This is a genomic window from Pseudomonas sp. GQ91 (assembly GCF_059758795.1).
This window is the reverse complement of the sequence record NZ_JCAXED010000010.1, coordinates 56,477-112,526: the sequence shown is the minus strand read 5'-3', so window position 1 is coordinate 112,526 and position 56,050 is coordinate 56,477. Positions and strand designations below refer to the sequence as shown.

The following is a 56,050-nucleotide window of genomic DNA, read 5'->3' as shown; positions in this document are numbered from 1 at the left end:
CGTGGTGGTGTTCCTGTTTTTGGGGGCGCTAAGGTCGGTAGTGATCCCGGTGGTCACCATTCCGCTGTCGATGATTGGCGTAATGTTCTTCATGCAGATGATGGGGTACTCGATCAACCTGCTGACTCTATTGGCGATGGTCCTGGCGATCGGTCTGGTGGTAGACGATGCGATCGTCGTGGTCGAAAATATTCACCGACATATCGAGGACGGCAAGGGACCGATGGACGCGGCGCTTGAGGGCGCGCGGGAAATTGCCCTGCCGGTGATTTCCATGACCGTCACTTTGGCGGCGGTCTATGCGCCAATTGGGTTCCTGGATGGTTTGACCGGTGCACTGTTCAAGGAATTCGCCTTGACTCTGGCCGGTGCGGTGGTGATTTCCGGCATTGTCGCGTTGACACTTTCGCCGATGATGTGCGCTCTGTTGCTTCGTCCCGAGGCCAGCAGTTCGGGGCTCGCCCACCGACTGGACCGTATTTTCGAAAGCCTCAAACGGCGTTATCAACTGCTGCTGCATGGCACTCTGAATACACGGCCAGTGGTACTGGTGTTTGCCGTGATTGTGTTGTGCCTGATTCCAGTGTTCCTCAAATTCACCAAGTCGGAGCTGGCGCCGGCTGAAGACCAAGGCATCATTTTCATGATGTCCAGTGCGCCTCAACCGACCAACCTGAATTACTTGAATACTTACACCGACGAATTCATCGATATCTTCAAAGCCTTCCCGGAGTACTACTCGTCTTTCCAGATCAACGGCTATAACGGCGTGCAGTCCGGGATTGGCGGCTTCCTGCTCAAACCATGGAATGAGCGCAACCGCACCCAAATGCAGATCCTGCCCGAGCTGCAAGGTCGACTGGCGCAGATCCCCGGTCTACAAATTTTTGGCTTTAACCTGCCTTCGCTTCCAGGTACTGGCGAAGGCTTGCCGTTTGGTTTCGTCATCAACACCGCCAGCGATTATGAATCGTTGCTGAAAGTGGCCGATCGGGTGAAGACGCGCGCCATGGAGACGGGCAAGTTCGCCTTTGTCGATATCGACCTGGCGTTCGATAAACCGGAAGTAGTGATAGACATCGATCGCGCCAAGGCGGCGCAGATGGGCGTGTCGATGCAGGATCTTGGCAGTACGCTGGCGACATTGCTGGGCGAGGCGGAAATCAACCGGTTCACCCTTGAAGGGCGTAGCTACAAAGTGATAGCCCAGGTCGAGAGGGCCTACCGCGACAACCCCGAGTGGCTGAACAGTTACTACGTCAGAAACACCAATGGCGAATTGTTGCCGCTTTCGACGTTGATCCGCATCACCGACCGGGCGCGACCACGGCAGTTGAACCAGTTCCAGCAGCTCAACTCGGCATTGATCTCGGGCTTTCCATTGGTAGGAATGGCAGAAGCCATCGAGACGGTGAAGCAGATTGCCGTCGAAGAAGCGCCGCCAGGATATGCATTTGACTACAGCGCCGAATCACGGCAGTTCGTCCAAGAAGGTAGCGCACTTTGGATGACCTTTGGTTTGGCGTTGGCCATTATTTTCCTAGTGTTGGCGGCGCAGTTCGAGAGCTTCCGTGATCCGTTGGTGATACTGGTGACGGTGCCGATGTCGATTTGCGGAGCGCTGATTCCCTTGTTCCTTGGCTGGTCGAGCCTGAACATCTACACCCAAGTGGGGCTGGTGACGTTGATCGGTTTGATCAGCAAACACGGGATTCTGATCGTCGAATTCGCCAACCAGTTGCGTAAAGACAAAGGCTTGTCGGCCCGTGAAGCGGTAGAAGAGGCGGCTTCCATTCGCTTGCGGCCAGTATTGATGACCACGGCGGCGATGGTGTTTGGCATGGTGCCGTTGATTCTTGCGACCGGTGCGGGAGCGGTAAGTCGGTATGATATCGGTATGGTGATTGCCACCGGGATGTCGATTGGCACGCTATTCACGTTATTTGTCCTGCCGTGCGTCTATACGTTATTGGCCAAGAGCGAGGTACAAAAGGTCGAGGTGGATGGGATCCCTGTAATGAATCGGTAATAAAACACACTGATCCCAACTTGTTAGAAGAAGATAATTTTAAGTAAGCCGTAGATTTCGCATTACTCAGCCCTATTCAAGTGCTGCGTATTTTATCGTCGTTTAATTAGTGGCTGCCGTTCGTCGGGCTGTAAAAAATCTTTGTAAAAAATTTTGACAGAGTTATATCTATTTGATTAGTCTTTATTGAATCCAATCATAAAAACAACAAAGTCGACTGTCTTTTCTGCCGCTCAAGTTTTAGACAAACATGGATGAAGGGGTGTGATTGATATGTACTTGGTCAAAATAAAAGAAATCGCAGCAGACATTCTTTTTCTGGATGGTCCAGAGTCAATTCCCAGTGACCAGTCATTTGATCAAATCGGATTTACGTCGATTGATTTCATCGACTTTTGCTTTGAAGTCAAGTCGCAGATCAACGCCGATGTGGAGCCAGAGTACTTGTGGCCGTTCCATAAAATGATGGCGGATCCAGCATTGTGCGTGGACAGCCAGTGGACAGTCCGCGGGCGGGAGATGGCTCGCGACATCCTGCAAGTTGCGGATAGCGATGTGGTTGAGCCGAATAAGATTGGTCGTTTCTGGACACCGGAGTTCTGTTCCCGGCGTCTAGAGGCACTCGCTCATGGCTAGTGTTTACTTGACTGGAGTCGCCGTACGTCAGGCCGGGCTAGACCTGGCCGATATCGCTCGGCAAAAGGCCGCTTTTGTAACCGCTGAAGCAGCGTCCAAAGGGGCTGCGGTTTTGTCTGCGCAGATGGCAAAAGGTATTGCCCGTGAAGACAGGGCAATATTATCCGACGCAGCAATATACAGCCTTACAGTCGCGGATGCCGCATGTGCAATGGCGCAACAACAGCTTGCCTTTAGCGAAGAGGCGCGTGCGCTTATTAATGTCTATACCACCGCTGAAACCGTCCGGGACTTTTACGAAATTCTTTACGAATACCGTATCAAGCGCCCGGAACTGACGGCAGTTGATGTACACGCGGTGTTAGGGCGTGTTGCCGGCAGCGTTCATCCACTTCGGTTATTTCGAAAGTTGCCGACTAATAACCTGTACCACATTGCCAAGTTCTTCGGATTTATCGGAGGGGGTTATCCCTTGCGCAGTATGTCACTGGGCGGGCTCTCCTTATTGGAACATGCGCTATTCAAACTTGAGGACGAGGCGCAGGGAGGCGCTTTGTTGTGTGGAGTCGGGGATATGATCAAAGTTGATAACTTTGAAGCGTTCCGCAAGATGGGTCTGATTGAGTCGGACCCGCACCGGTCGCAAACCGATAAAGTCAACGTTACCCATGGCGCGGTTGCATTGATGCTGGAAAATGCCGCCCTGTTGCAACGCTCCGGTCATGTCGCGCTTGCGCAGATTGTCTCTGTCCATAGTCGTTTCGACGGGAAAATCCATTCACAGCAGGCGGATTGGGAGGCCTTGCTCAGCGGCTTGCCTGCTGCAGTGATCGGCGAAAAACCAGTGGTTGTGATGTATGACAACGGCGCGCCTAACCTGCGTCAGGTCGAGAATGCGGCAGTGTTCAAGGCCCTCCCGAACGTCGATATTCGTCGTTACAAACCCTATACAGGTTATGCGGGAAGTACCAGTGGCCTTGTGGACCTTGCCTGTGCGTTGGCCGACAAGAGCGTTGAAGTTGGCCGCACACTACTGGTCAATGGCATGGGGATCGGCATCGGCTGTGCGTGCGCCGTAATCAAAAAGTTGCAACATCTGCCTATCGACCGGCCCGTATCGGGAGACGCGTCATGAGAGAACGCGTGGTCATCACCGCCTTGGGCTGTTGTACGCCTCTGGGCAATACGTATGATTCGGTCACTGCGGCATTGCGTGACGGGACAACCGGCATTCGTGAAATACAGAAGTTCGATACGGCTTCGTTCAAAAGCCATTTCGCGGGCGTGCCAGAGGTTGGCAACATGCGCACGTCCCCATTGAAACGCAGTCGCTCCTGGGACGAGCTGTATATCAATAATGCGGTTAAGGGATTAATGGCATGGCCCGGTGTGGACCTGAGTCATTTCTCGCCGCAGCGTATTGGATGTTTCCTGGGCGTTGATGAACCTGTTCCGGATATCCACCAAACCGTTGATTTTGTTTATGACTTGCAGCGTGACGCTGGCAAGGTATTCACCAATATGGCCGAGGTGATGGAAAAGCACTATCGCATCAGTGATTTTGCCCGCCTGGATTCAACTCAGGTATTACGCCAGGTCCATGCGCAGATTCCATTCCATGGCCCGAGCATGGTGCACCTGGGGCTGTGTGCGGCCTCACTGCAGGCAATTGGTACGGGATTTGAACAGGTCGCTCGCGGGCGAGTGGATGCCGCTATAGTCGGCGGTGCCAGCGCCAAAGTAACGCCCGAGCACTATATCGGCCTCGAATCGGTAGATGTGATTTGCACCGACGCTTCATTACCGTTTGATGGTTTGTCGCGCCCCTTTGATACGCGCCGTTCAGGTTATGTGCCGGCTGAGGGCGCGGTGCTGTTCTTGTTGGAGAGTTACACCCATGCGCTCAGGAGAGGCGCGGTGCCTTTGATGGAAATCGTCGGGTATGGGGCGAGCATGAATGCCAGCCATATTGTGAAGCCCGATCCTGAATCCCGGGAGATGAAACTTTCAATGACTCGGGCACTGGCCAGTGCCGGGCTCAACCCCAGTCAAATAGGGTTGGTCAATGCCCATGGCACCTCAACCGTGTTGAATGATCTGCACGAGTCAGCTGCTATTTGCTCAGTGTTATCGGAGCGAGTGCCGGTCACCGCCAATAAATCACTGCACGGGCATATGATCGCCGCGGCGGGGGCCATGGAAACACTCAATACCCTGATTGGTTTGAGAGAAGGATTCATTCCTGGGACGCGCAACCTTGAGACCCCGGACCCGCAGTGCAAGGCCAACATAATAGGTCAGACGCAGAGCGCCGACATCGAATACTGTCTCAAGAACTCGTTTGGGATGGGTGGACTGGCAGCCTCAATGATCTTTCGCCGAATTGACGCCTAATAAGGGATTGCAGGATGCAAACAATCCAACGTCGGACAGATTTTCCAGTCGATAAGTTTAATCAAATGATCATGGGTTACCTGCGTGATGGTTACCCTGGCGCGCTTGAGCCAGTCGAGAATTACCAGAGGTTTGTCGACGCCTATCCTGTCATGGATAAAAATGCACTGTCAGCCTCGGGACGGCAGTTGCTTGGTGCGGGAAAAATGCAGGGTTGTTATGTAGTGTCGACCTCCGGTACGACCAGCGGCCCTGTCATTCTTGCGAATAAATTTCTGCAGGGCGTCACAGAACACAGCTATCCCTATCAAGTGCGTGTCGCGATGGCCAAGCATGTATTCAGTGCTGATGACATTGTTGCCAATCTGCTGACAGCAGGTGGTCTGGGAAACAGTTATGAGGGCATGTGCCGTTTGCTCGAAAGCATCGGGGTGACCATTCTCCCCGTGGGCCGCCCGGATACCTTGGCCAACGACGCGCTCTTGCTCGATCTGCTGGAACGCTTTCACGTCGATGTGCTGGTGGGGTCTCCCAGTGGCATTGTGCAGGTTGCGCAAGCGGCATTGCGGGCGGGCGTGTCGCTGCCGGTTTGCAAAGTGGTGTTCGTCGGCGAAGCCTTTCACGCCTCCAAGCGCATATTTGTCCGTGAGCAATGGCCCGACGCGCATTTTTACAGCATTTATGGCGCCACGGAGTTGGGGTTCGCCGCGATCAACACGCCACAGATGAGCCCCGGCCAGCATCTGCTGCTCTCCGATTGGTTTTTCGTCGAAGTCAGCGATCAAGGGGAGTTATTGGTGACCGATCTGAGGGCGCCGGTCGTGCCGCTTATTCGTTACAGAATAGGCGACTATGGCGCGCTTTTTTCTGAACCCGCCAGCCCTGAGTTCTACTTGACCATTGGCGACAGGGTGGGCGAGGAGTTCAGTCTGGGAGGACATAAAATCCGCTTGGACCAGGTCCGTCAACAGCTTGCGGTTGCAGGCGTGGATGCAACGTGGTGCCAGGTCACGCTCAAACCGGCCGAACAGGGTCGTGACCGCGTGGAAGTGGCGCTGGACCTGCCGGACATTGAAGTGGATGAAGGCTTACGGGCGCGAGTGGAGTCGGCGCTGAGTCAGATTCCCAAATTGGGCGAAGCACTGCGGCGTGGCGTCGCCGAGGTATCCATCATGGGACGCGAACGGTTTAAGTTCAACGCTCGACAAAAACTGCCAGCACTGCGTGATGAGCGCCCGCGCGTTGGAGTTGCCTGAATGGATGCTGAGCCAGGACGGAGTATCGAAAGGTTGCTGGCCATCCCAACAGAAGCGGGGCGGCTGGATGAGCTTTTTCATGCGTATTCGGCTTTGTTGATCTTGCTGAACAGCTGTCAACGTGGCGCTCCTTACGAACACTCAGAGCGTGCTGAACGATACCGCATGGAAGACTGCCAGCGCAAAGTGCTGGAAATAGAGCAACTGTTTGAGTCGGCGCTGAGTCATCAATGGAACACGTTATTGACTGAGGGCAGTCCACTCAGCCGGTTTTTCTATCGCATTTATCAACGCATGGTCAGCAGCGAACTCACTGGCCTCGACTCCCACCATGGAAAACTGTGCCAAGTGGGTGTGGGCGCCATGCCGCTGAGTATTTTGCTGTATGTGCAGAAAACCGAGTTTGTCGTCACGGGAATTGACATTGACCCCACGGCGATTGTGCGAGCGCGGCAAGGGCTGGACGCAGTATTCAGCGCACTGGATATACCCCGTGAGCGCTTGAGTCTGGTCGAGGCTGACGGCGCGGATTTTGATTACGGTGACTACGATGTCGTTGTGCTGTCCATGACGGTTTCCGGACGATCCAACGTCCTGCAGCGCATTCTTGATACCTGCCGCAAGCCGCAACTTCGAATTGTGTTGCGTGATACCGAGGGTTGGAAACAGTTTATTTATCGCCCGATGGGTTTACCCAGCCAACAACAGTTGGAGTTGCTCACTCACTCTTCAGGCTGCCCGATCAGCAGTGCCATCTACGGCGTTCGATCCAACGATTGAGGGATACCATGTTAGTCATATTGCGCGAAACACCGCTGTGGGTTTATGCCGTTTTTTTTCTGCTGCTTTATTACGGTGTAATGGCGTGCTTCAGAAGTAATGAAACCCGTCGCTCACTGTTGCTCAGCCCGGCGATATTCGTAGCTTGGTCCTTGATGGCCATGGACTATGCCGCTCAACCCTGGGTGTCGATGGGCAGTTGGATAGCAGGCGTGTTCGTGGGGGTGATGATCGCTATGCGGTGGTTTGACTATCACGGTATTACCGAGGGTGAGGCTCGTCATTCTATTTCGGTACCGGGGTCATTCAAGTTACTGGTGCTATCGATGTTTTTTTTCGCGATTAAATACTTTATCGGCTATCAACAGGCGACAGACCCACTATTTGCCGGCTCCTTGCCAATGCGACTGCTGATAGGCGCCGCCTCGGGTTTAACCATTGGATTATTGTGCGGCCGGGCGTGGAAAATGTTGTCGATCCTGAATGCATTTTCCCGTCACAGCGAAGTTGAGGTTGCCTGTGCAAACAAGAAATGAACGAGTCCATGAGTTTTAAATAATAAAGAGCCTGATGAGGCGATGAGGGTACTTGGCATGAATTACCTTGATCTGTGTCCAGAGTTGAAAAGGCACGGACCGCTTTTTCGCGTTCGGCTTGATCCGGATTTGCTGGCGACGTTTCTGTCACGCTTTGACGCCACCCTTGTCACTGTAGAACTTTGTCATCAATTCGCGGTGCGGTGCGTGCGTGCGACGGTGGATGCAGGCGCCGCAAGTGAGCGCTTTCTGCCGGTATCCCTGCGTCAACTGAGTACGGCCGACATTCGGCAAATCGGTTATTTGTTCGGACAGGTTTCCAGGGAGCAGCAGGGCGGAACTGTGCAGATTTATTCATCGGCCGTCTCAGCGGCTCATAATGATCTGTTGTGCTCAGTTACGGTCATGGCCCTGCGGCCCATGAATGAGCAGCGTGCCGACACTTAATGCGTTCTACTGTTGTGGGATGACTTCGTGATGATTAATCTTCTTGTTCCACCCTTGCTGTTTCCGTACTTTCTCGAGTGGCGCACCGGGAATTATGTTGAAGCTGCTTTATTGTCATTGTTGGTGCTGGTGGCGCTTTGTTATAAAAGCTTGAAAAATAAGTTCGTCATTGACTGGAGTGTCGCGTGTGGTTTTGTTTTGATCGCCGGCGTCTCTTATGTTCAACCCAGTTTTTTCAGTCTATCATTTACCAAGCCTTTGATTTATGGCTTGTTGGCTATTACAGGGTGGGTGTCCTACTGCGTCGGTAAACCCTTTACGTTGCAGTATGCGAGGTTGGAAACACCCCGGGAATTCTGGAATACGCCGCCGTTCATTCATATCAATAAAAAAATTACGTTGGTGTGGAACGCGGTATTCACGCTTAACTTTGGGTTTGGCTTGGCAAGTTTGATTGATTTGGACGACTGGCCGATTTATCTGCTGATGTCTTACTTCACCATTCTGTGTGCAGTTGTTTTTACCCAGAAGTACCCGGAAGTTTACTTGGCTCAAGGAGAGCGAAACCGTGCGCTATGAGGTTTTCAATACTGCCCTCGAATTGATCAACTCAAACACTACGGTGCATGTTGAAGTGGATGCCGTTGCGCCGATTTTTGATGAGCATTTTCCGGGCTATCCGATTGTTCCAGGGGCGTTCACGGTCGGCTTCGTGCTGGCATGCTGTAGACAGTTACTGTCGCAGAGTGCGGTACGGGTCAAGCGTGTGGTTTTCATCAAGCCGATAATGCCGGGCGCCTGTTTGCAGTTGCAGTTTTCAGGGCTTGATCTTCCAGAGGCTAAAGAGATCGGTTTTATCCTGAAAACCTCACATTCTATACATTGCCGAGGGAGCGTCATGTATGACTGATATGGCTATCGTTACCGGGGGAACGCGTGGAATAGGCCGTGCGATCGTCGCCAAGTTGGTCGCGCAGGACTTCACCGTTTTCGCCACATATCACAACGATGAGGCCGCCGCTGACCGACTGTCCGGCGAGTTCGGCGCACGCGTCATTACCGCACGTGTTGATGGTAGCGATCGGGGTCAGGTCGAGCGCTTCCAGGCGCAACTCATCGACTATCCTCTGCCCTCGGTATTGGTCAATAACGCAGGCATCGCACGTGACGGGCTGTTTCTGAGTCAGGAGCCGTCCTCGTTCGCACAGGTGATGGCCAACAACTTTGGCGGCACCCTGAATTTTTGTGAAGTGTTCGCGCCGCTCATGGCGAAGGCGCGCCACGGCAATATCATTAATATCGGCTCGGTGGCCGCGCAAAAGATCAAGTTGGGCAACACGGCCTATGGCTGCGCTAAAGCGGCGATAGAGCGCTTGAGCCTGGGCCTGTCAGTTGAACTTGCGCGCTTCGATGTCCGCGTCAACTGTGTATCGCCGGGCTTCGTGGACACGGACATGTTTCAGACGTTCGCCGGTGAGCAGGCCAGAGAGATCCTGAAGTCGATACCTGCAAGGCGCGTCATGACAGCGGATGAAGTTGCACAAATCGTGTGTTTGCTGGCCACTCGACAACTGTCCACTCTGGGCACTGTATTGCGTGTAGGGAATGGCGAAAATGTGGGGTGAGACCTTCAAAGTCAGCCCCGCTGTGCAGTCGGTAAGCCCGCCATGGTTGGCCGGATACTTTCAGCGATTGGGCGGGCCGAATGCCGTCGGGGCGAATTTTGCCTGCCTAGCCCGGTTGCATGAGGCGCACATCGCCCATATTCCCTTCGATATGGCGGATGGCTTCCTGGATGCTCAGGTGCCTTTCTTGCTGGACGATGTAGCTCAGAAAATCGTCCACGAACAGCGGGGCGGCGGCTGCACACAGATGAATGGCATTTTTGCTCAAGCACTGCTCAGCCTTGGGTTCCAGGTCCGACGCACGTTGGCCAAGACCTTTCAGAATGGCGTATGCCGGGAGCTGTCCACCCATATGGCGCTGTTGGTCGATGTGGAGGGACGGCGCTGGCTGTGTGATGTCGGGTTTGGCCTGCGTGGTCCGATAAGGCCGCTTTCACTGGATGAACGTGACGATCAGGTGACGCAAGTGCAGGGCTGTCATCGTTACCGTGTCAAACGGCTGGTCACACGGGAGTGGTTGGTGGAGTACCTGCGCGGTGAGTCCTGGCAAGGTTTGTTGGTGGTTCGGGATGCTGACTATCCCTATGAAGAGTTTCGTGTCACGCACTTCTATAACACCCATTCACCCACTTCACTGTTTGCCGGCAATTTCATTTGTGCCCGGCCTCATTGGGAAGGCGGCGATCTTCTGCAGAACGGGACGTTGGTGTGTGTTCACGCAAAGCGTCGCACGAGCTATACCGCGCGCACGCTTGACGAATTGATCGGCCTGCTCAAATCACACTTCAATATCACGCTTTCTCCGGAAAGATTTCACCACCTACCGCCCGGGATCGACAGGGGTTAACACCAATGACCAAGCGCTGTCTGATAACTAACCCCGTCTCCAATGCGAACCTGTTGGTCGGGTATTTGAAGGCACAAGGTGTCGACTGTTATGCCGTCATTGAGATGGATAAAGTCAGCCGGATGCCATCATTGAGCGAGAAAAAGAAAGGTGAATTCAACGCCGAGCTTTATCACGGCATCTTCATCTCGGCCGAGCAAGTGCCGGGGCCGCAGGAACTGCCGTTCGATATTATCCTGGCTGGCAGTGAAAACGGCGTTGCGCTTGCCGAGCGCCTGAGCCAGCGACACGGGCTGGCGGGCAATGACCCGGCGCATACCGGACTCCGTCGTCATAAAGATGCCATGCACCGGGCGCTCGCACAGGCCGGTTTGGCCGCAATACCGACCTGCGTGCTGGACGGACTCTCGGCGGCCCTTTCGCTGCTCCCGTGTTGGGAGGCTTATCCCTGTGTATTCAAACCGCAATCTTCAGCAGGAGGGGAAGGGGTCGTTTTTTGCCGCAACCGTATTGAACTGGAGCGGGCGTTTCTGGGCGCGGATTGGGGCGGTTTTTCATCGACATGGTCCAACAATGACTGCTTTGTGTTGCAGCCATTCATTACCGGCAAAGAGTACGTTGTCGACATGGTGGCGCAGGCAGGCAAGTACGTTGTTTCATCGGTCTGTCGTTATATTCGGTGTGATGAGCTGGGAATTGATAGCTGCCCCTTCGTGAAGAAATTTACCTTTTTACTGGACCCGGACTGCGAACGTCTTCGTGCGCTGGTCGCCTATGCGCAACAGGCCGCTTGCGCGTTGGGTATTCGTACGGGCGCGATCCATATGGAGTTGCTCGATAGTCCGGCTGGGCCGGTCATGATCGAAGTCGGCGCGCGGTTACACGGGACCATTACGCCGGCGCTGTTCGAAAATTGTTATGAGCCGCATTTATTGGGCCAACTATACGCCACCAGTTTTGCAGGGGGCGAGGTCGGTTCAGCCAGGCTGATCAGACGCGGCATTATCAGTGACGTCATCAGTATGGCGCCGGGTGTATTCAACGGGGCAAACGAAGCGCTCGCACCACTCGAAAGTTTCATCGCGCTTCAAGCTTCAGTCGAAGTGGGCGAGCGCTTCAAGACCACCAGCGATTTGTTTTCGTCATCAATGAATGCGGCGTTTTCCCATCAGGACGAAACGGTTCTTTGGGATGACCTGGCGGTATTTGAACGATGGACCGAGACCGTCTTGAACGGTGCGACATTAACGCCGGCCGCGTGGCAGTTTCTCAGGAATGAGTACCGCGCCTACTTCTAGCAAGGCACTGCAGGGAAGGCAGCTTGCATGATCAATCACTCTTTTTTTGATACGCAGTCGTTCGACCGAATGGTTCAGCACTATCACGATGCCGGTTACACGGGCTATCCGCGAGTGCTGGACTATGAGCAGTTCGACCGGCTTTATCCTCAGGCTTCAAAAGCCGATCTGCATGAGCGATCGGAGAAACTTCGACGGGCAGGTGGTTTGCGTCAGTGCTATCTGATCAGTTCATCAGGTACCACGGCGTCTTCTTTAGTGGTTGCCAGTGATTATGCCGCCGGCGAATTACGTGATGCTTATTCTCTGGAGATCCGCCGCTTTCTAGGGCAGCGGGTATTTTCCAGTCGCGATGTGGTGGCCAACTTATTGGTGCCTGGCGGGTTTGGTTGTTTATATGAAGGGCTTTCGCGTTTATTGGAACCCATTGGGTGCACCCTTTTGCCGGTTGGTCGTTTGGACGCACAGGATTGCCCTCAAACCTGTCTGCAGATATGCCGAGACGCCGGCGTCTCGGCCTTGTTGGCAACACCGGGCGGTATTATTCAAGCCGCACACTGGGCGGTGCAGGCGCATGTGAAGCTGGATATTCGCAAGGTTATCTATATTGGCGAGGCCTTCTCCGCGGCCAAGCAGCGCTATATCCGCACGGTTTGGCCAAACGCCGCGTTTTACGGCCTTTATGGCAATACCGAAGTAGGATTGGTAGGCGTATCGACTCCCCAGCACCCGCCGGGACATTATGATTTCTTGAGTAAATGGGTGTTGGCGGAAGTCGATGAGCAAGGCAAGTTGTACCTTAGCGACTTGAAAGCACCCCGGGTTCCGGTATTACGTTATGACACCGGAGACCTGGCGACTTTATTACCCACCTCTAACCTGCGGGTCGGCACCTTGGTGTTGCACGGGCGCAGTGATAAAAGTTTTAACTTCTGCGGTAATTTATTAAGCCTATCCCTGGTGAGCGAAACGATATGGCAGCGCTGCGGCCAGCCATTCGCTCTGCAACTGACACTGAGCAGCGGCGATGCGGGTAAAGATCACCTGTGTGTAACGGGTGATTTGACCCATTTTACTGACGCCCAAGCAGCGCGTGCCGACATCGAATCTGCCCTGATGGCAATGCCGGCGTTGGCAGAAGGATTGCGACGCGGCGTCGCGACGATCCAGGTTGAACCCGACGCAGCATTTTGGGTCAGTGCGCGGGAAAAAGTTCCTACCTTGCGCGATTTACGCCAGACATAAGTATTCGGTCCCTGACGGCAGGCCACTATTCAAATAAGAACAATTGAGTGGATGTTTCACTCATTGGTTTTAGCCACGCCCGCACGTTCTGATCAGTGCGATATTCACTACCGTGTTGTAAATATTTACTGAGAGAGGCATCCGGTCAATGACGACAATCAATCAGGTTATCCACGTTGTAAACCAATGGAGCGACTGGCGCTGGCAGCAGAAAAACGCCGTGCGCGACGAGCCTTCACTGCGTGAGGCCTGCGGCGGTTGGGGCGACGACGTGACGACCCATATCGTGCACAACTTACAAGGACGCAAGTTGCAGATCACGCCCTACTATATTGATTTGATCATGCGGTCGCTCAACGCCGGCAGTGTGCTGGAGCATCCACTTTGGCGACAGGTAGTGCCCTACTGGAACGAACTTGCGCAGAATGATTACGACGGTATTTCTGAGAACTGGGAGTTGCACCATGAAATGAAAACACCGATCTGCCAGCATAAATACGATAACCGCGTCATCCTGCGCTTGACCAATACCTGCAACGCCTATTGTCAGTTCTGCTTCGAGGCGCTGCGGACTCTGCAAGTGGGGACCGAGAAGCCCAACGCCAATACCAACTCTTTTCTCGATTCCCTTGAATATATCCGTAATACGCCTGCCATTGAGGAAGTCATTCTCAGCGGTGGCGATCCGTTAATGCTGTCCGATCACAAGCTGGAGGAAAACCTGGCGGCGCTGCGCTCGATCAGTGATGACCTGCTGATTCGTATCCACTCGCGAGCCTTGAGTTTCAACCCGTTTCGCGTGACCGACGAGCTGGTGGCGATGCTGGAAAAATACAAGGTCAATGCATTCGGCCTACATGTCTGCCACCCGCTTGAATTGAGTGACGACTTTGCACGTGCCGTTAAACGTATTCAGTCGGTAGTGCCGATCGTCTTTTCGAACATGCCGTTGCTACACGGCGTCAACGACGATGAGCAGACGCTTCACACGCTATTCATCGATCTCTACCGCATGGGCGTCAAGCCCTATTACCTATACCACTTCATGCCGTTTTCTCCCGGTGCCAGTGAATACAAAGCGTCCATCAGCCACGCGATCGCGCTGATGAAATGCCTCAAACGGCGCGTTTCCAATATCGCCATGCCTGAATACGTGCTTCCCCATGCCCAAGGCAAATTCACGGTGCCCATCATGGATTTCGATAAGCCCGATGAGCTGCCCCGCTTTGAAATGCGCGATGGTCAGCGTTATTACACGTTCCAGAGTTGGAACGGTCATCGGTGCAGTTGGCACGATGCATGAGCAGCCTTTGACTAGACGTGGTGAACAACGATGAAGCAAGACGCTATTCTGTTTATTGATATCGACGACAGCCCCTCTGTGCGCTATCGCTACCGTGAACCACACTTTGCCGCTGCTCGCTTGCAAGGGCTGCTGTGCCTGATCGCAGGAGTCTGTGGGCGCAACCAACTGCAACGGTTGCAGCAGGACAGTGACGAGGTGTTCTTGCTTGAAACCCTGAGCGAGCAAACTATTTTAGAGCTGGTCGACGAGCTTCAGGATCGGTACACCGTGCGAGCCATCTTTTGTCATGCGGGACATGCTTCTGCCCAAGGGCAAGTGGGTTGTATCGTCGCAAGGGTGTGCCAAAAGCTCGGTCTGGTTTCTGCGTCGGCCGAGGCCATAGCCGCGTGCAACAACAAGTACCTGATGCGTCGCGCCCTGCAAAAGCAAGGGTTGCGCTCAGTTCCTTTTGCGCTGTGCAATGATGAAAAAGAGCTGGAAGAGGGCGCCGCCCGGGTGGGCTACCCGCTGATTGCCAAGCCTGCGTTTGGCGGCGCGTCGGCGTTTATCAAGCGTTGTTCGAACTGGGCGCAGTTGCGAGATCACTATGTGCAGTTTGTCGCGCGTCACGGTGAAGCCGCATGTGCCGATTTCTACGGGTGCGCCCATACCTTGCCCAACGACGACGGGACTTCACGCGAGTACATTCCGGGTCGAAGCCTCATGCTTGAGGGATTTATCGAGGGCGTTGAAGGCACGGTGGAATGTGTGGCGGCGGGCAATCGAATTTATCCCGTGCTGATCAACGAAAAGCTGCTGCTGACAGAGCGTAGCGGCACCGTGTTGGAGAATCTGTTAATTACGCCTCCTGTTTCGTTCACGGCGCAGCAATGTGACCAGATCCGCAGTTACGCCGCTGCGTGCTTGCAGGCATTAGGCCTGACTGACGCGCTCGCGCATTTCGAATTTCGCATGACGGAGCAGGGGCCTGTGGTCATTGAGATCAACCCCCGGTTGGGTGGATTGTATGTTAATGCCGCTTTGCGCGATCTCGCAGGCTTCGATCCGTATCAGCTGTATGTCTCCCTGCTGTTGCGTGATCTGGCAGTCGACACCCTGCTTGACACCGTGCAAAGCAAAGTCGGTGCGGCAACGCAAAGCTACGCAATGCTGGCGGTTTATCCCGAAAGAAGTGGCTGTTTCAAAGGTTTTGAAGGGCTAGGGTACTTGGACGATCACCCGGCTGTGGTGGAATACGCCGTGCAGGAAGCCGGTGGCTATCTCGACGCCGATATTGAAGAGCATTACCTGCTCAAGTGCTGGGCCAAGGTCGACGGTGTTGCCCACGCCTGTGCACTGCATGATGCGGTCCGGCAAAACCTCAACGCAGTTATCGACCTCCCCTTCGCAGGATAGCGCTATGGATAGCTCACAGATTTCGGCTCACTTGAGCCAGCATCATTATTGGCATGGACGTCGCTTTCGCGAGTTGCTGCACATCGAGCAAGAGGAAGAACACAGCTTCCGAGCTTACTGGTCGAACCTGGTTCGGGACGAGGCGTTCAGAGAGTACACCCACCGCGAGCGGCGGATTCTGCGCTATCGCTTAGCGCCCAACGGGCATTTGCAGATGGACAGAAATGCCAATTACGCCTCCTCGGTCGTTTACCCCATTGAGTACCGCCAAGGGTTGAATACCCTGAGTTATTCAGAGGAAGGTTTTATCTCCCATCCGCTCTTGCAGCGGCTGCTGGCCACCGACATTGCTGCTATTGGTCCGCAGTTAGGCAAGTATTTGTACGCTATTGATATCCACCAGTTTCGGGTCAAGGCGGATAAACCAACCGGCAGCCCGACAACCTCGGGGATTCATCAGGATGGGCTTGACTGGGTGTTCATGCACTTCATCGACGCGTGCAACACGGTGCCTGTGGTGTCGGAAATCTACGCCTCGCAGGAAGCTGACAGCTGTCTGCTCAGCGTGCCCATGGAGCACTTCCTGGAAACCATCGCGATCAACGACAGCAAGGTCTACCACCGCGCCGGCTTGGTTCGCCCATTGAGCGGCGATCTGCCCGCCAGCCGCGACCTGCTGCTTGTCGGATTCCGACGCCTGCCCGCTAACGTAGAGGGTGCGGATCATGCTCAATGACGACCTTGCGCTTCCCCGGTCCGCCCGCAACGGACGCCTGATCGTATTCGCCAGGGGCGTTTCCGATTTTGGTGCCTTTCTTAACATGGTGGCTTTATCGACCTACGTCTATTGGCTAAGCCAAAGCGTGGTGTTCGTCAGTGTGTTCCTGGCGTGTCGAGTCGCGGGCGGCATTGTCGCCAGCCTGTTCGGGATCAGCTTTTTCAGGCACTTTCCCGGACGAGGCGCATTGGCCGGGCTGGATCTCTCCAGGGCTATGCTATTGACTCCGCTGCTCTTGCTGGCACCGGCCCACCAGCTGAGCATCCTGCCTTTCATCGCGTTCGGCATCGGGTTATGCAATTCCCTTTTTGCGATCGGCCTCAATAGCCAGTTGCCTACCTGGGTTGCCCCCGGCCTGCGTGTGAACACTAATGCCTGGCTGACGTCTGCGGCCGCCACGGGAGCAATATTCGGCAGCCTGCTGTCGGGATTGTTGATCGCAGAAGGCGGATTTGAGGCCGTCTTTGCAACCAATATCGCCACTTACTTGCTGGCCGCCATCCTGATTGTTCCGCTGCGGGCGTTGTATGCGGTATCTCCCGTGGCGCACAAAGGGCTGTCGGGAGAGTGGCATGCACTCAAGCAGGGGCTACGCAGTACGCCTGTGCTAGCGGCGATGTTGCTCATCAGCCTGCTTGATACCCTGGGCAGTGCAGCACACAACGTCGGGTTTCCGGTGCTGTCTCAGCTCATTGCCCCCGATACCGTGAACACGGTCATGGGCTATTTATTGGCAGTGTGGGCATGCGGCAAGTTTGCCGGGGCGCGTTTGGCCAATGCACTGTTGAAAGGATGCGGCATTCAAGGCATGGAGCGCTTGTTCATGGTCGGAGTCGCGCTGATGTCGACTGGCTTCATCCTGACCTTCCAGCAGGCGCAGTTGTGGCTGGCGCTGGTGTTTATTGTCTGGGCGGGCGTGGGCGATGGAATGGCCGAAGTGGCCTTGATATCGCGTGCCCAGCGTGAACCTGAGGCGCTACGTTTGCCGCTGTTCAGCTTATTGACGCTGATCCAGATGACCGGCTTCGGCGTGGGAATGCTCATCGTCGGGCCGTTCTATCTGGCCTGGAGCCCGGCGCAGGTGATTGTGCTGTTCCACGGCCTGCCGTTAAGTGCGTTGAGTATCATGGCGGTGTGGATGTACCTTAGACGTCGGCGTTTGCCCGCCAAGGCGCTGTTCGAGGAGTGACGCGCGTGGGCACTCGCTCGCGTGCTGTACCGGCACACGAGTGAGTGCGGTGTTTCCATCAGTTCGCCAGGCCTGCGTTCTCCAGAACGTTTTCGATCCAGCTCCGGCAGTTCCGCAAGAATCAACTCAATGGCTCTATGTGTTACGCATGCCGGATGACCGCCCTCGGAGGCGCTCTGCTGTTGGGGAAAATAGGGAAAGACTTTAGTGCCCTCATTCGCCGCCACCAAAGCCCGATGGCACTTAGGGCATACGCACCTCAGTCCATTGGCGACTTCGTCAGCCTGGAGCAACTGCCCGCCACACTCGCCAAAGGGAATCATGTTGCCAGACATCCACGATTATCCTTCTTCGCAGCTTGTAGTTATGGTCACAATTGAACCGTGAAATGGGACGATGGCCATCCAGCATTAGCGCCTACGTCCTGATGTTCTTCACTGCTGAATACGTAATCCGGTTGCCTCGTGTTTGCGCTTGAGCTCTACATCAATATCCGCAACGAACCTCTCGGGCGTCGTTGCAAGAGTTTCCCCCGTCAAACGGTGCACAGCGATCACGGTCTCCGCCCGAACGGCTTGATTGCTGGTGAGCTGAACTGCACGTACCAAATTGGATGGTTCGACAAAATCGCTCATCATTTTGGACATAGCTCCAAGCTCTCGCTCCAGGCTCGTGATAGCAGCCACATTATTGAGAGTGGCCTCTGCATGATCGATTTCAGCGTTCGTCAACTGGTCTTTGGTCGGGATGAGCTCGAGCTGTTTACGGTAATCCGATATCTGGCCGGCGTACATTTGATGGTCCCACTCAAGCCACGCTCCCAAACCGATGAGCTTGCCGTAGGAGCTCGGGTACCAATTTCTTTCAACAACCTTCCGGCCATTCTCGGTGCCTGTCTTGGTTATCTGATATTCCCAGATCACCTCCAGCCTATTAGCCTTCCAGCGTTCGATTAGTTTTTGCCAAATCTGCCGGGGGAGCGCGTTGTAGAGCTCTGAGATTCGAGCTTGCACATCCCGGTGCTGCATGTGAAGGGCTTTGCCCTGCTCTACGTAGGATTGCCGCTTCTTGAGCAGGGATTCCACTCTCCGACGGCGGATTGATTGCCGCCGGTTCGCATCAAGCTGCGTGAAGCCTGCTTTGAGCGATTCATCATCTAGGCTGAGGTACTTGTGGGCACAGCAATTGCCGATCAGAACCACTGAACCATCAGTACAACTGACGACGTAACCTTTCTGGTGAGGCTGACCACATTGCTTACCAAGCTTTTCATACTGGCAGCTTGCTTCACGTTGATAGAGCTTATATGGCCACTCCCCGTGCCCGAAATTTTCTTTCTTAAGCAGCAGATCGAGGGCAATGTCAAAGTGACCTTGGATGTCCGCTAAGGTCTTGAAGTCCATGAAGTCGGTTGTTGGCATCAATTGCTCCAATCTGTTTGAGACGAGAGAAGATGGAACGCGTACATGAGTCTGTATGTATAAACAGTATAGTCCGCTCAGGCTTTGGGTGGAAGGCTTTGTGCCATCGCTTGATACTAGAGCTCGGGTGTTGAAGGGAACTGCGTCTGACCACCCACAGTGCAAGGACGGTCAGCCGTCAGTCCGAGGATCGCCCTTACCCCGATTGGCACTCTTGATCGGGCGGGACGCCGCGTCGTTTATGGCTGCGACAGTTTTAATTCTCTAGAGCACTCGCCTTGACCGGCTTTTTGGGAGGTTGCGACAGTTTTGCGATATTTCGCAAACGAGCTGGACGCCGCGAAAAACGAGGGCCTTCTGCGACAGTTTTAATTCTCAAAAATCAGCTCTGGCAGGCAACCTCCCACCCCCCGGAGTTGCCTGCCGATGAGCCCTGAAGCTGCATGATTGAAAAAACTCGCCACAGGCTTATTTAGTCATTCCTATCGTGGCTTGGTGCCCATCCGCCACCGTCTTTGAACTTCTCAACTAAAAAATCCACAAAAACGCGCAACTTTGGAACGGAAAATTTGCTCGGTAAGAAAATGGCGTGAATGCTGTTGCCGAAAGTGCCCTCTACAACGTATTTGGGCAGGATGACACTGAGACTTCCCGTTCGCAGATCCTCGGCAATAGAGAACGTCGGGAGTAAGCCAATGCCGGCACCTTCCAGCACTGCCTGTCGCACAGATTCGCTACTGTTAACGCAGAACCGACCGGCTACGCGTACATCGGTCACCTCTCCATCGCGCAAAAAACGCCAGGTTACGTTCCGAGCCAGGCCGTTGATCAAGCAATTATGTGCTCCCAAATCACCGAGCGTGGTGATCGGGGGATGACTGCTTAAATAACCTGGTGTGGCGCACAGCACGTAATCGAGCCTGGCCAAATGTCGCGCAACAAAGCTGTCAACGGGGGTACTGGTCAGTCGAATCGCGATGTCGAATCCCTCTTCGACAATATCGACATAGCGGTCGCTTAAGGAAAGTGTGACGCTGATATCAGGATAAGCATTCAGAAACTGCCCGATCAAGCTGCTCAAGTGGAGATTGCCAAAGGCAACCGACGTGGTCACCCGCAGGTGCCCCCGAGGTGTTGATTGCAAGCTTTCGACGGAGCTGAGCAACGCGCTGGTCTCGTCAGTAATCCGAAGACCATGCTGGTAGGCAAGCTCTCCTGCTTCCGTGAGAGCGAGGCTACGAGTGGTGCGGTTCAACAATTTGGCTCCCAGCGTTTCCTCCAGCCGCCGCATTTGTTTGCTCACGGTGGACGTGGTCGACCCGAAGTAGCGCGCAGCTTTAGAGAAGCTCTTGAACTCAACAACTTTAACAAAAACAAAAACATCCGAAATATTATCTGAAAAACTTTCCATTGTTTCTCCAGAGGACACAGATTTGTTCTTTTTCGCCGTATTGTGCTGAACGGCTGAGTTAAATATTTTGAATTCTCTAGCGCTTTAACCCCGGAGGATTCATGAAAACCCTAACCAGAAGTTTTAACATCGCCTTACCAGCCACTCTACTACCCTTGCTTTTCATTGTCATGTGGAGTTCAGGTTATGTCGTTGGCAAAGTTGCACTCCCTTTTGTCGGGCCTTATACCCTGATTTTTATTCGTTTCGCCAGCGCGGCTCTGATCTTGCTGGGTGTGGCGCTCTTGACCAAAGCACCATGGCCAAAAACGCGCGCTCAAGTCGGTCACTTGGTCGTAGTGGGTATCTTGATCCAGGCGCTCCAGTTTGCGGGCCTATACATGGGTCTGGACTTGGGTGTGTCAGCCGCTGTTGCTGCCCTGATCGTTGGTACAATGCCGGTATTTACAGCGCTGGGTGCCACCCGTTTCCTCAACGAAAAAGTAAGTCGTATTGAGTGGTTCGGCCTGGTTGGCGGTTTGTTCGGTGTTGCGCTGGTGGTGTATGAACAGCTTGGCGTCACTGCAACGGCCGGCCTGACAGGTTATCTATGTGTCGTTCTAGCGCTGATTGGTATCACTACAGGTAGCCTATATCAGAAGAAGTATTGCTCTAACATGGACTTGCGTACTGGCGGTTTTATTCAATTAGCCACCGCATCTTTTATAATGTTCTTTTTCGCCGATCATTTTGAAAATCTCGCCGTCCAGTGGACCCCAACCATGATCTTTGCCTCGGGGTGGTTATCACTGGTCAACTCTATCGGCGCAATCAGTATTCTCTACATCCTTATGCGTAAAGGCGAAGCAAGCAAAGTTGCGGGCCTGTTCCATTTAATTCCAGCAGTTACCGCGTTAATGGGTTTTGTTTTCCTCGGTGAAGCTTTCAGTGCAATTAACGCAGTGGGCTTCGCGATTACCGCTTTGGCGGTATATGCGTGCACCCATGTCAAGAAGTGAGCTCATCCCCCGCCAATTTGAAGTTCCAATCTTGTTCAACGACCGAGGGAATATCTTTTACCTTTCAAGTCCACCAATACCGCACCAGATGAAAGAAAATCGGCGCCGCAAAACACACGGAATCCAGGCGATCCAGCATCCCGCCATGCCCTTCGATCATATGCCCCCAATCCTTCACGCCTCGGTCGCGCTTGATTGCCGACATCACGATCCCGCCTGCAAAGCCCAGTAAGTTGATCAACAACGCGATCAGGAATGACTGCCACGGATTGAATGGTGTGATCCACCACAGCGCGGCACCGATCAATGATGACAACAGGATCCCGCCGACAAAGCCTTCGACGGTTTTTGAAGGTGACAGGTTGGGCGCGATCTTATGTTTGCCGAACAGCTTGCCGCAGACGTACTGCAACACGTCCGAGAGTTGCACCACGATCACCAGGTAGGCGATCAGCAGCAGGTTGCGCCCTTCATAGCCGAGGATGTCGAGGGTCAGCAACGCCGGCACGAAAGACACGCAAAACACCGCGATCATCAAGCCCCATTGCACCTTGGAGGCCCGTTCGAGGAAGTGCGTGCTGTCGCCGCCCAATGAGGCGAGGATCGGCAATAGCAGGAACACGTAGACCGGGATGAAGATCGAGAACAATCCGTACCAGTCGAAGTAGATCAGCACGTATTGCAGCGGCAGCGCCAGGTAGAACGCCGCCACCAGCGCCGGATAATCGCTGCGCCGGGTGGGCGTGAGGGTGAGGAATTCGCGCAGCGCGTAGAACGACACTGCATAGAACAGCAGGATCACCGCTCCCGTACCCAGCCAGAATGCGATACCGATGACGATCACCATCACCCACCAGGCATTGATGCGTGCGTTCAGGTTGTCGATGACTGCATTGGGCGTGCCGCGGGTGCGCAGCTTGAGCATCAGGCCGATCAGTGAGGCAAGCACCAGGATCATGCCGATCCCGCCGAACAACATCAGGGTTTGGCTATCCATTTCAGACTTGCTCCGGGGCGAGGGCGAGCAGGGCGTCGCGGGTTCGGGCGAGGAACAACGCCTTGTCTTCGCCGTCCTCCAGTTGCAGCGGGGCACCGAAACTGGTGGTGCATAACAACGGCAGCGGCAGCACCCGGCCCTTGGGCATGACCCGATTGAGGTTGGCGATCCACACCGGGATCAACTGCGCCTGTGGGTAACTTCTGGCCAAGTGATACAGGCCGCTTTTGAAGGGCAGCAGACCGTCTTCCAGATTGCGCGTGCCTTCGGGAAAGATGATCAGCGAGTCGCCGTTTTCCAGGGCATCGAGCATCGGCTGCAGCGGGTTATCCACAGGGTCTTTGCGCTCGCGATCGATCAACACACCGTTGAACACCCGGTTGATGATGTAGCGGCGCAGTGAACTCTTGTTCCAATAATCGGTGCCGGCCACCGGCCGTGTGGTTTTACGCAGGTTCGCCGGCAGTGACGCCCACAGCAGCACGAAGTCGCCGTGGCTGCTGTGGTTGGCGAAATAGATGCGCTGTGCCGCCTCCGGCGAACAGCCGAGCCACAGACTGCGGGCGCCGGTGACGGTGCGGGCCATGGAGGTAATCAGGGTCGCGACCACGGGCTCAAACATAGCAATTCCTTATCCGGCAAAAGGCAGCCAAGGGCTGGCCAGGATCACGGCCAATGTCAGCAGGACTTGTGCGCCCAGCAAATAGGCTTGCTTGCGCAACAGTTTCAACGCGCCGCGCCGACGCTCGGTCCAGGGCCGGCTGGCGCGATTTGGCGATTGCAGGCCCAGGGTCTGTAGCGCCTGGTCGAGTTCGTCGGTGCGCTCCAGGCCCTTGGCCATCAACGCAAACAGCTCGGCGTCGAAGGCGACCCTCAGCGCCCAGTATTTTTGCAGCAGCCCGAGAATAATCATCCACACGGCGAGCAGCAGGCAGATCGGCGTAATACTGCTCATCAGCAGCTGCAGCAGACCTAACAGTACCCCAAGCAGGGTCAGGCCTGTGGATAACTGATCCAGCGATCGGCCTCGGCGCAGCAGGCTGGCGACGACCTGGAGTTCCATGTCAGCGGGCATAGGGCAGATCTCCCAACACTTCACGGTGAGCGGGGTGCAGGACGACATTGGGTCGTGCTGTACGAATAATAGCTACTGCTTCCTCGACCGTGGCTGCGCGCCGGCTGTCCAGCAGCCATGCGGCCACGGCGGTCGCGCTGCGCGAGTAGCCAAGGGCGCAGCACACCAGCACTGGCCCTTGTTCGCGCAGGCGTTCGATGGCGTGCGCCGCTTCCAGGCACTGGGTGGACGTGGGGGCGGTGAGATCCAGCACGGGCACGTTGTAGTAGGCGCGGCCCTGTGGATCCAGGGACAGCTCGGCGCACAGATCGACCACGGCCCTGAACGCGCCCAGTTCGTTCCTGGCAGGCAAACGCCCCAACCAGACGTTATCCACAACCCGCACCGGCTGTGGATGATTGCGCGTCCACAGGCGCGAGTTGATCCAGGCGGCGCCCAGGTACGGCGCAAATAACCAGCGCGACGCCGGGTTGAGCCGACCGTCGCCACGTTTTTGAAAGCCCGCGGCATCCAGCAGCCAATAGTTGAGCGCCACCAGCAGTACGGCGACAGCCGGCCAGAGCCACCACAACCAGCCGCCGCCGAGGACTAACGCCGCTATCGCCATGACCAGGCCGGCGAGGGCATAGCGCAAGCCCAAACGCCGGCGCTTCAGGTCTCGCGTCCACTGCGCATTGAGCAGCGGGCTGGGGTGCTCCAGCGGCCACAACCACACGCACAGCCAGCCGGCCAAGGCGCCTGTGGGTAAGTCAATAAAGTGATGTTGATAAGTGCTCAGCACCGAAATACCGATCAAGGCGAACCAGCCGTGCACCAGCCAACGCCACGGGCCTTGGGTATGCCGCTGGTACATGACCCACAGCACCACCAGCAAGGCAATGTGCAATGAGGGCGCCTGGTTGAACGGTTTGTCGAAGCCGGCCAGCAGCGCAAACATCCAGCCGAACACGCCGTTCATTTCCGGCCGCTCAAAGGTGAACCGCAATGGCCAGATCAGGAAGCAGCTGACGGCAATGACTTGCGCTGTGAGCAGGCGCAGGGCGTGACGTTTCAGTTCATGGCGGCTATTGGGCAGCAACAGTGAAAATCCGTACAACAGGTCAATCGACCAGTACGGCACGATGGTCCAGGCCCAGAACGGGATATGGCTTTCCCAATCAAACACCAGCGTGCCGACGTCCTCGCGCTGGCTGGTGACCCATGTGGCAAAGCCATAGGTGCTGAAAAACAACGGTGCCAGCAGCAACAGCCAGAGCACCGCCGGTTTTAAAAGACCGGGTTCGCGCATGTTCAGATCTTCTGGGCCAGGGACACACTGAAAATCCCCCATTCATCCACGCGCTGGGTGATCTTGCGAAAGCCCGCCGCCACCACCAGTTGATCCATTTCTGCCTGGCTGCGCCGGCGCATCACCCAGGCCTGGCCCTGGCGATGGCTGGTGAGGGCGCGGGCAATCAGTTCCAGTTGCGGATGCCACGGTTGGCCGGTGTAGACCAGATAACCACCGGGCTCCACCGCTTCGGCCAAGCCCGCCAGCGAGCCCGCGACCATGCCGTTGTCAGCGAACAGCTCGTACAGGCCGGAGACCACCGCCAGCGTCGGCTTGGGCTGCAGGGCGGCCAGGTCAGCGCGATCAAACGCATCGCCTTTGACGAACCGGGCGATATCATCCAGGCCTTTCTCGCGAATCAACGCGCCACCGTCGCGCACGTTGATGTCACTGTAGTCGCGCAGCAGGATCGACTCCGGTAGCGGCGAAACGCCCTGCAAGGCCTCCAGAATGTAACGTCCGTGCCCAGCGGCGATGTCGACGATACGCACTTCGCGGCCCACGTCGCGCAGCTGGGTCATGCCCAGGCGCAGTAACTCCTCGACATGCAATTTGCGCTGGCGAATGCCACGCCAGCCGATGGAGTTCAGATAATGGGTGTCGATCATCCGGCCCAGCGCGCCTTTGCCGGTGGGTTTATTGCGGTAGACATAATCCAGGGTGCTGCCGGAATCGAAGCCGGTGTCGAAGCCCAGCTTCACACCATCCGACAGCTTGCTGCCCAAGCCCATGCTGGCGCGGGTCATGCGCCAGTACCGATCTCGCAGTGAATTGCGCGGCAGGGGCGCGGCGAGGGACTCGGATTCAGCGCAGGTCAGGCCTATCCGGTCGGCGTCCAACAGACTGGCGCGGTCCAGCGGATGTTTGAAATTCTGCAGGATGAAACGCCTGGCGCTGTTCAAGGCCACGGCACGATCTCGCTCCCCGAGGGTGTCGTGAAAAAAACCGGGGAGTATATGCAGCTCTTTTTTCAGGCTGCCGAGACGCTCGAAGAATTGCTGCTGGGGTTTGCGATGCACCACAAAGTCCGAGCCCGAAATCAACAGTTGCGTCGGGACCTGGATCGCCTGGGCGTCGGCTACAACCCGGTCGGCGGCTTCGTACAGGCCCAACAGCACATTCACCGAGATCGCCTTGGTGATCAGCGGGTCGCTGTCGTAGGACGCCACCCGCTCGGGGTCGTGACTGAGAAACTTGGCCTTGACGTAGCTGTTGACGAAAAAATTGCCGCGAAAGCGCCGCATCAGCGCCAGGCCAGGCCGTGCGAAGGGCACATAGAGCTTGACCTTGAAGGCTGGGGAGGCGAGAACCAACGCGCGGATTTTCGGTGCGTAGTCATGCACCCAGGTCGCCGCAATCACCGCGCCGACGCTTTGCGCGATGACCGCGAGCTGTTCTTCCCCGAGGGTGTAGGTCGCGGCGATATGCTCGCAAAAGGTCTGTACGTCCCGGGCGCTGGTGCCGAAGCTGGGGCTGTCACCGCGCTCGCCCGGGGACTGGCCGTGGCCGCGGGCATCCCAGGCGAAAAAATCGAATTGCGGCAGATCCAACTCATCCACCAAGTGCGCGATGCGCCCGGAATGCTCATGGCCGCGGTGGAACAGCAGGATCGCCTGGCGCGGTTCAGGAGCGTTCGGCGCAGTGGCGGGCCAGTGACGGTAGAAAAGCTCCACCCCGTCATGGGTGCGGAAGGTGTGCTCTTGCTGTTCGCGCATCGCAAAGTCCTTATGCAATCGGTGGGAATTGCTGTGCTTCTTCAAGGCCCTGGCGGACACGATTGACCAGGGTGTAGGCGAGCAACGCGGCTACCAGCCACATCACGCCGTCGACCCCACTGGCACCCAACCAGCCCAGCGCCACGCCGGTGGCCAGCACGCCGAAAACAAAGGCCCGATCGCTCTTGCCCATTGGGCCGTCATAGCGCCGTGAAGCGCCGACCATTGGCCCGAGTACTCCGGCATATTCGCTGAACACCGCCAGCAGGGCCACCAGTAATACCGGCACCAGGCTCGCGTCGGGGATCAACGCAAACGGCAGAATCAGCGCGCTGTCGGCGATCACGTCACAGAGTTCATTGAGGTAAGCACCGAGACGCGATTGCTGGCCGAATTCGCGGGCGAGCATACCGTCGATGGCATTCAGGCCCATGCGCAGGATCATCCACGCGGGAATCAGCGCGAATAACCAGGTGTGTTGGGCAAAACCTGCGATCAGCAGGCCTACCAGCACGGAGATGACTCCGGCCAGCACGGTGATCTGGTTGGCGGTGGTGCCGTTGTCGTACAGACGTTGGACCAAGGGCCGCAGCAAGTCTTGAAAACGCGGCTTGAGCTGATAGATCGAAATCATGAGAGGCGCGTCCTTGTCTGTTTAACCCGCAAACAACTTTTCGGAGTGTGACGATTTATCCTGGCGCGTACTAGTGATAGCGCGTGTTTATGGGGGGCGTCAGGGAATCCGGCAAACAAAAATTTCACGCACTGTGTTATATGGTAACGAATTGTTTCCTGGTGGGCGTGTGAATGCGAGTGGATCTGGACGCTGAAGGCGCTGCCATCGAAGGGCTGCCGCGCTTTCAGCAAGGGCTGTTTCATGCCCGGCGCTTGCGACAGGCCGGCATCGGCCTGACGGCACTGGCCATCAGCGGCTGGGTATTGGCGCTGTTCGTGGCGTTGTTTGCGCCGTTGTCGATCTGGCCGGTGGTGCTGATCAATTGCGCGTCGGCATTGCTGGTGCTGGTGGCCGGGTTGCAATCGGCCTGGTGGGTGGCGGACTGGCGTGCCCAGGCGCTGGAACACCCTTCACTATCTCCGACCGAACGGCCAGCGCCCGCCGTCGAAGCGAACGTCCTTGACCGTTTGTTGCAACGTCTAGGCAGTCGATCGGCCAGCTTGCTGGCGCACATCGGCGCGCCGGTGCTGTGGTTGGCGGGTTGGTCATTGTTCGCGCTGATCAGTCTCGGGCAGTTCTGGAACCTGGCGTTGCCCGCCGCTGCCATCGGGCAGGCGGGCAGCGTGGGTGCGGCGCTGGCGTTGATCCTGGCCTTCTGCCTGCTGGTCATGGAACGACGCCTGGCCCAGGAAAGCACGGCTCAGTGGCCGGAAGCCGGGCAATTGGCGCAATTGAGCCGGGTTGCAATCATCTGTCTGGTGGTCAGCGGGATCTGTCTGCTGTTTGCCGAGGAAACATCGGTCTGGCCGCTGCGTCTCGCGACGCTGATCGGCGTGCTGCCCGCTCTGGTGGCTGTGGAGTTCCTGCTCCGGGCCGTGCTCTCGCTGTTCAGCCCCGATCAGCAACGCCTGGAGCCACGGCTGATTGCCCAGAGCTTTATCGCCAGCCTGTTGCGCTGGCCACCCCAGCCTTTACTTGCGCTGCAGCATGAGCTGCATAACCGCTTTGGCATTGACCTGCGGCAGATTTGGGCTTTTACCTACATGCGTCGGGCATTTTTGCCGGTGTTGGTGGCGGTGCTGGCGGTGGGTTGGTTGCTGACTGGCGTGCATGAAGTCGCCCTGCAAGGCCGTGGGATTTATGAGCGCTTCGGCAAGCCGGTGGAGGTCTTCGGCCCTGGTCTGCACGTGGGTTTGCCGTGGCCATTGGGCCGCGTATTGAGTGTGGAAAACGGCGTGGTGCATGAACTGGCCACCAGTGTCGGTGAAAACCCGGTGACTGACCTTGCGCCTGCCGAAGGCCCGGCTCCGCTGATTGCCAACCGCCTGTGGGACGCCAGTCACGTGAATGACAAATCCCAAGTGATTGCCAGCAGCAGCGGCAATAAGCAGAGCTTGCAGATCGTCAACATGGATGTGCGTTTCGTGTATCGCATCGGCCTGAGCGATCAGGCGGCGCTGGCGGCCACGTATAACAGTGCGGATATACCGACGCTGATCCGCAGCACTGCCAGCCGCATCCTCGTGCATGAGTTCGCCACGCGGACCCTCGATGAGTTGCTGGGGGAACAACGCACGGGGCTGGCCGATGAGGTGGGCCGGGCGGTGCAAGCCGACCTGCAGAAGCTCGACAGCGGCGTGGAAATTCTCGCCACGGTGGTCGAAGCGATTCACCCACCCGCCGGCGCCGCCAATGCTTACCACGCCGTGCAGGCGGCGCAGATAAGCGCTCAGGCGCTGATCTCCCGCGAGCGCGGTGCGGCCAGCGAGCAGAGCAACCTGGCGCAGTTGAATGCCAGTGTCGCCCGCGATCAGGCTGAAGCTACGGCCCATGAGGTCAAGGCGCACGCGCAAGCGGCCGACCTGCGTTTCACCGCCGAGCAACAGGCCTATGCCACGGCGGGTCGGGCTTTCGTGCTGGAACAATACCTGAGTCAATTGAGCCAGGGCCTGGCCCAGGCCAAGCTGCTCATTCTCGATCATCGGCTGGGCGCCAACAGTGCGCCGACGATCGATCTGCGTTCTTTTACCTTGCCGGCCGATCCCTCGTTGCCGCGTAAAGCCGTTCAATAAGGAGTCTGTCTGTTGAGCGCTCATTCCCATGATCACGCCGGCCACCACCACCATCATCACCATCATGCTGATGAACATGCGACGGGGCCTTTTCCTTGGCGGCGCATGGCCTGGGCCGTGTTGCTGGTGCTGTTCGCCGTTGCCGCTGCGAGCCTGGTGCAGGTGCGCTCCGGCGAAGCCACGGTCATCACCCGTTTTGGCAATCCGTCGCGGGTGCTGCTGGAACCGGGTCTCGGCTGGCGCTGGCCGCAACCGTTCGAAGCGGCGATTCCGGTGGACCTGCGCCTGCGCACCACTTCAAGTGGCCTGCAAGATGTGGGAACGCGGGACGGTTTGCGGATTATTGTCCAGGCCTACGTGGCGTGGCAGGTGCAGGGCGATGCCGACAATGTGCAGCGTTTCATGCGTGCGGTGCAGAACCAGCCGGATGAAGCCGCGCGGCAGATTCGTACCTTTGTCGGCTCAGCCCTGGAAACCACCGCCGCCAGCTTCGACCTGGCCAATCTGGTGAATACCGATGCCAGCCAGGTACGCATTGGTGAATTCGAAGCGCAGTTGCGCCAGAAAATTGATCAACAATTGCTCACCACCTACGGGGTGCGCGTGGTGCAAGTCGGGATCGAACGGCTGACCCTGCCTTCGGTGACCCTGGCCGCCACCGTCGACCGCATGCGCGCCGAACGGGAGACTATTGCCACCGAACGCACCGCCGTGGGCAAGCGTGAAGCCGCGCAGATTCGCTCCGCCGCTGAGCGTGATGCGCGGATCGTGCAGGCAGACGCCACGGTGAAAGCCGCTGATATCGAAGCTCAATCCCGCGTACAAGCCGCGCAAATCTACGGACGTGCCTACGCCGGCAATCCGCAGCTGTATAACCTGCTGCGTTCCCTCGACACGCTGGGTACCGTGGTGACGCCCGGCAGCAAAATTATCCTGCGTACCGACGCCGCACCGTTCAGAGCCTTGGTGGACGGGCCCAGGGACCTCCAGCCATGAGTCAGCGCGAATCCCCTGACAGCCCATGGATTCAGGCCGGGCGTCTGACCTTCCTGGCGCTGTACGCGGTGACGGTATTGGCGGCGCTGGCCTGGGCTTTTTCCAATGTACGGCAGATCGACCCGCAGAATCGTGCCGTGGTCTTGCACTTCGGCGCCCTGGACCGGATTCAGAATGCCGGCTTGCTGCTGGCGTGGCCGCGCCCGTTCGAACACGTGGTGTTGTTGCCGGCCGCGGATCGGGTGATCGAGCGGCGCGTGGAAAACCTGTTGCGTTCGGATGCCGCGATCCAGGCCGACCGGGTGGCCAGTTTTGCCAGGCCCCTGAGTGATACGTTGGCCGGCTCCGGTTACCTGCTGACCGGGGATGCCGGAGTGGTGCAACTGGACGTACGGGTTTTCTACAAGGTCAGTGAGCCTTATGCCTTTGTGTTGCAGGGCGACCATGTGTTGCCGGCGCTGGATCGTCTGGTGACGCGCAGCGCGCTGGCGCTGACGGCGGCGCGGGACCTGGACACGATCCTGGTGGCGCGCCCCGAACTGATGGGTACGGATAACCAGGCGGCGGAGCGTCGCGAGCGCTTGCGCGGCGATCTGGTGCAAGGTATCAACCAGCGTCTCGCCGAGCTGGCGTCCAGCGGCCTGGGCTTGGGCATCGAAGTCACTCGGGTCGATGTGCAATCCAGCCTGCCGAGCCCGGCGGTCAGCGCGTTCAATGCGGTGCTGACCGCCAGCCAGCAAGCCGACAAGGCCGTGGCCAATGCCCGCACCGAGGCCGAGAAACTGACCCAGACCGCCACTCAGGACGCCGACCGCCTGGTGCAAGTGGCGCATGCCCAGGCCAGCGAACGGCTGGCCCAGGCTCAGGCGCAAACCGCGACAGTCGCCAGTCTGGCCCAGATCAACGACCCGGGCCTGTTGCTGCGCCTGTACCGCGAACGCCTGCCGAAAATCCTCGCCCAGGCCGGTTCCGTGACCACGGTTGACCCTAAAGACGATTCACACCTGATCATTCAGGGAGCCGAGCAATGACCGCGCAGGCCGCAACGATGCTCTCATCGGCCGAACAACGCAGTGCCGCCCGGCAACTGACCCTCGCCATGCTTGCCTTGGGCCTGCTCGGTCTTGGCCTGGTCTGGCGCTGGCTGGCACCGGACCAGACTGGCGTCAGCCAATTGCTGTTGGGCTTTGCTTCACTGCTGGTGGCGGTGCCCGTCATGCGTTCGGCGTGGTTCAGCCTGCGTTATCCGAGCCTGCATGGGATTACTGACCAGTTGATCGCCCTGGCCATGCTCGGGGCCTGGGCCACCGGTGATCTGCTGACCGCTGCGTTGCTGCCGATCATCATGATCTTTGGCCACGTGTTGGAGGAGCGCAGTGTCATTGGCTCTCAGGAAGCCATTCATGCCCTCGGCAAACTGACCCGCAGTCACGCGCGGCGGGTGCAGGCTGACGGCAGCATTCTCGAAGTCGACAACGGCACGTTGAAGGCCGGCGATATCGTCGAAGTGCGCGCCGGTGACCGGGTACCCGCCGATGGCGTGGTGCTGTCGGGCCAGGCAAGCCTGGACACGGCGCCGATAACCGGCGAGTCGGTACCGTTGGAGGCCGGCGTCGGGATGCAGGTGTTTGGTGGGGCGATCAACCTCGATGGCTTGCTACGCCTGGAAGTCACCCGCACCGGCAGCGAATCCACACTGGGCAAGGTCATCGCGCTGATGCAGAACGCCGAGCGCGCCAAGCCGCCGATCACTCGGTTGTTGGAGCGTTATGCCGGCAGTTATCTGGTGCTGGTGTTGCTGCTGGCGGCAGTCACCTGGTTTGTCACCAACGATGCCCAGGCGATGCTGGCGGTGTTGGTGGCGGCCTGTCCGTGTGCGTTGGTGTTGTCGGCGCCGGCCACCGCAATTGCAGGCATTGCCGTTGCGGCACGTCACGGGATTCTGATTCGCAGTTCGGCTTTTCTTGAGGAACTGGCTGACCTGACGTCGCTGGTGGTCGACAAGACCGGCACCCTGACCTTTGGCACCTTGCGCCTGCACGCCATCGAGACCTCGGTGGCGGATCGGCAGAGGGTGCTCAACCTCGCAGCAAGCCTGGGTGCGGCCAGCAGTCACCCGGTCAGCCGGGCGCTGGCGGGGTTGGCGACGCAGGAGCAGTTGCAAGTGTTGTCGGATATCCGCGAACGCCAAGGCCTTGGCGTGGTGGCGCGGACGGCGCAGGGCGAAGCGGCCCTGGGCCGGCCAGAACTGTTTGAACAATTGGCTATTGCGACTTCCCCGATCCCCACCCATGACGGCCCGCTTGCGGGTTTGTCCCTGGATGGACAATTCCTCGCCTGGCTGCTGCTGGCCGACAGCGTCAAGCCCGAGGCGCGCCACGCCATGAAAGAACTGCGGGAGTTGGGCCTGGGTCGTCAATTGCTGCTGACCGGCGACCGTCAGAGTGTCGCCAACAGCCTGGCGGTACAGGTGGGTATCAGCGACATCCAGGCTCGGGCGTTGCCTGAAGACAAGCTCAACCGGGTGCTTGGGGAGATCGGCAGCGGGTTCCGGCCGATGGTGGTCGGCGATGGGGTCAACGACTCCCTGGCGCTCAAGGCCGGTGTCGTCGGCGTGGCCATGGGGGCGGGCGGCGCGGATATCGCCCTGGCCTCGGCGGACGTGGTGCTGATTGGCAGCGATCTGCGGCGCTTGGGTACCTGCGTGCGTTTGAGTCGACAATGCCGGCAGACGTTGCAGCAAAACGTGATCATCGGCCTGGGCTGGACCCTGGCAATCGTAGTGTTCGCGGCGTTTGGCTGGTTAGGCGCGGCGGGGGCGATGATCGCGGCGGTGCTGCATAACCTCAGCACCTTACTGGTGTTGGGTAACGCGGGGCGTTTGCTGAGGTTTCAGGAGCCGCTATTGAAACTGGAAGAATAATTTCCGACGACGTTGTAACGCTCATCGGGCACCTCACTCTAGTGCTGTGTCGGGACTGAACAAAGGGTTCAGCCGACACACCTATCGATCTATGAGGACTACAACCATGAACATCAAGAACGCCGTTTCCGGTGCCGCCCTGGCAATCGCTGCCGCCACGATGTTTGCGGGTGTCGCGACCCAGGCCCAAGCTGCTGATGAAGCGCAGGTGCATTGTTACGGCGTGACCTCCTGCAAAGGCATGAACGATTGCAAGACCGCTGAAAACGCTTGCAAAGGTCAGTCTGCCTGCAAGGGCCACGGCTTCAAGGCGATGACCAAGGCAGCCTGCGACGCCGCTGGCGGTAAAGTCGGCGAGTAATGGCGAAGACTTGATCTCGCAGCGGTGTGCACGCCGCTGCGAACACCGGCCCTGGAGTTCGTCATGTTTGCATCGGTACCTTGCCTGGGCTACGGCCTGGGATTACGCAGTGCTTATTACCAGGAGATCATCGAGCAGTCGCCGGCCGTGGACTGGTTTGAAATAGTTTCCGAGAATTATCTGGTGCAAGGCGGCAAAGCCTTGTACTACCTGGACGCCATCGCCGAGCGTTACCCGTTGGTGATGCATGGCGTGTCCTTGTCTATCGGCGGGCCGCATGCGCTGGACATGGACTACCTCAAGCAACTCAAGCGACTGGCTGATCGGATCAACCCGGCCTGGGTGTCAGATCACCTGTGCTGGAGCCGTGGCAACGCGCATCAGTTGCATGATCTGCTGCCATTGCCCTACACAGAAGAAAGCCTTCATCACGTTGCCGCCCGCGTGTCGCAGGTGCAAGAGGTGCTGCAGCGGCCACTGGTGCTGGAAAACGTCTCCAGTTATGTGCGCGCCAGGGCCGATCAATTCACCGAGTGGGAATTCCTCAATGCCTTGAGCCGCCTCAGCGGCTGTGAGCTGCTAGTGGACGTTAACAACGTGTACGTCAGCTCGCGCAACCATGGCTTCGATGCCTGGACCTTTATTCGCAACCTGCCGCCCCAGAGCATCCGTCAACTGCACTTGGCCGGACATAGGGATTATGGCGACTACGTGGTCGATACCCATGATCATCCGGTGTGCGATCCGGTGTGGACGCTTTATCAACAGACGCTGGAACACGTGGGACCGGTGGCGACGTTGCTGGAGCGCGATGACCATTTCCCGCCGCTTGCCGAACTGCTCGACGAGTTGCACAAGGCCCGTGAACTCGGCGCCACGGCGTTGGCGCGGAGGTCGCTATGCGCCTGATCGATTGGCAGTTGGCATTCGAGCAGCATCTGATGACAAAGCATGGCGCCGCGGATAAGGGGTTCAGCGCGAGCTTGATCGGTGGTCCAAGCCTGGATGTCGACACCGGGCTGGCGATTTATCACAACGCCTACAAGGCCCGCTTGCTGGAGGTGATGCAGGGGGATTTTCCGGCAGTGTGGCATTGGCTGGGGGACGAAGAGTTTGCGGCGCTGGTGCAGGCCTATGTGCACCGCCATCCCTCCGAGCATTTCAGCTTGCGCTGGTTGGGGCAGCGCTTTGCAGGCTTTCTCGCTGAATATCTGATCGCGGAGCAAAGTGACCCATTGGTGGAGCTTGCACGGCTGGAGTGGGCGTTTACTCTGGCGTTCGATGCACCGCCCTGTCAGCCGCTGACACTCGCTGACATGGCCGGGCTGGCGCCTGAGGCGTGGCCAGGGCTCAAGGTGCAGCGGACGCCCTCGGTGCAGTCGCTGACGTGTCGTTTCAACAGCCTGGCAATCTGGCGTTCATTCAAGGATCAGGTGGATTTTCCCGGCAGCCACCCGTTGGCGCTGACCGAAGTCTGCCTGGTCTGGCGTGACCAACAGGTCTGCCGCTACCGCAGCCTGGAACCCGCGGAGGCTTATGCGCTGGCCGGAATGCTCGACAGCGGCTGGACATTTTCAGAACTGTGCGCCGAATTGGCAGTCACTCATCAGGAGGGCGCGCCGCTGCAAGCTGCTACCTGGCTGAAACAATGGGTCCAGGACGGCTTGCTGCAACGTCGAGCATCTTAGAGAACCTCTATCAGATCGATAGCCAGCTACTTTTCTCCGGATGGTCTACCCTCATTTTCAGGTGTCTGAAACAAGGGGGACTACTCATGCTCGCGCAACTTCCACCGGCCTTACAGAATCTACAGCTCCCGCTGCGCCTGCGACTCTGGGACGGCCATGAATTCAATCTGGGCCCGGAGCCCAGTGTCACGATCGTGGTCAAGGATCCGGTGATGGTCACGCAACTGACCCATCCCACGCTCAATTCATTGGGCACAGCCTTCGTCGAGGGCAAACTGGAGCTGGAGGGCTCTATCACCGAAGTGATCCGGGTGTGTGACGAACTGAGTCATGCGCTGATCGAGGAGGATGACGACAAGCACCCGGTTCGATCAACCCATGACAAGGCCACGGACGCAGCGGCCATTTCCTACCATTACGACCTGTCGAACGAGTTTTACCAGCTCTGGCTGGACCGCGACATGGCTTATTCCTGTGGTTATTTCGAAACCGGCAGTGAATCCCTCGATCAGGCCCAACAAGACAAATTCCGCCACCTGTGCCGCAAATTGCGCTTGCAGCCGGGGGAGTATCTGCTGGATGTCGGGTGCGGCTGGGGCGGGCTGGCGCGCTATGCCGCGCGGGAGTTTGGGGTGAAAGTCCTGGGCATCACGCTGAGCAAGGAACAACTGGCCTTGGCCAAGGAACGGGTGATTGCCGAAGGCCTTGAGGACCAGGTAGAGCTGAAACTGCTCGACTACCGCGACCTGCCCCAAGACGGGCGATTCGACAAGGTGGTCAGCGTCGGCATGTTTGAACACGTAGGTCACGCCAATCTGGCGCAGTACTGCAAGACCTTGTTCGGCGCGGTACGCGAAGGCGGGTTGGTGCTCAACCATGGGATCACTGCCAAACACACCGATGGCCGTCCGGTGGGACGTGGTGCCGGTGAGTTTATCGAGCGTTACGTGTTCCCCAACGGCGAGTTGCCGCATCTGGTGATGATCAGCGCCGAGATCAGCGAAGTGGGCCTGGAAGTGGTCGACGTGGAAAGCCTGCGCCTGCATTACGCGCGCACTCTGGACCATTGGAGCGAGCGCCTGGAAGACAATCTGGAAGCAGCGGCGAAGATGGTACCGGAGCAAGCATTGCGTATCTGGCGCCTATACCTGGCTGGGTGTGCGTATGCCTTTGCCCGGGGCTGGATCAATTTGCATCAGATCCTGGCGGTCAAGCCCCATGCCGATGGCAGCCATGAATTGCCGTGGACACGAGAAGACCTCTACCGCTGAGATCTCAGAGGATGGCGACTTGTGTGGAAGCGGACTTGCTCGCGATGACGGTGTAGCAACCAATCCATGTGTTGACTGACATACCGCCCTCGCGAGCAAGCCCGCACACATTTCGGTCGCGCAACTTATAGGATCGGGGAAATCAACCGTGCGACCCGCATGCCCAGTTGTTGCAGGCGGCGCGGCTGACGGCTTTCTTCCTGGCGGGTTTCATGCGACTGGGCGAAGTCATCCAGCAGCATCTGCTCCACTTCGCTGGCAAAGGCCTGATCCACGGTCAACAGCATCACTTCAAAATTGAGCCGGAATGAACGGTTGTCCAGGTTCGCACTGCCGATGGCGCTGATTTCGCTGTCCACCAACACCACTTTCTGATGCAAAAAGCCGGGTGTGTAGCGGAACACCCGTACGCCAGCGCGCATCGCTTCGATCGCATACAGGCTGGAGGCGGCGTAGACAATGCGGTGGTCGGCGCGGGAGGGCAGCAGCAGGCGCACATCCACGCCACGTAACACCGCGAGCCTCAGCGCGGCGAATACGGCTTCATCCGGAACGAAGTACGGGCTGGTGATCCATACGCGTTCGGTCGCCGCATGAATGGCCTCGACAAAGAACAGCGAGCAGGTTTCATACGCGTCAGCCGGACCGCTGGCCAGCAACTGGCAAAGCACGCCGTCATCGGCATAGGTGTCGGGCAAGATCAGCGGCGGCAGTTCGCGTGCGGCCCAGAACCAGTCTTCGGCAAACGACTCTTGCAAGCAGGCCACCACCGGGCCGCTGACGTGCACATGGGTGTCACGCCAGGGGGCGAGTGGCGGTTTCTTGCCCAGGTATTCATCACCCACGTTATGCCCACCGACAAACCCGCTGACGCCGTCCACCACGACAATCTTGCGATGGTTGCGGAAGTTCACCTGAAAACGATTGAGCCAGCCGCTGCGGGTCGCAAAGGCCTTGATCTGTACCCCGGCATCGCGCAGAGACTGCACATAGCTGTGGGGCAGGGAGTGGCTGCCGATGCGGTCGTACAGGACGTAGATGGCCACACCTTCGGCGGCTTTTTCCTTGAGCAAGGTGGCCAGTTGTTGCCCGAGTTCATCGTCATGGATGATAAAGAACTGAATCAGCACCGCCGTCTTTGCCGAGCGGATGGCCTCGAAAATCGCGTTGAACGTGGCGTCGCCATTCACCAGTAAACGCACCTGATTGTTGGCCAGGCACGGCATGCGTCCCAGCTTGGGCATGGCGCGCAGGGAAGCGTAGGCGAGAGAGTTGCGCGCGGCCAGGGCCTCTTCGACCCAAGGCCGCCAGTTCAGCTCGGTAATTGCCTTGCGCATTTCCTGATTGGCCTGGCGGCGGGCCTGGATGTAGGCGTCAAAGGTGCTGCGGCCAAAGATCAGGTAAGGAATCAGCGTCAGGTAGGGCATAAACATCAACGACAGCGCCCAGGCAATCGAGCCTTGAGCGGTCCGGACGGTCAGCACTGCATGAATGGCGGCCAGGGAGCCGAGAAAGTGCAGGGTTGCGATCACGTAGCCAAGCAGGTGCGGGCCAAAGAAATCCATGGACGACGTTACTCCTGACAATCCAATGCTTAACAGACCATGTTCGGCGGGGAATGTCGCTATTTTATTCACCGTGCAACACTCGCGGCTTTACGACGTCTAACGCCGACAATTACCCAGGAGTTACCCGATGAATGCTCGTCTGCTTGGTTTGGCCATGGTTGTTGGTTTGACGCTGCCCGTGGCGGCGCAGGCGCAGATGTTGGCGCCGGGCTTGTGGGAGTTGACCACCAGCAATATGAAAGTCGATAACCAGAGCTTGCCGGATCTGTCGCTGATCCTCGGTCAACTGAAGCAACAGATGACCCCGGAACAGCGAGCGATGCTGGAAAAACAAGGCATCACCATGGCCGGAAAAGGCGTCCAGGTGTGCCTGACACCGGCCCAGGTGGCGTCCGATTCGATTCCCCTGACCGACCCGCAGTCGGGTTGTAAGCAGGAAGTGACGGATAAAACCGGCAACCAGTGGAAATTCCGCTTCAGTTGCCCGAAAGCCCAAGGGACCGGTGTGGCGACGTTCCAGAGCCAGAAGGCTTTCACCACCACGGTCAACGGCACGTTCAATGCCACAGGCGTACAGCAGAATGGCAGCCTGGATACTCATGCCCAGTGGTTGGGCAGCGATTGTGGAACCGTCAAGCCAAGAGCCTGATAAACCCTCTTCGTGTAGGCGCGAGCTTGCTCGCGAAGAACCTTAACGGTGGCGTGGGGATTCTGCTACCCCGAGGCGGCCTCGGGGTTTTCGCGAGCAAGGGCTAGGCGCCTGATCCTGCACCCCGTCAATCAACGCCGAAAATACAGCGGCAACCCGTGGCAGTTGTCCTGCACCTGCCCGTCGTGCCAAGCGACACAGCCGGAAACCAGTGTGGTACTGACGCTATGGCGAAAGCTACGCTCGGCGAACGGGGTCCAGCCGCAACGGGCGAGGATCGGCTGGCTGCTGACGGGCTTGCCCTGGGGTTCGGCTTTGATCAGCACCAGATCGGCCCAATAACCTTCGCGCAGATAACCACGGTCATGGATGGCGAACAGATCCGCGACCCGGTGGCTGGTCTTGGCTACCAGGGTTGTCAGCGGCAGCAAGCCGTCGGCGACCAATTCCAGCAGCGCTGGCAGCGCATGCTGCACCAGCGGCAAGCCGCTAGGCGCCTGGCGATACTGCAGCTGTTTCTGTGCCCTGGTGTGGGGCGCGTGGTCGGTACCGATCACATCCAGGCGGTTGCTCAGTAAAGCCTGGCGCAGCGCGTCACGATCGGCGCGGGTCTTGATCGCGGGATTGCATTTGATCTGGTGGCCCAGGCGTGCGTAATCACGGTCATCGAACAGCAAGTGATGCACGCAGACTTCGGCAGTGATGCGTTTTTCCGCCAAGGGCTTGTCTTCGAACAGCGCCAGTTCGCGGGCGCTGGTCAGGTGCAGCACATGCAGGCGTGTGCCATGGCGCCGGGCCAGTTCTACCGCCAGGGATGAGGAGCGGTAGCAGGCTTCGGCATCACGAATCAGTGGATGTGCGACGGCGGGGATGGCATCGCCAAAACGCGCTCTGAAGCGCTGTTCGTTGGCCTGGATGCTCGGCGTGTGTTCGCAGTGAGCCAGCAGGATGGTCGGTACTTGCGCGAACAGGCGCTCCAGAATCCTGGGATCGTCCACCAGCATATTGCCGGTGGACGCCCCCATGAACACTTTGACCCCGGCCACGGTGCGCGGGTCGAGCGCCGCGACGCTATCGAGATTATCGTTGCTCACCCCAAAGTGAAAACCGTAGTTGGCCACCGAGTCCCGGGCGGCTCGCGCCTGTTTGTCGGCCAATGCTGCAAGGGTCAAGGTCGCGGGCTGGGTGTTGGGCATGTCCATGAAGCTGGTGATGCCGCCGGCCACCGCCGCTCGAGACTCGCTGTAGAAGCTGCCTTTGTCCGGCGCCCCGGGCTCGCGGAAATGCACCTGGTCGTCGATCATTCCTGGCAGCAACCACTGACCTTGGGCGTCGATCTCGACGGCGGCGTTTTGCCCCTCGATGCTGCTGGCGATGGTGTCGATACGGCCATTGGCGATCAGCAGGTCGGCGTCGAATGCCTGGCCTTCATTGACCAGGCGGGCGTTGCGGATCAGCACGCGGTGCATGTTCAGAACTCGTTTTGCAGGGCTTTGTAGCCGCGCACCAGGTCAACGTTGGTGCGCGCCACATCTTCGGAAAACTCCGAAGCGCTGACGCTCACGGGCGGGTAGAGCGACAGATCGGTGTTGGGGCCGATGCGTGTGGTCGACGGCACGTAGAACGCCGCGGGCAAATTGCGGCCATCGACCACCGAGTTGTGCCGTACCACGCAGCCATCGCCTACCACGCAATTGAACAACACGCTGTTGAAACCGATAAAAACCCGATCACCCACGCTGCACGGCCCATGGACGATGGAGCGGTGGGCAATGGACGTGAATTCGCCAATGTTCACTGCCGCGCCGGATTTGGAGTGGATCACCACGCCATCTTGAATATTCGAATTGGCGCCGATGGTGATGGGGTCCATGTCGCCATTGGCATCCACCTCGTCGGCGCGGATCACGGCGTAGGGGCCGACAAACACGTTTTCACCGATGATGACCTTGCCGCAAATAATGGCGGTTTTATCGACGTAGGCCGACTCGGCAATCACGGGCAGGTCGCCGGAAGGGTTCTTGCGGATCATGCGGCGGGCTCCTTGAGGGGGGCGGTGATGACATGGACCTGGTCGTGGTCGATGGCGTTGTAGAAGCAGGTCGGGCGTCCCGTATGGCAGGCCGGGCCTTGCTGATCGACGATCAACAGCACGGCATCGCCGTCGCAATCCAGCCGGGCTTCTATCAACCGTTGCCGGTGACCGGAGCTTTCGCCCTTGCGCCACAACTGTTTGCGCGAGCGCGACCAGTAACAGACTTGTCGGGTAGCCAGGGTTTCGTCGAGCGCCTGACGATTCATCCAGGCCAGCATCAGCACCTCGCCACTGCCGTGTTGTTGCGCGATGGCCGCGATCAGGCCTGCACTGTTCCACGGCAGCGCGTCGAGTACGCGGTCGAGGGCAAAGCAATCCCCCGGCGCCGCCCTTTCCAGGTCGAGCATCGACAGTCTCATGGCTGGCGCAAAGCCTCGTACAAGGTGTCGAGGTTGTATTCAAACAACCCGATGAAGGTACTGGCCGGGCCTTTGGTGGCCAAGGCATCGGAGTACAAGGTGCCGCCGATTCGGGCACCACTTTCATCGGCAATCTGCTTGAGCAGGCGCGAGTCCTTGATGTTTTCCATGAACACCGCCTTGACCTTGTCCTGGCGGATCTGGGTGATCAGCGCCGCTACTTCGGCGGCCGATGGTTCGCGATCGGTGGACAGGCCTTGCGGCGCCAGGAAGTCGATGCCGTAGGCCTGGCCCAGATAACCAAAGGCGTCATGGGAAGTGACGATGCGGTGGTTGCCGGGCGGCAGTGAGCCGAGTTTGCGGTTGGCCTCGGCCAGCAGACGGTAGATGCGCTTCAGGTAGACCTGGCTGTTGTGCTGATAATCGGCCTGGTTGGCCGGGTCGGCGGCGCTCAACGCCTTGGTGATGTTGTTTACATAGATTTCGGCATTCGCCAAATTGTGCCAGGCGTGCGGGTCGGGGAGGGTGTCGCCGTCTTCTTCCATGGTCCGGGCGATCACCCCTTTGCTGGCGGCGACAACCACGGCTCGGGTCTCGGTGCTGCTGATCAGGCGATCCAGCCATGGCTCGAAACCGAGACCGTTCTTGATGATCAGACGTGCCTTGAGCAATGACTTGGCATCGTCCGGGGACGGTTCATAGGTATGGGCGTCGGCGTCGGGACCGACCATGTTGCTGATCTGGATATGCTCGCCGCCCACCTGATGGGTGATGTCGGCGAGAATGCTGAAACTGGTCACCACCTGGAGTTTTTCGGCCGCCTGGGCGGTCGTGAACGACAGCGCCAGCAAGACACTGAACAGCACGGGAAGAGCACGCATCGATAGACACCTCATTGGGATGTAAGCAAAGGCGGACGGCGCAGCAAACCATGCACCGGGCCGAACACCACTGACAGCAGATACAACCCGCCCGCCACCAGCACAATCGCCGGGCCGCTCGGCAGCGAGTAGTAGAACGACAACAACAGTCCCAACCACACCGACACGCATCCCGACACCGCCGAGACGGCGATCAACACCGGCAGGCGTCGGCTCCAGAAACGCGCCGCCGCTGCCGGCAGCATCATCAGGCCGACCACCATCAAGGCGCCGATGGCCTGGAAGCCGATCACCAGATTCAGTACCACCAGGGTCAGGAACAAACCATGTGCGAGCGGCCCGAGGCGGCTGACGGTTTGCAGGAAGAGTGGGTCGAGGGTGTCCAGCAGCAACGGTTTGTAGATCAGCGCCATGGCGATCAGGCTGAAACCGGACACCCAGAGCATGCCGGTCAAGGTCGGTCCGTCCACCGCCAACGCCGAACCGAAGAGCAGGTGCAGCAGGTCCAGGCGCTTGCCGGCGATACCCAGGATCAAGACGCCGATTGCCAGGGAGATCGGATAGATGGCGGCCAGGCTGGCATCTTCCCGCAGGCCGGTGCGCCGGGTGATCCAGGCGGCGAGCCCGGCCATGCTCAGGCCGGCACCGAGACCACCTAGCGTCAGGGCAGGCAAGCTCAGGCCGGCAAACCAGAAGCCCAGGGCGGCGCCGGGCAGGATTCCGTGGGCCACGGCGTCACCGATCAGGCTCATGCGCCGCAGGATCAGAAATACCCCGAGTGGCGCGGTGCTGCAGGCCAGGACCAAGCCCCCCAGCAGAGCGCGGCGCATGAACACGAACTCGTGGAACGGCAGCCAGAGATGGGTCGCGGAGTGCATCACGCGACCTGCATCCGCGGTTGCTGGAGAATCAGGTCTTGACTGGGCGCAAGCACGCAGCCGCTGCTTTTGATCTGCAGGGTCTGGGGCAGGTGTTGGCGTACGGCGGCCAGGTCATGGCAGACCACGACCAGGGTTCGTCTTTCGGCATGCCAGGCGTGGATGTGCTTCCATAACAGCGCTTGCCCTTCTTCATCCAGCGCGGCGTGGGGTTCGTCCAGCAGCAGTAGCGGCGCTTCGGCCAGGCTGAGACGCGCGAGCAGGGCGCGTTGCATTTCGCCGCCGGACAACGCCATCAACGGCCGTCGCTCCAGACCGTCCAGGCACCAATCTTTCAACACGGCACGCAGGCGTTGCCGGCGTTGTAGTGGTGTGTCTTGGCTGCCCCAGAATCCAGCGGCCACCAGCTCTTCCAGGGTGATTGGAAACTGGCGGTCCAGGTAGTGCTGTTGCGCCAGGAACGACAGGCCGCCGCGTCGTGGAACCTGCAGAATGATGTTTCCGGCCAAGGGTTTCTGCAACCCCGCGATGACTTTCAACAAGCTGCTTTTGCCCGAGCCGTTGGCACCGATGACGCCGGTGAGGCTACCTTTGGCCAGCTCTATATCGATCGCCGGTGTCAATGGTTGGCCTGGCGCGCCCCAGCGCAATTGGTTGCACCTGATCACTTGGATGCCCTCGTCCAGCGGCTTTCGGCCACCGCGTCATGCGCGTGCAGGCTTTCGGCATGAACCACCTTCAGATGGAAAGCGTTGACGGCCGCTGAGCGTTGCAGCGCCAGGTTCAAGCGGCGAGCGGCATCCTCGCAAAACATCAGGTTCTGCCCGTTGGCCAGAGCGAAGGCTTGTTCGTCGGCACGTTTGACGGCGGTTTGCACAGCGGTGCCAAGCGCGGCTTCGGCGTTGTCGATCAACTCAGCCAGCGGCAGCGTTGGCCGCTGACTGTTCAGATGAATGTGCAGTTGGGCGCTGCTGCGTTGACTGTGGGGCGTGGCCACGATGCCTTTTACGCTGCCGAGCCAAGCCAGGACATCTGCGTGTTGCAGCGAGGTGTTGCCGAAGTCATCGACAAATTGCTGCTGAATCAACTGCCTGGCGAGGGCTGCGGAGCAAGGGCAGGTGGAAGAGTAAGTGACGTCAATTTTTAGTTCCACGTGGAACATCTGGTTTTCCAGGCGCGCTTCGATGCTGATTGGGTAGGTCTTCCAACCCGCTAACGGGCTTACCATCGCGGGACGTTTAAGCAGCAAGTCGACATGAATCCGCAGATAAGCATTACTCGCCAAGCCTTCGTGACTATCAAGGAAGTGCTGCAACACCCCGCGCAACAGGGCCGGCTGCAGATCGTCCTGTTCAAGTTTCTCTAGCGCCAGGTACAAGCGCGACATGTGAATGCCGCGTGCCTCGCCGTCGTCCAGGCTCACGCCGGCATCAACCTTTGCGCTCAAGCGCTGGCCGTCGATGAGGATGGGAAGGGCAATGCCGCACATGCCCACCCAGTCGAGCGGCAAGGCTTGGCGTGAAGCCTGCGCGGCGATATCCGGCAGAGTCAGCGCGTTCATGAGCAGGTCCAACGTTGGTAATAAAAGGATATGTTATAGTATAACAATTAAATCGACGATTATTTTCTGCGGTGTATCCCATGCACAGACGTCAGCTTCTCAATCTGCTCCTGGCCAGTGCGCTGTTCACATTGCCGTGGGGGGTTGGCGCGACACAGATTCGCAATGCCCGTGTGTGGCGCTCGGAGGACAAGCTGCGGCTGGTGTTCGATCTCAGCGGTCCGGTGAGCTACAAAACCTTTTCCCTGGCGGCTCCCGAGCGACTGATCATCGACTTGAACGGCGCGAACCTGAGCGGTGATTTCAGCCAACTTGCGCTGGCCAACAGCGGTATCAGGTCGATTCGCTCGGGGCATCTGGGCAAGAACGACACGCGGATCGTTCTGGATCTGGTGGCGCCCATGCAGCTCCACAGCTTTCTTTTGCCTCCGCAGGATGGGCAAGGGCATCGCCTGGTACTGGATTTGACCAGCGCCACGCAGGCACCGTTATCAATCGCCACGGCGGGCGCGCCTGTGAACAGGACTCACCCCAAGCGCGACATCATCGTTGTGGTCGATCCCGGCCACGGCGGCAAAGACCCAGGGGCCGTCGGCGCCAAGGGCGAGCGCGAAAAGGACGTGGTGCTGTCCATCGCTCAACGGCTGGCCAAGCGTTTACAGCGCGAGAAAGGCTTTGACGTGAAGCTGGTACGCAATGCTGATTTTTTCGTGCCGTTACGCAAACGGGTGGAGATTGCCCGCAAGCACAATGCCGACATGTTTATTTCGGTACACGCCGATGCGGCGCCCAGGCTAACCGCCTCCGGTGCGTCGGTGTATGCATTATCCGAAGGCGGTGCGACTTCGGCGACCGCGCGCTTCATGGCGCAACGGGAAAACGGCGCCGACCTGCTGGGAGCAACCAGCCTGCTAAGCCTTGCGGACAAGGACCCGATGCTCGCGGGGGTGATTCTTGATATGTCGATGAACGCCACGATCGCCGCCAGCTTGCAACTGGGCAGCACCGTGCTGGGCAGTTTGGCGGGCATTACCACGCTGCATCAGAAACGCGTGGAACAGGCCGGATTCGCAGTGCTCAAGTCACCGGATGTACCGTCGATCCTGGTGGAAACCGGATTTATTTCCAACGCCCGCGACAGCCAGCGGTTGGTCACTGCGCGGCATCAACAGGCGATAGCGGATGGGTTGTTTGAAGGCTTGCAGCGCTATTTCCAGAAACACCCACCGATCAACAGCTACATGGCCTGGCTTCAGGAACAGCAGAAAGCCCAGGCCTAACAGCCGGTGAGACGGTTGCAGGTGAACTTGGCGCGGGCGCCTGCGGAGCTTGAAAAGCGGTTGATGGTGGTCCAGCCCACCCGTCGGGTGTAGCCCACCCACGCCTCGCCATCGCTGGCCAGCCCGGTGAAGAACGTCAGTTGTCCGTAGCGGCTGCTGGTCTGGGCCCAATAGCGTTTGCCAAGCACCTCGAACCCGCGCAAATACGTGGTATTGCCGTACGTCGCGACACTGTAGGCATTGCCCTCGGGATCAACGCAAGCCAGCAGGTTGGCGCTGCGCGTGCAGTTGGCCACAGGGCTTGGCACTTGGGCATTGGCCTGGTTCGCAATCACCAGTACCAGTGCGCACAACAGGTATCTCATGGGGTGCCTCGAAGCATTGAGGGACTCCAGCATTGCGCCCTTCGTCGTGACGAGCAAGGGTAAGATTGGATTATTTGTAATGTTATACTATAACATTAAAAAACAGCCGCTCCGTGAACCTGCCCCTATGACCGAACAAGACCTCCTTGCCCAATCGCCCGCCGACTACATGAACGAAGCCCAACTAGGGTTTTTCCGCGACTTGCTGTTGGCGCAACGGTATGACCTGCAAGCGCGGATCGAAACCGAGTTCCTGGTGCTGCGGGAACAAGAACCCTGCAGCGACCCGGCCGATGTCGGCAGCGCGGAAGAGCAGCGTCAATGGCAGTTGCGCTTGCTGGAGCGGGAAAAAAAGCTTCTCGACAAGATCGACGAAGCCTTGGAACGCGTGGCGCGTGGTGAATACGGCTGGTGCTGCGAGACCGGCGAAGCCATCGGCCTCAAGCGCCTGTTGCTGCGGCCCACGGCCACGCTGTGTATCGAAGCCAAAGAACGTGAAGAGCTGCGCGAACGCCATCAACGGGCGATTTGACCGGCCAACCTGATGAGGAATACCTGATGACCGACCGTCTCCCCGTCACTGTGCTGTCCGGATTTCTCGGCGCCGGTAAAAGCACGCTGCTCAACTACGTCCTGCGCAACCGCGACAACCTGCGGGTGGCGGTGATCGTCAATGACATGAGCGAAATCAACATCGATGGCGGTGAGGTGCAGCGGGACGTCACCCTCAATCGTTCGGAAGAAAAACTGGTGGAAATGAGCAACGGCTGCATTTGCTGCACGTTGCGCGAAGATTTACTGATCGAAGTCGGAAAGCTCGCCAGGGATGGTCGATTCGATTACCTGTTGATTGAGTCCACTGGTATTTCCGAGCCGCTGCCGGTGGCTGAAACCTTCACCTTTCGCGACGAAAATGAGCAAAGCCTGGCGGACATCGCGCGCCTGGACACCATGGTTACCGTGGTCGACGGCATGAACTTCCTGCTCGATTATCAGGCCGCTGAAAGCCTGGCTTCCAGAGGCGAAACCCTCGGTGAAGACGACGAACGCTCGATCACCGACCTGCTGATCGAGCAGATCGAATTCGCCGATGTGATCCTGATCAGCAAGATTGATCTGATCAGCAGCCGCGAACGCGAGGAGCTGGTAGCCATTCTGGAGCGCCTCAACGCTCAGGCGCGAATTATCCCGATGGTGATGGGCGAAGTGCCGCTGACAGAAATCCTCAACACCGGGCGCTTCGACTTCGAGCGTGCGGCCCAGGCGCCTGGCTGGTTGCAGGAGTTGCGCGGCGAGCACGTACCGGAAACCCAAGAATACGGCATCGCGTCCACGGCCTACCGCGCTCGGCGCCCGTTTCATCCCCAGCGTTTCTATGACTTCATCGACCGCCCGTGGGTCAATGGCAAATTGCTGCGCTCCAAGGGGTTTTTCTGGCTGGCGAGCAAACACCAGGACGCCGGCAGTTGGTCCCAGGCCGGCGGCCTGATGCGCCATGGCTTCGCCGGGCGCTGGTGGCGCTTTGTGCCCAAGAACCAATGGCCGCAGGACGAGGAAAACGTCGCCGCAATCATGAAAAACTGGACACCTTCAACTGGCGATTGCCGCCAGGAACTGGTGTTTATCGGGCAAAACATCGACTTCACCCAACTGACGGCTGAACTCGACGCGTGCTTGCTGAGCGATGATGAAATGGCCTCGGGTGTCGAAGGCTGGCGCTTGCTGAGCGATCCTTTTGGCCCGTGGTACGAGGAGAGCGCAGCCTGATGCTGGCACCTGTCATTCAACTACGTCCGGTGATTCGTCAGGCTTTCGGTGAAACCCCGCTGATCCTCACCGACATCCTGCAGGACGGCGTGAACCTGGCGCTGTGGCAGCGCCAGTTACCGCTGCACATCGCCGAATTCGGTGCCTTGCTGGTGTCACTGAACGAGCCGTTGGCCGAGTCGCTGGTGCTGGAGTTGGACAGCGAACAGGCTGAACCCGATTTGCGCGGTCTGGCATCGGGCTTCAGTGATCTTGAAGGCTATGAAGGCTTTATCGCCGACGTGTCGTGGCTGGTCAGCGCCTTTGCGTGCCTGCTGGGCGCCAAGCGTATCGGGGTGCGGTTAAGGCTGCTGGATAAAGCCATGTGCCCACGGTTTCACGTCGATCATGTGCCCGTGCGGTTGATCACCACTTATGCCGGGATTGGCAGCCAATGGTTGCGGGAAGGGGTGATGGACCGGCGCAAGTTGAGTCAGGCAGATGCGGAGCCCGAAGCGCGTATCGAGCAAATCCACTGTGGTGAAGTGGCCTTGCTCAAGGGCGAAAAATGGCATGGCAATGAAGGCTTCGGCGTGATCCACCGTTCGCCAGCGCTGGCAGCCAATCAGCGACGGCTGATTCTGACCCTGGATTGGTTGGCATAACCGCGTAGGATCAAGCCTTTCTACAGGTCCGACATATCCCCGATGCTCCAGAACATTCCCACCCACGTGATTGCCGGCCCATTGGGTGCCGGCAAGACCAGCCTGATCCGACACCTGCTCGCCCAACGTCCGGCCAACGAACGCTGGGCGGTGTTGATCAATGAGTTCGGGCAGATCGGCCTGGACGCTGCGCTGTTGACCCGCGACGACGAGGGTATTGCCCTGGGTGAAGTGGCGGGCGGCTGCCTGTGCTGTGTGAATGGCGCGCCTTTTCAGATAGGACTGGGCCGATTGCTGCGTAAGGCCAAGCCGGACCGATTGTTCATCGAGCCCTCAGGCTTGGGGCACCCGGCGCAATTGCTCAGGCAATTACACCAGGCTCCGTGGCAAGGCGTGCTGGCCGTTCAGCCGTGTGTGCTGGTTCTCGACGCGCAGGCGCTGGCGGCGGGCAAGCCGTTGCCGGATGCTCAGCGTGAGGCGTTGGTCGGTGCAGGTCTGCTGGTGTTGAACAAGGCTGAAGGGCTGGACGACACGCAGCGCGCGAGCATTGAAGATCAATTGCCGGCGTGCCCTCGATACTGGACACGCCAAGCGGACTTGCCCTTGGCGCAGCTTCCGGGGCTGTGTGTTCAAGCCGGGACGGCTGTGGATAACTTGGAATTGCCCAAGGGAGCGGCGTCAATGCCGCACATCTGGAGCGATCCATTGCTGCCGATCTGCCTGCATCAGGCTCAGGAAGACGGCTGGAGCATCGGTTGGCGTTGGCATCCGAGCCAGCGATTCGACCCGAAAAAGCTCCGGCAATGCCTGGCATCCGTGGATTGGCGGCGCGCCAAGCTGGTTATCCACAGCCCGGACGGCTGGGTTTCGGCTAACGCTGTGGATAACGCGCCGCTGACTTGGCAACCCAGCGAGTGGCGGCGAGACTCGCGCATCGAGTTGATTTTCAACCAGGCGCAGGAGGTTGCGGGGTTGCAAAGCGCCTTGGCTGCTTGCCGTCAGTGACGGCTTTTGCTGTGTTCCTGGCGCCATTGGCTTAATTCAATCACTTCTGCGCTGGGCTGCGGCGTCTTGATCTCGAACGGGTAGGGCGCCAGTTCAATCTGTGCGCTGTGGGCACCGAACTGGGTGATGGTGCCAGGATGGCGGGCTTCGCCGGTCACGGTGAACTCAAAGTTGTAGATCCGCGCCAACCGACGCCGACCGTTGGCATCCTTCACAAAACCGATGCGCTTCAAGGCCACGGCGCCGTCGAGCAGTTCGATGTCGAGCTTGGCGCAATGCTGCTTGACCCGTTCCAGCGCGCGCTCGCGCAGGCCATGGTTGTGCCACACCCACGCAGCAGCGGCCGCGAGCAGCATCAGCACGAAGATATTTCCCAGGGTCAGCATTCGATGAACTCCAACAAAGTATGAGCAGCTTAACTGCGACGCTGGTCTGTCGTACAGGCTGCGTTTAGACGCATACTGCGCGGCCAGAAATTAACCGTTTTACGGAAGTCCCTTGCATGAAACGTACGCCTCATCTGCTTGCGATCCAGTCCCATGTGGTCTTCGGCCATGCCGGAAACAGCGCTGCCGTATTTCCCATGCAGCGGATCGGAGTGAATGTCTGGCCACTCAACACCGTGCAGTTCTCCAACCACACCCAGTATGGTCAATGGGCGGGAGAAGTGTTGGCACCGCAGCAAATTCCCGCACTGGTTGAAGGGATCGCGGCGATTGGTGAGTTGGGCAACTGTGACGCGGTGTTGTCCGGGTATCTGGGCAGTGCGGCCCAGGGGCGGGCGATCCTGACGGGGGTGGCGCGGATCAAGGCAATCAACCCGAAAGCGCTGTACCTGTGCGATCCGGTGATGGGGCACCCGGAAAAAGGCTGCATCGTGCCGCAGGACGTCAGTGATTTCCTGCTGGACGAGGCGGCCGCCATGGCCGACTTCCTGTGCCCCAACCAGTTGGAGCTGGACAGTTTTTCCGGACGCAAACCGCAGTCACTGCTCGATTGCCTGGGCATGGCGCGGGCGCTGTTGGCTCGCGGGCCGAAAGCGGTGCTGGTCAAGCACCTGGACTATCCCGGCAAGCTGGCGGAGGGTTTCGAGATGCTGCTGGTGACCGCCGAAGGCAGTTGGCACCTGCGTCGGCCACTGCTGGCGTTTCCACGCCAGCCGGTAGGTGTGGGCGATCTGACATCGGGCCTGTTCCTGGCACGAGTATTACTCGGAGACAGCCTGTTGGCCGCCTTCGAATTCACCGCGGCGGCGGTGCACGAAGTGCTGCTGGAAACCCAGGCCTGCGCCAGTTACGAGTTGGAACTGGTGCGGGCCCAGGACCGAATCGCCCATCCGCGCGTCCGGTTCGAGGCGACGGCAATCGGTCTTTGAGGTAACGCAGCGGGTTGAAGTGCTGTCTTGGGCTGAGTGGATGAGCCTTTTGTGTTTGGCTTGAGATCCACCCCTCACCCCAACCCTCTCCCCAGAGGGGAGAGGGGGCCGATTGGGGGATACTGGCGATCTGCGGCGACCTGAAAGGTCGATTTTGAATCCGTAATCAGAAGCGGTTTTTCAAGTCGCACCTATTCTCGGCACACTTCGGCCAGGTCCCACTCTCCTTTGGCGGAGAGGGAGCCGATTGGGGGATACTGGCGATCTGCAGCGACCTGAAAGATCGATTTTGAATCCGCAATCAGAAGTGGTTTTTCAAGTTGCACCTGTTCTCGGCACACTTCGGTCAGGTCCCACTCTCCTTTGGCGGAGAGGGAGCCGATTGGGGGATACTGGCGATCTGCAGCGACCTGAAAGATCGATTTTGAATCCGTAATCAGAAGCGGTTTTTCAAGTTGCACCTGTTCTCGGCACACTTCGGCCAGGTCCCACTCTCCTTTGGCGGAGAGGGAGCCGATTGGGGGATACTGGCGATCTGCAGCGACCTGAAAGGTCGATTTTGAATCCGTAATCAGAAGCGGCTTTTCAAGTTGCACCTGTTTTCGGCACACTTCGGCCAGCTCCCACTCTCCTTTGGTGGAGAGGGAGCCGATTGGGGGATACTGGCGATCTGCGGCGGCCTGAAAGATCGATTTTGAATCCGTAATCAGAAGCGGTTTTTCAAGTTGCACCTGTTTTCGGCACACTTCGGCCAGGTCCCACTCTCCTTTGGTGGAGAGGGAGCCGATTGGGGGATACTGGCGATCTGCGGCGACCTGAAAGGTCGATTTTGAATCCGTAATCAGAAGTGGTTTTTCAAGTTGCACCTGTTCTCGGCACACTTCGGCCAGCTCCCACTCTCCTTTGGTGGAGAGGCGGATACTGGCGGTTTACATCGACCTGAAAAACCGCAGTCAACACGGTTTCCCAGGTCGCCCATTTTCTCCGCACACTTCGGTCTGCCCCCTCGCCCCTCTGGGGAGAGGGTTGGGGTGAGGGGCGGATCTCAAGCCGGCCACCTATCGCACGGCCACCCCGGGATTTTCAAATGGGATACGCCATAGCCCACGTCGCGGCGAAACCTTCAGCTCGACAGCCCGCCTCAACCCGATGCGGCTGGCTTTTCAACTACTTGAAAGGCTAGCCATTAAGGCGCGTCGGCCTTGATCTCCCGGTAGCGCTTTTCCAGTTCCTGGCGGATCTGTCGGCGCTGCTGCGCTTGCACGAACCGGCGCCGATCTTCGCTGTTCTGCGGCTGCAGTGGCGGAACGGCGGCGGGCTTGCGGTTGTCGTCCACCGCGACCATGGTGAAGAAACAACTGTTGGTATGGCGTACCGAGCGCTCGCGGATGTTTTCGGTGACCACCTTGATCCCCACTTCCATCGACGTATTGCCGGTGTAGTTGACCGACGCCAAAAACGTCACCAGCTCGCCGACATGGATCGGCTCGCGGAAAATTACCTGATCCACCGACAACGTCACGACATAGCGACCGGCGTAACGGCTGGCGCAGGCGTAGGACACTTCGTCGAGGTACTTGAGCAGCGTGCCGCCATGGACATTGCCTGAGAAGTTGGCCATGTCTGGGGTCATCAATACCGTCATCGACAGCTGGGCGTTTCCGGGTTCCATAGCACACTCACGGTTGTAGGCATTGGTTGGGGAGGCACCTCTGCGGGTGCTCGAATCATTGCAGAACTATCCCTAACGGGACGCCGGGACGTGGGTTGTCGTCACGCCCGGCGCTATCTGTTTCCATATATTGCACCGGCTTCCCGCAGGAAGTCGCGGTGTTAACCTTGGAAAGCCCGGTTCAGAGGGCATTTCTTACGTTTAAGGCAGGCTTTTCCTTCCGCGTATTGCGATTATGTGAACGACAGCACCGGAGTCGGAAAAGCGCCTGCACCCTTAGGAGCCGCTCGCCATGCACGCCATCAGCTTTATCCAGGACCTGGCCGTGATCATGCTGGTGGCGGGGGTGGTGACGGTACTGTTCCATCGTTTCAAGCAGCCGGTGGTCCTGGGGTATATCGTCGCCGGCCTGATCATCGGTCCCCATACCCCTCCCTTCGGCCTGATTCACGACGAGGACACCATCAAGACCCTGGCCGAACTGGGGGTGATTTTCCTGATGTTCTGTCTGGGCCTGGAGTTCAGCCTGCGCAAGTTGTTCAAGGTGGGTGTCACCGCATTTATCGCGGCCTTTCTGGAAATCATCCTGATGATCTGGGTCGGCTTCGAGATTGGCCAATGGTTCGACTGGAACACCATGGACTCGCTGTTCCTCGGCGCAATCCTGGCGATTTCCTCCACCACCATCATCGTCAAGGCGCTTAATGACCTGAAGATGAAAAACCAGCGCTTTGCCCAACTGATTTTTGGCGTGCTGATTGTCGAAGACATCCTGGGCATCGGCATCATTGCCTTGCTCTCGAGTATCGCCGTCAGCGGCACGGTCAGCTCCGGCGAGGTGTTTTCCACGGTCGGCAAACTGTCGTTGTTCATGATCGTCGCCCTGGTCATTGGCATTTTGCTGGTGCCACGGCTGTTGGCCTATGTGGCCACATTCGAAAGCAACGAGATGCTGTTGATCACGGTCCTGGGACTGTGTTTTGGTTTTTGCCTGCTGGTGGTCAAGCTGGAATACAGCATGGTGCTGGGGGCGTTCCTGATCGGCGCAATCATGGCTGAATCCCGGCAGTTGGTGAAAATCGAGCGCTTGGTCGAGCCGGTCCGCGATATGTTCAGCGCGATTTTTTTTGTCGCCATCGGTTTGCTGATCGACCCGCAGATCCTGTTGCAATATGCCTGGCCGATTGCGGTGATCAGCGTGGCCGTGGTGCTGGGCAAAATGCTTTCCTGTGGCCTGGGAGCCTTTATCGCCGGCAACGATGGCAGGACTTCGTTGCGCGTAGGGATGGGACTGTCACAAATTGGCGAGTTTTCGTTCATCATCGCCGCGCTGGGGATGACCTTGCAGGTCACCAGCGATTTTCTCTATCCCGTGGCGGTCGCCGTATCCGCCATCACCACGCTGCTGACACCGTACTTGATCCGTGGCGCCGACCCGCTGTCCCTGAAGATCGCAGCGATAATGCCGCAACGCATGAGCCGGGTGTTCGGGATGTATGGCGAATGGCTGCGCAGTATTCAGCCGCAGGGCGAGGGCGCGATGCTGGCGTCGATGATCCGCAGGATCATCCTGCAGGTGGGAGTGAATCTGGCGCTGGTCATTGCGATTTTCTTTGCCGGCAGCTTTTTCGCGCTGCGCATTGGCGACTACCTGGAAGGCTGGATCAGCGATCCGGGTTGGCAGAAAGCACTGATCTGGGGTGGGGCGTTGCTGCTGTCGCTGCCATTCCTGATCGCGGCGTACCGCAAGCTCAAGGCTCTGTCGATGTTGCTGGCGGAGATGAGCGTCAAGCCGGAAATGGCCGGGCGCCACACCCAGCGTGTGCGACGGGTGATCGCGGAGCTGATCCCGATCCTCTCGCTGCTGGTGATCTTCGTGCTATTGGCAGCCTTGTCGGCGAGTATCTTGCCGACCCAGAAGCTGCTGGTGCTGATTGCGGTGGTCGCGGCAGCGGTGGCCGCCGTGCTCTGGCGCTGGTTCATCCGCGTGCATACGCGGATGCAGGTGGCCTTGCTGGAAACCCTGGATAACCACAATGACACGCCGGAACACTGATGACTCGCGACAGAAATCGGCTTGTCGGTGATGACCCATATCCGTAGCCGCTGTCGAGCCTTGGCGAGGCTGCGTCTGCGGTGTGTCAGACAGTCCGTAAACGCAGCCTCGCCAAGGCTCGACAACTGCTACGCATGAGTGTTGTTCAATCGTGGCGGAGCATCAGCTTTCCAGCCAGACGTCCCGTGCCCAGTGCCATACCGATTCCCAGGACTCTTCGGTGACCAGTTCTTCGTCACCGGACCATAGCACCACGGTGCCGTCTTCTTCGACGCAGTAATAGTCTTCGCCGTCCTGACAGATCGGGATCAATTCGCGCGGTACGCCGATATCCCAAGCGGTCGCGGCGACTTCCGGCAGGTAGGTGTGAGAACCGGGATCGGTAATGGTTACCGGCTCCAGGCTGCCGTAGACCACATCGCTGACCGTCAGCAGGAATTCCTTGAAGACGAACGGGATGTTAATGAACAACTGTTCTTCAACTTCCACCAGTTGGTCTTCGTCAGGCAGTTCCAGAGGAACCGGTACAGGCTCGTTCGCTTCACGCAATTGTTCGATGACTTCTTCCACGGCCGGGATCCTCTTGCTAGATGGCGCGGTTTATAGGAGCGTTTTATACAGTAGCTCGCTATAAGTGCAACCGTGAAATAGAAAACCCCGGACAAGTCCGGGGTTTTTGTTACTGCGTGCTGAAGCCTTGCAGGATCAGGCGTTCTGGCGGATACCGGCGACCAGCCAAGGCTGGTTTTCACCTTGCGGACGCTCCATGTTCCAGCTTTCGCTGAACACTTCGCCCTGGTCGAAGCGCGAGGTCTTCGACACGCCGCTGAAGGTCAGCGTAGCGATGGTCTTGTCGGCACGGTCGTCCACGCCTTCCAGCTGTACCTGCAGGTCGTCGATGTAGGTCGACTGGAACGCGTCGCCCAGGTCGGCACGTTCGCGCTTGAGGAACTCCAGCAGTTGTGGGGTCACGAACTCGGCGATCTTGTCCATTTCGTTGGCGTCCCAGTGTTGCTGCAGGGACTGGAAGTGGTTGCGGGCCGCTTCAACGAAACGCTCTTCGTTGAACCAGGCGGGCGCATTGATTACCGGACGCGCGGCGGCCGGGGCTGCCGAACCGCCAAAGATCGAGCCCATGGCAGGCTTTTGCTCGAACACTTCACGCTGCATCGGCGCGCCGGCTGGAGCCAGGTGCTCCTG

The 56,050-nt window shown here is 58.3% G+C and carries 57 protein-coding genes (2 of these 57 cut by a window edge); 35 read left to right on the top strand and 22 right to left on the bottom strand.

The window, feature by feature from the left end; genetic code table 11:
- The 18 genes from AC6CIA_RS16535 to AC6CIA_RS16450 form a co-directional block, all read left to right on the top strand.
- On the top strand, nt 1–2,029 hold the 3' portion of the coding sequence (locus tag AC6CIA_RS16535) for a multidrug efflux RND transporter permease subunit (protein ID WP_498313501.1). It extends 1,034 nt beyond the left edge of the window; 2,029 of the gene's 3,063 nt are visible here — the last part of the coding sequence; its start codon lies beyond the left edge, outside the window; it ends in the stop codon at nt 2,027–2,029.
- 264 nt (nt 2,030–2,293) lie between these two features.
- Complete coding sequence (locus tag AC6CIA_RS16530) at nt 2,294–2,665, top strand: phosphopantetheine-binding protein (protein ID WP_145337349.1); 372 nt, start codon at nt 2,294–2,296, stop codon at nt 2,663–2,665.
- Nucleotides 2,658–3,800: a beta-ketoacyl-[acyl-carrier-protein] synthase family protein gene (locus AC6CIA_RS16525; RefSeq protein ID WP_145337350.1), complete on the top strand. Its 1,143-nt coding sequence runs from the start codon at nt 2,658–2,660 to the stop codon at nt 3,798–3,800. Before AC6CIA_RS16530 ends, AC6CIA_RS16525 begins: the two co-directional genes overlap by 8 nt.
- Complete coding sequence (locus AC6CIA_RS16520; RefSeq protein WP_145337351.1) at nt 3,797–5,059, top strand: beta-ketoacyl-[acyl-carrier-protein] synthase family protein; 1,263 nt, start codon at nt 3,797–3,799, stop codon at nt 5,057–5,059. The genes AC6CIA_RS16525 and AC6CIA_RS16520 overlap by 4 nt, the downstream gene beginning before the upstream one ends.
- A 14-nt stretch (nt 5,060–5,073) precedes the next feature.
- Nucleotides 5,074–6,315, top strand: a complete 1,242-nt coding sequence (locus AC6CIA_RS16515) for an AMP-binding protein (RefSeq protein WP_498313499.1) — start codon at nt 5,074–5,076, stop codon at nt 6,313–6,315.
- Nucleotides 6,316–7,095, top strand: a complete 780-nt coding sequence (locus AC6CIA_RS16510) for a nicotianamine synthase family protein (RefSeq protein ID WP_145337353.1) — start codon at nt 6,316–6,318, stop codon at nt 7,093–7,095.
- Nucleotides 7,096–7,103: 8 nt separating this feature from the next.
- Complete coding sequence (locus AC6CIA_RS16505; RefSeq protein WP_498313497.1) at nt 7,104–7,631, top strand: DUF6622 family protein; 528 nt, start codon at nt 7,104–7,106, stop codon at nt 7,629–7,631.
- 57 nt (nt 7,632–7,688) lie between these two features.
- Nucleotides 7,689–8,078: a hypothetical protein gene (locus AC6CIA_RS16500; RefSeq protein ID WP_498313495.1), complete on the top strand. Its 390-nt coding sequence runs from the start codon at nt 7,689–7,691 to the stop codon at nt 8,076–8,078.
- 27 nt (nt 8,079–8,105) lie between these two features.
- Nucleotides 8,106–8,657 (top strand): hypothetical protein, encoded by a 552-nt coding sequence (locus AC6CIA_RS16495; protein ID WP_145337356.1) that lies wholly within the window; start codon nt 8,106–8,108, stop codon nt 8,655–8,657.
- Entirely contained in the window at nt 8,647–8,988 is a 342-nt protein-coding gene (locus AC6CIA_RS16490) for an ApeI family dehydratase (RefSeq protein WP_145337357.1), read from the top strand. Before AC6CIA_RS16495 ends, AC6CIA_RS16490 begins: the two co-directional genes overlap by 11 nt.
- A complete protein-coding gene (locus AC6CIA_RS16485; RefSeq protein WP_498313493.1) occupies nt 8,981–9,703 on the top strand; it encodes an SDR family NAD(P)-dependent oxidoreductase in 723 nt (240 codons plus the stop codon). The genes AC6CIA_RS16490 and AC6CIA_RS16485 overlap by 8 nt, the downstream gene beginning before the upstream one ends.
- Nucleotides 9,693–10,550: an arylamine N-acetyltransferase family protein gene (locus AC6CIA_RS16480; RefSeq protein WP_498313491.1), complete on the top strand. Its 858-nt coding sequence runs from the start codon at nt 9,693–9,695 to the stop codon at nt 10,548–10,550. Before AC6CIA_RS16485 ends, AC6CIA_RS16480 begins: the two co-directional genes overlap by 11 nt.
- A 5-nt stretch (nt 10,551–10,555) precedes the next feature.
- Complete coding sequence (locus tag AC6CIA_RS16475; protein WP_498313489.1) at nt 10,556–11,848, top strand: ATP-grasp domain-containing protein; 1,293 nt, start codon at nt 10,556–10,558, stop codon at nt 11,846–11,848.
- Between the two features lie 27 nt (nt 11,849–11,875).
- Nucleotides 11,876–13,093, top strand: a complete 1,218-nt coding sequence (locus tag AC6CIA_RS16470; protein ID WP_498313487.1) for a phenylacetate--CoA ligase family protein — start codon at nt 11,876–11,878, stop codon at nt 13,091–13,093.
- A gap of 148 nt (nt 13,094–13,241) precedes the next feature.
- Entirely contained in the window at nt 13,242–14,396 is a 1,155-nt protein-coding gene (locus AC6CIA_RS16465; protein ID WP_498313485.1) for a KamA family radical SAM protein, read from the top strand.
- A gap of 30 nt (nt 14,397–14,426) precedes the next feature.
- A complete protein-coding gene (locus AC6CIA_RS16460) occupies nt 14,427–15,794 on the top strand; it encodes an ATP-grasp domain-containing protein (protein WP_498313483.1) in 1,368 nt (455 codons plus the stop codon).
- Nucleotides 15,795–15,825: 31 nt separating this feature from the next.
- Nucleotides 15,826–16,530 (top strand): 2OG-Fe dioxygenase family protein, encoded by a 705-nt coding sequence (locus AC6CIA_RS16455; protein WP_498313481.1) that lies wholly within the window; start codon nt 15,826–15,828, stop codon nt 16,528–16,530.
- Nucleotides 16,520–17,761 carry an MFS transporter gene (locus AC6CIA_RS16450; RefSeq protein WP_145337365.1) on the top strand — a complete coding sequence of 414 codons (1,242 nt, stop codon included), beginning with the start codon at nt 16,520–16,522 and terminating at the stop codon, nt 17,759–17,761. Before AC6CIA_RS16455 ends, AC6CIA_RS16450 begins: the two co-directional genes overlap by 11 nt.
- Nucleotides 17,762–18,195: 434 nt before the next feature.
- Here the strand turns inward: AC6CIA_RS16450 and AC6CIA_RS16445 are convergent, their stop codons facing one another.
- The gene (locus AC6CIA_RS16445) at nt 18,196–19,182 is read right to left on the bottom strand and encodes a hypothetical protein (protein WP_498313479.1); all 987 of its coding nucleotides are present in this window, start codon (nt 19,180–19,182) and stop codon (nt 18,196–18,198) included.
- A gap of 472 nt (nt 19,183–19,654) precedes the next feature.
- Nucleotides 19,655–20,593, bottom strand: a complete 939-nt coding sequence (locus tag AC6CIA_RS16440; protein ID WP_498313477.1) for a LysR family transcriptional regulator — start codon at nt 20,591–20,593, stop codon at nt 19,655–19,657.
- Nucleotides 20,594–20,694: 101 nt separating this feature from the next.
- On the opposite strand from AC6CIA_RS16440, the gene AC6CIA_RS16435 reads away from it, so the two are divergent.
- On the top strand, nt 20,695–21,591 hold the full coding sequence (locus AC6CIA_RS16435) for a DMT family transporter (protein ID WP_498313475.1): 897 nt from the start codon (nt 20,695–20,697) through the stop codon (nt 21,589–21,591).
- 64 nt (nt 21,592–21,655) lie between these two features.
- On the opposite strand, the gene AC6CIA_RS16430 is transcribed toward AC6CIA_RS16435, so the two are convergent.
- From AC6CIA_RS16430 to AC6CIA_RS16405, 6 genes are read right to left on the bottom strand one after another with little or no spacing between them, the layout of a single operon-like run.
- Complete coding sequence (locus AC6CIA_RS16430; RefSeq protein ID WP_339529644.1) at nt 21,656–22,588, bottom strand: phosphatidate cytidylyltransferase; 933 nt, start codon at nt 22,586–22,588, stop codon at nt 21,656–21,658.
- Between the two features lies 1 nt (nt 22,589).
- On the bottom strand, nt 22,590–23,210 hold the full coding sequence (locus AC6CIA_RS16425; RefSeq protein WP_498313473.1) for a lysophospholipid acyltransferase family protein: 621 nt from the start codon (nt 23,208–23,210) through the stop codon (nt 22,590–22,592).
- Between the two features lie 9 nt (nt 23,211–23,219).
- Nucleotides 23,220–23,663 (bottom strand): hypothetical protein, encoded by a 444-nt coding sequence (locus tag AC6CIA_RS16420; RefSeq protein WP_498313471.1) that lies wholly within the window; start codon nt 23,661–23,663, stop codon nt 23,220–23,222.
- Complete coding sequence (locus AC6CIA_RS16415; protein WP_498313469.1) at nt 23,653–24,951, bottom strand: phosphatase PAP2/dual specificity phosphatase family protein; 1,299 nt, start codon at nt 24,949–24,951, stop codon at nt 23,653–23,655. The genes AC6CIA_RS16420 and AC6CIA_RS16415 overlap by 11 nt, the downstream gene beginning before the upstream one ends.
- A gap of 2 nt (nt 24,952–24,953) precedes the next feature.
- The gene (locus AC6CIA_RS16410) at nt 24,954–26,708 is read right to left on the bottom strand and encodes a bifunctional alpha/beta hydrolase/class I SAM-dependent methyltransferase (protein ID WP_498313467.1); all 1,755 of its coding nucleotides are present in this window, start codon (nt 26,706–26,708) and stop codon (nt 24,954–24,956) included.
- A gap of 10 nt (nt 26,709–26,718) precedes the next feature.
- Nucleotides 26,719–27,342, bottom strand: a complete 624-nt coding sequence (locus AC6CIA_RS16405; protein WP_498313465.1) for a CDP-alcohol phosphatidyltransferase family protein — start codon at nt 27,340–27,342, stop codon at nt 26,719–26,721.
- Between the two features lie 173 nt (nt 27,343–27,515).
- Here AC6CIA_RS16405 and hflK (AC6CIA_RS16400) point away from each other — a divergent pair, with 173 nt between their 5' ends.
- The 8 genes from hflK (AC6CIA_RS16400) (at nt 27,516) to cfaB (ending at nt 36,695) form a co-directional block, all read left to right on the top strand.
- Nucleotides 27,516–29,456, top strand: a complete 1,941-nt coding sequence (gene hflK / locus AC6CIA_RS16400) for a protease modulator HflK (protein ID WP_498313463.1) — start codon at nt 27,516–27,518, stop codon at nt 29,454–29,456.
- 9 nt (nt 29,457–29,465) lie between these two features.
- Nucleotides 29,466–30,452 (top strand): protease modulator HflC, encoded by a 987-nt coding sequence (gene hflC, locus AC6CIA_RS16395; RefSeq protein WP_498313675.1) that lies wholly within the window; start codon nt 29,466–29,468, stop codon nt 30,450–30,452.
- The gene (gene hflK / locus AC6CIA_RS16390) at nt 30,449–31,483 is read left to right on the top strand and encodes a protease modulator HflK (protein WP_498313461.1); all 1,035 of its coding nucleotides are present in this window, start codon (nt 30,449–30,451) and stop codon (nt 31,481–31,483) included. Before hflC ends, hflK (AC6CIA_RS16390) begins: the two co-directional genes overlap by 4 nt.
- Nucleotides 31,480–33,375: a heavy metal translocating P-type ATPase gene (locus tag AC6CIA_RS16385; protein WP_498313460.1), complete on the top strand. Its 1,896-nt coding sequence runs from the start codon at nt 31,480–31,482 to the stop codon at nt 33,373–33,375. The genes hflK (AC6CIA_RS16390) and AC6CIA_RS16385 overlap by 4 nt, the downstream gene beginning before the upstream one ends.
- A gap of 106 nt (nt 33,376–33,481) precedes the next feature.
- A complete protein-coding gene (gene bufA2 / locus AC6CIA_RS16380) occupies nt 33,482–33,736 on the top strand; it encodes a BufA2 family periplasmic bufferin-type metallophore (RefSeq protein ID WP_339529661.1) in 255 nt (84 codons plus the stop codon).
- Between the two features lie 63 nt (nt 33,737–33,799).
- Nucleotides 33,800–34,645 (top strand): MNIO family bufferin maturase, encoded by an 846-nt coding sequence (gene bufB / locus AC6CIA_RS16375; protein ID WP_498313458.1) that lies wholly within the window; start codon nt 33,800–33,802, stop codon nt 34,643–34,645.
- Complete coding sequence (locus tag AC6CIA_RS16370) at nt 34,636–35,424, top strand: HvfC/BufC N-terminal domain-containing protein (protein WP_498313456.1); 789 nt, start codon at nt 34,636–34,638, stop codon at nt 35,422–35,424. Before bufB ends, AC6CIA_RS16370 begins: the two co-directional genes overlap by 10 nt.
- An 86-nt stretch (nt 35,425–35,510) precedes the next feature.
- A complete protein-coding gene (cfaB, locus tag AC6CIA_RS16365) occupies nt 35,511–36,695 on the top strand; it encodes a C17 cyclopropane fatty acid synthase CfaB (RefSeq protein WP_339529667.1) in 1,185 nt (394 codons plus the stop codon).
- Between the two features lie 125 nt (nt 36,696–36,820).
- Here cfaB and cls read toward each other — a convergent pair whose 3' ends face one another.
- Entirely contained in the window at nt 36,821–38,260 is a 1,440-nt protein-coding gene (cls, locus tag AC6CIA_RS16360) for a cardiolipin synthase (protein ID WP_498313454.1), read from the bottom strand.
- A 130-nt stretch (nt 38,261–38,390) separates the two neighbouring features.
- Between cls and AC6CIA_RS16355 the strand changes: the two genes are divergently transcribed.
- Nucleotides 38,391–38,912: a DUF3617 domain-containing protein gene (locus AC6CIA_RS16355; protein WP_084378341.1), complete on the top strand. Its 522-nt coding sequence runs from the start codon at nt 38,391–38,393 to the stop codon at nt 38,910–38,912.
- A 131-nt stretch (nt 38,913–39,043) separates the two neighbouring features.
- On the opposite strand, the gene AC6CIA_RS16350 is transcribed toward AC6CIA_RS16355, so the two are convergent.
- Genes AC6CIA_RS16350 through folE2 form a run of 7 tightly spaced genes read right to left on the bottom strand, consistent with a single transcriptional unit; the run spans nt 39,044 to nt 44,686 of the window.
- Complete coding sequence (locus AC6CIA_RS16350; RefSeq protein WP_498313452.1) at nt 39,044–40,381, bottom strand: dihydroorotase; 1,338 nt, start codon at nt 40,379–40,381, stop codon at nt 39,044–39,046.
- 2 nt (nt 40,382–40,383) lie between these two features.
- Nucleotides 40,384–40,944, bottom strand: coding sequence for a gamma carbonic anhydrase family protein (locus AC6CIA_RS16345; RefSeq protein WP_498313450.1), 561 nt, complete (start codon nt 40,942–40,944; stop codon nt 40,384–40,386).
- Entirely contained in the window at nt 40,941–41,366 is a 426-nt protein-coding gene (gene hisI / locus AC6CIA_RS16340; protein ID WP_498313448.1) for a phosphoribosyl-AMP cyclohydrolase, read from the bottom strand. Before hisI ends, AC6CIA_RS16345 begins: the two co-directional genes overlap by 4 nt.
- Nucleotides 41,363–42,247: a metal ABC transporter substrate-binding protein gene (locus AC6CIA_RS16335; protein WP_498313447.1), complete on the bottom strand. Its 885-nt coding sequence runs from the start codon at nt 42,245–42,247 to the stop codon at nt 41,363–41,365. The genes hisI and AC6CIA_RS16335 overlap by 4 nt, the downstream gene beginning before the upstream one ends.
- Before the next feature lie 11 nt (nt 42,248–42,258).
- Nucleotides 42,259–43,125 (bottom strand): metal ABC transporter permease, encoded by an 867-nt coding sequence (locus tag AC6CIA_RS16330; protein WP_498313445.1) that lies wholly within the window; start codon nt 43,123–43,125, stop codon nt 42,259–42,261.
- Entirely contained in the window at nt 43,125–43,793 is a 669-nt protein-coding gene (locus AC6CIA_RS16325) for a metal ABC transporter ATP-binding protein (RefSeq protein ID WP_498313443.1), read from the bottom strand. The genes AC6CIA_RS16330 and AC6CIA_RS16325 overlap by 1 nt, the downstream gene beginning before the upstream one ends.
- Nucleotides 43,790–44,686 (bottom strand): GTP cyclohydrolase FolE2, encoded by an 897-nt coding sequence (gene folE2, locus AC6CIA_RS16320; RefSeq protein WP_498313442.1) that lies wholly within the window; start codon nt 44,684–44,686, stop codon nt 43,790–43,792. Before folE2 ends, AC6CIA_RS16325 begins: the two co-directional genes overlap by 4 nt.
- An 80-nt stretch (nt 44,687–44,766) precedes the next feature.
- Here folE2 and AC6CIA_RS16315 point away from each other — a divergent pair, with 80 nt between their 5' ends.
- Nucleotides 44,767–45,966 carry an N-acetylmuramoyl-L-alanine amidase gene (locus AC6CIA_RS16315; protein ID WP_498313440.1) on the top strand — a complete coding sequence of 400 codons (1,200 nt, stop codon included), beginning with the start codon at nt 44,767–44,769 and terminating at the stop codon, nt 45,964–45,966.
- Here the strand turns inward: AC6CIA_RS16315 and AC6CIA_RS16310 are convergent.
- Nucleotides 45,963–46,331 carry a glutamine synthetase gene (locus AC6CIA_RS16310; RefSeq protein ID WP_498313438.1) on the bottom strand — a complete coding sequence of 123 codons (369 nt, stop codon included), beginning with the start codon at nt 46,329–46,331 and terminating at the stop codon, nt 45,963–45,965. The two genes, AC6CIA_RS16315 and AC6CIA_RS16310, sit on opposite strands and share 4 nt — an antisense overlap.
- Nucleotides 46,332–46,458: 127 nt before the next feature.
- Between AC6CIA_RS16310 and dksA the strand changes: the two genes are divergently transcribed.
- The 4 genes from dksA to AC6CIA_RS16290 are packed head-to-tail and all read left to right on the top strand — an operon-like array spanning nt 46,459 to nt 49,747.
- The gene (gene dksA / locus AC6CIA_RS16305) at nt 46,459–46,863 is read left to right on the top strand and encodes an RNA polymerase-binding protein DksA (protein ID WP_498313437.1); all 405 of its coding nucleotides are present in this window, start codon (nt 46,459–46,461) and stop codon (nt 46,861–46,863) included.
- 26 nt (nt 46,864–46,889) lie between these two features.
- Nucleotides 46,890–48,098 carry a zinc metallochaperone GTPase ZigA gene (gene zigA, locus AC6CIA_RS16300; protein ID WP_498313435.1) on the top strand — a complete coding sequence of 403 codons (1,209 nt, stop codon included), beginning with the start codon at nt 46,890–46,892 and terminating at the stop codon, nt 48,096–48,098.
- Nucleotides 48,098–48,742, top strand: coding sequence for a DUF1826 domain-containing protein (locus tag AC6CIA_RS16295; protein ID WP_498313433.1), 645 nt, complete (start codon nt 48,098–48,100; stop codon nt 48,740–48,742). Before zigA ends, AC6CIA_RS16295 begins: the two co-directional genes overlap by 1 nt.
- Before the next feature lie 42 nt (nt 48,743–48,784).
- Nucleotides 48,785–49,747, top strand: coding sequence for a CobW family GTP-binding protein (locus AC6CIA_RS16290; protein WP_498313431.1), 963 nt, complete (start codon nt 48,785–48,787; stop codon nt 49,745–49,747).
- Here AC6CIA_RS16290 and AC6CIA_RS16285 read toward each other — a convergent pair.
- Nucleotides 49,741–50,133 carry a DUF3301 domain-containing protein gene (locus AC6CIA_RS16285; protein ID WP_339529693.1) on the bottom strand — a complete coding sequence of 131 codons (393 nt, stop codon included), beginning with the start codon at nt 50,131–50,133 and terminating at the stop codon, nt 49,741–49,743. The two genes, AC6CIA_RS16290 and AC6CIA_RS16285, sit on opposite strands and share 7 nt — an antisense overlap.
- Before the next feature lie 116 nt (nt 50,134–50,249).
- Between AC6CIA_RS16285 and pdxY the strand changes: the two genes are divergently transcribed.
- Nucleotides 50,250–51,122 carry a pyridoxal kinase PdxY gene (gene pdxY, locus AC6CIA_RS16280; RefSeq protein ID WP_084378326.1) on the top strand — a complete coding sequence of 291 codons (873 nt, stop codon included), beginning with the start codon at nt 50,250–50,252 and terminating at the stop codon, nt 51,120–51,122.
- Between the two features lie 191 nt (nt 51,123–51,313).
- Here pdxY and AC6CIA_RS16275 read toward each other — a convergent pair whose 3' ends face one another.
- On the bottom strand, nt 51,314–51,988 hold the full coding sequence (locus tag AC6CIA_RS16275; protein WP_498313429.1) for a hypothetical protein: 675 nt from the start codon (nt 51,986–51,988) through the stop codon (nt 51,314–51,316).
- Between the two features lie 320 nt (nt 51,989–52,308).
- Nucleotides 52,309–52,794 (bottom strand): acyl-CoA thioesterase, encoded by a 486-nt coding sequence (locus tag AC6CIA_RS16270; protein ID WP_084378325.1) that lies wholly within the window; start codon nt 52,792–52,794, stop codon nt 52,309–52,311.
- A 292-nt stretch (nt 52,795–53,086) separates the two neighbouring features.
- Here AC6CIA_RS16270 and AC6CIA_RS16265 point away from each other — a divergent pair, with 292 nt between their 5' ends.
- On the top strand, nt 53,087–54,850 hold the full coding sequence (locus tag AC6CIA_RS16265; protein ID WP_498313427.1) for a cation:proton antiporter: 1,764 nt from the start codon (nt 53,087–53,089) through the stop codon (nt 54,848–54,850).
- Between the two features lie 162 nt (nt 54,851–55,012).
- Here AC6CIA_RS16265 and AC6CIA_RS16260 read toward each other — a convergent pair whose 3' ends face one another.
- Both AC6CIA_RS16260 and AC6CIA_RS16255 read right to left on the bottom strand, forming a co-directional pair.
- The gene (locus AC6CIA_RS16260) at nt 55,013–55,420 is read right to left on the bottom strand and encodes an SMI1/KNR4 family protein (protein WP_084378323.1); all 408 of its coding nucleotides are present in this window, start codon (nt 55,418–55,420) and stop codon (nt 55,013–55,015) included.
- A 135-nt stretch (nt 55,421–55,555) separates the two neighbouring features.
- Nucleotides 55,556–56,050 carry the 3' portion of a Tim44 domain-containing protein gene (locus AC6CIA_RS16255; protein ID WP_339529698.1) on the bottom strand. 366 nt of this gene lie beyond the right edge of the window, so the window shows 495 of its 861 coding nt (coding positions 367–861); the start codon falls outside the window, past its right edge; its stop codon occupies nt 55,556–55,558.

Bases quoted from the DNA above. Each gene is read 5' to 3' on its own strand.
- AC6CIA_RS16525 (WP_145337350.1), top strand. From the start codon at position 2,658: ATGGCTAGTGTTTACTTGACTGGAGTCGCCGTACGTCAGGCCGGGCTA.
- AC6CIA_RS16520 (WP_145337351.1), top strand. From the start codon at position 3,797: ATGAGAGAACGCGTGGTCATCACCGCCTTGGGCTGTTGTACGCCTCTG.
- AC6CIA_RS16515 (WP_498313499.1), top strand. From the start codon at position 5,074: ATGCAAACAATCCAACGTCGGACAGATTTTCCAGTCGATAAGTTTAAT.
- AC6CIA_RS16510 (WP_145337353.1), top strand. From the start codon at position 6,316: ATGGATGCTGAGCCAGGACGGAGTATCGAAAGGTTGCTGGCCATCCCA.
- AC6CIA_RS16505 (WP_498313497.1), top strand. From the start codon at position 7,104: ATGTTAGTCATATTGCGCGAAACACCGCTGTGGGTTTATGCCGTTTTT.
- AC6CIA_RS16500 (WP_498313495.1), top strand. From the start codon at position 7,689: ATGAATTACCTTGATCTGTGTCCAGAGTTGAAAAGGCACGGACCGCTT.
- AC6CIA_RS16485 (WP_498313493.1), top strand. From the start codon at position 8,981: ATGACTGATATGGCTATCGTTACCGGGGGAACGCGTGGAATAGGCCGT.
- AC6CIA_RS16480 (WP_498313491.1), top strand. From the start codon at position 9,693: ATGTGGGGTGAGACCTTCAAAGTCAGCCCCGCTGTGCAGTCGGTAAGC.
- AC6CIA_RS16475 (WP_498313489.1), top strand. From the start codon at position 10,556: ATGACCAAGCGCTGTCTGATAACTAACCCCGTCTCCAATGCGAACCTG.
- AC6CIA_RS16470 (WP_498313487.1), top strand. From the start codon at position 11,876: ATGATCAATCACTCTTTTTTTGATACGCAGTCGTTCGACCGAATGGTT.
- AC6CIA_RS16465 (WP_498313485.1), top strand. From the start codon at position 13,242: ATGACGACAATCAATCAGGTTATCCACGTTGTAAACCAATGGAGCGAC.
- AC6CIA_RS16460 (WP_498313483.1), top strand. From the start codon at position 14,427: ATGAAGCAAGACGCTATTCTGTTTATTGATATCGACGACAGCCCCTCT.
- AC6CIA_RS16450 (WP_145337365.1), top strand. From the start codon at position 16,520: ATGCTCAATGACGACCTTGCGCTTCCCCGGTCCGCCCGCAACGGACGC.
- AC6CIA_RS16445 (WP_498313479.1), bottom strand. From the start codon at position 19,182: ATGCCAACAACCGACTTCATGGACTTCAAGACCTTAGCGGACATCCAA.
- AC6CIA_RS16440 (WP_498313477.1), bottom strand. From the start codon at position 20,593: ATGGAAAGTTTTTCAGATAATATTTCGGATGTTTTTGTTTTTGTTAAA.
- AC6CIA_RS16435 (WP_498313475.1), top strand. From the start codon at position 20,695: ATGAAAACCCTAACCAGAAGTTTTAACATCGCCTTACCAGCCACTCTA.
- AC6CIA_RS16430 (WP_339529644.1), bottom strand. From the start codon at position 22,588: ATGGATAGCCAAACCCTGATGTTGTTCGGCGGGATCGGCATGATCCTG.
- AC6CIA_RS16425 (WP_498313473.1), bottom strand. From the start codon at position 23,210: ATGTTTGAGCCCGTGGTCGCGACCCTGATTACCTCCATGGCCCGCACC.
- AC6CIA_RS16420 (WP_498313471.1), bottom strand. From the start codon at position 23,663: ATGCCCGCTGACATGGAACTCCAGGTCGTCGCCAGCCTGCTGCGCCGA.
- AC6CIA_RS16415 (WP_498313469.1), bottom strand. From the start codon at position 24,951: ATGCGCGAACCCGGTCTTTTAAAACCGGCGGTGCTCTGGCTGTTGCTG.
- AC6CIA_RS16410 (WP_498313467.1), bottom strand. From the start codon at position 26,708: ATGCGCGAACAGCAAGAGCACACCTTCCGCACCCATGACGGGGTGGAG.
- AC6CIA_RS16405 (WP_498313465.1), bottom strand. From the start codon at position 27,342: ATGATTTCGATCTATCAGCTCAAGCCGCGTTTTCAAGACTTGCTGCGG.
- hflK (WP_498313463.1), top strand. From the start codon at position 27,516: ATGCGAGTGGATCTGGACGCTGAAGGCGCTGCCATCGAAGGGCTGCCG.
- hflK (WP_498313461.1), top strand. From the start codon at position 30,449: ATGAGTCAGCGCGAATCCCCTGACAGCCCATGGATTCAGGCCGGGCGT.
- AC6CIA_RS16385 (WP_498313460.1), top strand. From the start codon at position 31,480: ATGACCGCGCAGGCCGCAACGATGCTCTCATCGGCCGAACAACGCAGT.
- bufA2 (WP_339529661.1), top strand. From the start codon at position 33,482: ATGAACATCAAGAACGCCGTTTCCGGTGCCGCCCTGGCAATCGCTGCC.
- bufB (WP_498313458.1), top strand. From the start codon at position 33,800: ATGTTTGCATCGGTACCTTGCCTGGGCTACGGCCTGGGATTACGCAGT.
- AC6CIA_RS16370 (WP_498313456.1), top strand. From the start codon at position 34,636: ATGCGCCTGATCGATTGGCAGTTGGCATTCGAGCAGCATCTGATGACA.
- cfaB (WP_339529667.1), top strand. From the start codon at position 35,511: ATGCTCGCGCAACTTCCACCGGCCTTACAGAATCTACAGCTCCCGCTG.
- cls (WP_498313454.1), bottom strand. From the start codon at position 38,260: ATGGATTTCTTTGGCCCGCACCTGCTTGGCTACGTGATCGCAACCCTG.
- AC6CIA_RS16355 (WP_084378341.1), top strand. From the start codon at position 38,391: ATGAATGCTCGTCTGCTTGGTTTGGCCATGGTTGTTGGTTTGACGCTG.
- AC6CIA_RS16350 (WP_498313452.1), bottom strand. From the start codon at position 40,381: ATGCACCGCGTGCTGATCCGCAACGCCCGCCTGGTCAATGAAGGCCAG.
- AC6CIA_RS16345 (WP_498313450.1), bottom strand. From the start codon at position 40,944: ATGATCCGCAAGAACCCTTCCGGCGACCTGCCCGTGATTGCCGAGTCG.
- hisI (WP_498313448.1), bottom strand. From the start codon at position 41,366: ATGAGACTGTCGATGCTCGACCTGGAAAGGGCGGCGCCGGGGGATTGC.
- AC6CIA_RS16335 (WP_498313447.1), bottom strand. From the start codon at position 42,247: ATGCGTGCTCTTCCCGTGCTGTTCAGTGTCTTGCTGGCGCTGTCGTTC.
- AC6CIA_RS16330 (WP_498313445.1), bottom strand. From the start codon at position 43,125: ATGCACTCCGCGACCCATCTCTGGCTGCCGTTCCACGAGTTCGTGTTC.
- folE2 (WP_498313442.1), bottom strand. From the start codon at position 44,686: ATGAACGCGCTGACTCTGCCGGATATCGCCGCGCAGGCTTCACGCCAA.
- AC6CIA_RS16315 (WP_498313440.1), top strand. From the start codon at position 44,767: ATGCACAGACGTCAGCTTCTCAATCTGCTCCTGGCCAGTGCGCTGTTC.
- AC6CIA_RS16310 (WP_498313438.1), bottom strand. From the start codon at position 46,331: ATGAGATACCTGTTGTGCGCACTGGTACTGGTGATTGCGAACCAGGCC.
- dksA (WP_498313437.1), top strand. From the start codon at position 46,459: ATGACCGAACAAGACCTCCTTGCCCAATCGCCCGCCGACTACATGAAC.
- zigA (WP_498313435.1), top strand. From the start codon at position 46,890: ATGACCGACCGTCTCCCCGTCACTGTGCTGTCCGGATTTCTCGGCGCC.
- AC6CIA_RS16295 (WP_498313433.1), top strand. From the start codon at position 48,098: ATGCTGGCACCTGTCATTCAACTACGTCCGGTGATTCGTCAGGCTTTC.
- AC6CIA_RS16290 (WP_498313431.1), top strand. From the start codon at position 48,785: ATGCTCCAGAACATTCCCACCCACGTGATTGCCGGCCCATTGGGTGCC.
- AC6CIA_RS16285 (WP_339529693.1), bottom strand. From the start codon at position 50,133: ATGCTGACCCTGGGAAATATCTTCGTGCTGATGCTGCTCGCGGCCGCT.
- pdxY (WP_084378326.1), top strand. From the start codon at position 50,250: ATGAAACGTACGCCTCATCTGCTTGCGATCCAGTCCCATGTGGTCTTC.
- AC6CIA_RS16270 (WP_084378325.1), bottom strand. From the start codon at position 52,794: ATGGAACCCGGAAACGCCCAGCTGTCGATGACGGTATTGATGACCCCA.
- AC6CIA_RS16265 (WP_498313427.1), top strand. From the start codon at position 53,087: ATGCACGCCATCAGCTTTATCCAGGACCTGGCCGTGATCATGCTGGTG.